Consider the following 57,671-nt stretch of genomic DNA (forward strand, 5'->3'; position numbering starts at 1 on the left):
GACTTCCGTTGGCCAAAAGCTCTTCTCGCGGACGGGAAGAACCATGGTCCTGACGGAAACGGGGCAAACCGTCTTTCGATACGCCGACGAAATCTTCTCCATTGGAAAAGAGCTTTCCGAAGTCTTGAAGGGAAAGGCTTCAAAGAGTCGGCGACGTCTCATCGTGGGCGTAACTGACGTGTTGCCTAAACTGATCGTCTACGAACTCCTCAAGCCAGCAATGTCGATTGAGGATGAAGTGCAGATTCAGTGCTTCGAGGGCAAGCTTCAGGATCTACTAGCCGAACTCGCCCTTCATCGCTTCGATCTTGTCCTCGCCGACTCGCCGTTGACACCCGATGCAAATGTCCGGGCCTACAACCACTTACTGGGCGAATGTGACGCAACCGTATTCGGCACCAAAGAGCTTGCGCAGAAATATAAGAAAAACTTTCCGAAGTCGCTCTCCGACGCTCCCATGCTCTTGCCGCTGCAAAGCACAACGTTGCGCAGACAGCTTGAGCAATGGTTTGATACGCATGAGATTATGCCGGATGTGGTTCACGAATTTGAAGACAGTGCCGTCATCAAGATTTTTGGACAAGCAGGTCACGGGCTTTTCGTCGCCCCGAGCGTGATCGAAAAAGACGTGTGCCAACGATATTCGGTCGAAATCGTAGGGAAGCTGACAGAAGTCAAGGAGCGATTCTACGCAATTTCTGTTGAGCGACGCCTCAAGCACCCCGCGGTACTCGCGATATCCAAAGCGGCGAAAAATCGGTTCGAAGAATAACAACCTCAATGTCATTCATCACACCGTTCACTGCCATTCCAAGGACTCCTGGCCAGAATCCGTTGCTGAATCAACCGGTGCAATACACTAAAATGGGTTCACCGGACGTTCTACTTCCTACTTCCGTCTTGAGCAACAAGAAAGTAACTCGATTCTGACCGCGGCACCAGCAATTCTGCCGACAGAATTGTGGCCGAGTCGAAGCAGCACGGCTTCGTAAGCCTTGCCGAGCGGAGGGCTTGGCCTCGGACGGATTTCTGACCGAAGGGCTTATTTTGTCTACTGGATTTTATTTTTGGGTAGCGCGACGAATTCAATTAAAGGCATTCCTATGAACCAAGCATTGAACAAATTCATTAGCCTGAGAGTCTCGCTGGGCTTGCTTGCATTTCTTCCTGTGGACGAACCAGCTCTGGCTCAAGACTCCCCCAAGAGTGTTGTCGAAGAATTAACTTTTCAAGTCGAGCCCGATGCCGTGGCCAGCTTTTTACAGCAAGACCATCGCATCTGGACGGCGACGCTCAGCAAGCAGCCAGGATTCCTTCGTAAGGCCACGTGGACCTCTCGCAAAAAGCAAAACAACGTGCGGCTAATCATTCACTGGCGTTCGCAGGCTGATTGGCATTCGGTACCACCAAGTGTACTTAAAGAAACAGAGGAAGAATTTGCTGCTGCGATGAAGAACGTAGGCGAATACAAACTCATCGGCGTTAACGCCTGGGAAGAAGTTTCCGTAAGGCACCACCCGAGACACCTCGCGAGAGTGAGCGATTCCGTAGGCGAATGGCATCGTCAGGCGACCAACATCGTAATCGAGAAGGATCTCTCGTACGGACAGCGAAAACGCTACCGAGCTTTGCCTCTAAAGGCTGCGATTGCTTCGATGTTCGACCTCTCCAGCTACGATCTCGCCACAACAAAAGTTGTTTTTCATTGCAAAGACGATTATCAGGCGAGCATGCAACTGGAAAACGCTCTCGCTTCAGCCGGCTGGCTGGCTCTCTCGGATCTCGAGGCGCCCGAGCTTTCCGATTGGATCCCAATCAGCAAAGGCGGGAAGGAAAAGTTCCCCGGTCCGAGCTATGTCGTTTGGAAAGAACAACTAGGAAGCTATCAGGAATACCCCTGGCCGTATGCCATCTTGAGCATCGAACTCGTTTCAGAACAAGACACTAAAGAAGCCGACGCAATCCATTCAGAGTAGGCGGAATAGCGCTGGTCATTCTCGCCTAGGCTCATTCCTCGGCGAGATTCTTGTCCGCACTTTTTCCGATCCACATCGGGGCAGAGCCAAACCAGACAAGGGTTCCTGCTAGTGCCACATACTTGACCGCTGCGTGATCGATCGTCCCAGCCAGAAACAGCAAGCAAGGAACAACCGTAGCGGCGAGCGCCACATACGAAACAGCTTTGCAGATATTCATCTCTCGATCAGACTCCAAAAAGTTAACCAGGTTGGGCCATGACGTTGTCAGGGTTCGGCGCTAGTGCTGTTTCTGTTGAGTGAAAGAACTAAGGATTAAGTAAAGAATACCACAAGCGATCCACGCAGGGATCACCGCGTAGGCCGCGAATAAATCTTGCTTCAAAATCAGGTAAAGGCCCACCGAGACGGGCGCTAGCCAAGCAATCAGTACCGCGATATTGACCGGCAACGATCGCTGGTGAGCGTATTCCTCAGACAGCCGGAACTTTTTCATGAAGTAATGATCCACGAAGATCACCGCCCCCATCGGCCCGAGGACGGTGCCGTAGGTTCCGACGAAATCCAACAGCTTGTAGGCCAAGCTTGGGAACGCTCCCGCCAACGTGGCGACTGCCCCAGCCACTAGCGTCATCGTCGTTCGAGAAGCGGTAGGAACTACCCCCTGGAAAGCTAGACCAGCACGATAGATCGTTGGGTTGGCGGTAGTCCAACCAGCAATCACTACACAGATAATTCCCGCCAAGCCAATGGACTGATAAGCAAGCAGGCCAGGATTTGCTGACGCCTTCCCTTGGCTGTCGACAGCCAATTCGGGCTGAACCTTAATCAACGCGGCAAGCATCAAGGCTGCGGCGATCCAGGCCATATAGTGCCCCAGAAACATTCCGATTGCCGGAGCCCAGCCTGAGGAGGATCGCTTGGCGAATCGAAAGATCGAGAGGTCGGCCATACCAAAGTGCATTGCCCCGTTGCAAAGCCAGGCGAACACCACGATTTTCCAGAACCCAAACTCCCCAGGTCCGTTGCGCTCCTGCACGAACGCAATAGCGTCATTCCAAAACTGGCCATCGGTGATCGCGCTAAGACTGGTCGCTTCGGCTTGGACAAGCGAAATGATTCCGCACGCGGCAAAGATCGAGATCATCCATGGAGCGGCAATATTAGCCACGCGAGCAACCGTCTCGTAACCAGCCGCGGCGATCACGGCCATTACGAGACCAACGACGACAACAAGTCCCGTGAAGGAAGGGGCCCCAAAAGCGAAGGTTTCTTTGGGCACCTCGTACAGAATGTCAAAGGGAATACCAACAGCGCTAGCCGAGACGGTTACCATGGCCCCTGCAAGAAAGCAGAACAGGACACCATTGACCACGTTATAAAGTTTCACAAGCGATCCGCCCGCAATCCGCTCCAGTTGGTAGTAGAGCGTATAGCGTTTAGCGATTGCGATTGGCGTGACAAGGTATCTCCAAGTCAGAACCGCCAATATGTTTCCTAGTAGAAGGCCAACGATCAGGTCTTGCAGACTCGCCCCCGCTGCAAGAAACAGAGGACCAATCATAAACTCGGTGCCAGCGGCGTGCTCGCCCGCATACATACCCCAGAACTTGCTTGGCCCCAACAGCGCGCTGTCCGGCACCCTCTCTCGTTCGAATTCCCCGGAGCTCTCTGCTTGTTCTTCCGCCATGACGCTTCAACTTTCTATCTAGTTTCGTTCGCTGAGGGTTTTCTCTTCGTACTGTTTGACGTCTTGCAGCCATGCGGGGCCAACCGGCACGTCCTGTTTCTGACAGTAGTAGTCCCAAACTGCCCCGAGCGGCAGATTCTTGCTTTCTTCCAACCAAGCCAGTCGCGAAGTCAGGTCCCCCTCAGCTTCTTGTTCCTTGAGCAGTTCAACCGGTTCGAGAAGAGCGTTCAGTAGTGCTCGCAAGGTGGCCCGCGTTCCAATTACCCAGGCTGCGATGCGATTAATGCTTGCGTCGAAGAAGTCGAGGCCGATGTGAACGCGTCCCAAATAGCCACCGCGTACGATTTCCTGAGCGATGGCCTGCAACTCGTCCGTATAGGTCACGACATGATCACTATCCCAACGAACGCCACGGCTAACGTGCAACAGAATCTCTTCGACCGACTGAAGGACGGAGGAGATTTTATCGGAGATCACCTCGGTCGGGTGAAAGTGTCCCGCATCAAGGCAAAGCAGCTTGTTGTTCTTGACCGCGTAACCGAGATAGAACTCGTGGGAACCAACGACGTAACTCTCGGAGCCAATTCCAAAAAGCTTGCACTCGACGGCGTCTCGATTGTGCTGGGGATCGATAGCGTCAGCAAATATTGCATCCAGGGATTGCCCCAGCCTCTCTCGCGGTCCTCTGCGATCGACTGGGGTATCTTTGTAGCCATCTGGGATCCAAACGTTGTTGATGCAGGGTGTGCCCAATGCCTTCCCCATTTCGGCGCCGATCTCACGGCAACGACGTCCGTGCTCGATCCAGAACTCGCGAATCCCCGCGTCTTGGTGAGAAAGAGTAAAACCGTCGGCTGATTTCGGGTGCGAGAAGTAAGTCGGGTTGAAATCGAGCCCCATCTTCTTTCCCGCAGCCCACTCGATCCAATTGGAAAAGTGCTCTGTGGAAAGTTGATCCCGGTCGACCTTCTTGCCGCCGGTTTCCGCATAGCAAGCGTGCAGGTTGAGTCGATGAGTCCCGGGAATCAAGGAGAGGGCTTGATCGAGATCGGCCCGTAATTCATCGGCCGTGCGAGCCTTGCCGGGATAGTTCCCTGTGACGGCGATGCCGCCCGTCAACTCGCCATCGGGATTCTCAAAACCTCCCACGTCGTCTCCTTGCCAACAATGCAGCGAGACGGCGATCTCCTGGAGTTGCTCAATCGCTTTCTCCGTACTGACGCCGTGGGCGGCATACTGCTCACTCGCTAGTTGGTAGGCTTGTTCTACGTTCGACATCTAGATTATCCACAATCGTTATTAGGACAGTATCGAGCGATACCGAGTGCGTTGTTCCTGCCAACGGTCCTCTGCAGGAGGGCTTAAGGTTTGTACGCCGAAGGAATCAGCGACGACGTGTCTCAGTTCATTGAGACTGCCAAGCTCTCCGCAACCTATTGCCTGCACCAGCAAGTTGCCGATGGCTGTCGCTTCGACAGGTCCAACGGCAACGGTCTTCCCGGTTGCTTCCGCTGTGAGTTCGTTCAGCAGATCGTTCTTTGTTCCACCACCGATGAGATGGAGCACGTCGACTTTTTGGTCGAGCACTTTCTCTAGCTGTCCAAGCGTATCATCGTAGCAGAGTGCGAGGCTCTCCAAGCAGCTGCGTACGATCTGGCCGACGGACTCGGGCACCGGCTGATCGGTTTTCCGCGCGAAGGTTTGAATCTTTTCGATCATCTTCCCCGGAGCCGCAAATTCGGGATAGTTCGGATCGACCAGCGTTCGACCTGCTTCGGCACTGCGAGCTTCTTGTGTGAGTTGAGCAAAATCGTAGTCTTGCCCCTTTGATTGCAAGTCGCGACGAACTTCTTGGACGAGCCACAACCCCCCGATGTTCTTCAATAACCGGATCGTCCCGGAGACGCCCCGTTCATTCGTGAGCGGAATCTCTCGGCAGTCATCCGAGAAGCAGGGCTCGGCCAATTCAGCGCCGAGCAAAGACCAAGTACCACTGGACAAATACGCCCAGCTCGTTGCTTCATCCGCGGGCACGGCAGCGATCGCTGAACCTGTATCGTGCGTTGCGGGGACGATGACCTCGACATCACCATCCACCCCGGCTGACTCCGCAACTTCACGACGGAGTTTTCCGAGCGAGGTTCCCGGTTCGACGATATCGCCAAGAATGTGCGTTGGAAGCCCTAGTTGCTCGACGAGCTCGCGGTCCCACTCTCCTGATTCCACCTGCAACATACTGCTGGTGGAAGCGATCGTCCGCTCGATGGCGACTTCCCCAGATAACCAGTAGTGGAGTAAGTCAGGCAGGAAAACCAACTTTGTAGCGGCTTCGAATAGCTGGGGCTCGCGTTCGTACCTGGCGGCCAATTGAAAGAGGCTATTAAACGGTAGAAGCTGAATCCCGGTGCGCGCGTAGAGCTTCTCAAAGCCTCCGAGCTGATCCATCACACGCTGGCACGCCTGCTCGTTTTGTGGATCGCGATAGCAGTGTGGCAAGGAAAGCACTTCACCGCTAGAGCCCAGGAGGGTCCAGTCGACCCCCCAAGTATCAACCCCCACCGAGGCCAACTTCACCTGATTATCGCGGCACCACTGGGATCCGCTTTTCAAACCAGTTAGTAGATTCAGCCAAATTCCCGTGAGATCCCAAACGGGGCCGGTTGGCGTTGGGCACGCGTGGTGCTCGAAGCGATGCACTTCCTCAAGGCTGAGTTTGCCATCGTCTTGCAAGACGCCGACGATCGCGCGACCAGAACTCGCGCCGAGATCAAAGGCAAGATGAGCAGCACTCATGGCACCAATTTCAGTTAGCGAAGAAAAGCCTCGTGCAGACCACCGTCGACATTAATGATCTGGCCTGTGGTTCGACTCGATTGAGAAGACAACAAGAAGTAAGCAGCTTCCGCCTGATCTTCAGGCGTGATGGGTTGTTTGGTGAGCGTTCGTTCCGCGTAAAATTGCGCGAGCTTGTCACGAAGCTCGTCGTCTGAGTCACTCTCAGCGAACGCAATATCATACTTTGTCAGCGAAGCAATCACGCGATCGCGAGGGAACATGGTCGATCCCTTGATCACCGTTGCTGGTGCGATTGCGTTGACCCGCACTAGTGGCGACATCTCGATGGCGAGTTCGCGCACCAGGTGATTCGCGGCCGCTTTGGACGTGTCGTAGGCAACAGAGCCCTTCTTGGATACCGCGCCGTTAACGCTCGTTGTCAGAACAACCGAGCCATGAAGCCCTTGCTCTTCGAAGAGTGAGCGAGCTCCCTCAACCAAGTTGTAGCTGCCTCGAACATTCACGTCGAATGTCAACTTCCAAGCATCGTCGGAAAGTTTCCCGTCGCGGCTTGGTGGCAGGAATACGCCGGCGGTGACAACTAAGTGGTCAAGCCCGCCATAGGCCAGCAGAGCTTGTCTGAGTGCTGCTTGGATGGAGTTGGGGTCGGTAATGTCCACTCCCAAACCAATGGCCGGTCCGCACCCCGAGATGCCCGTCCCGGCAACTCCGATCCCTTGGCCATAGATTTCAGTCAACTCTGCCGCGGTCGCTTCTGCTTGCTCGGGATTGAGATCGGCACAAACAACGTGGGCACCTTCCTGGGCAACCCGGTGGGCGATCTCTTTGCCGATCCCAGACCCAGCACCGGCTATGAAAACCACTCGGCTTGCCAGTTCCTTCGCAGGTGGCATCCGTTTCAGCTTCGCTTCTTCAAGCAGCCAGTACTCAATGTCGAACGCTTCCTGTTGCGGCAACGCGATGTACTCGTCCATCGCCTCAGCACCGCGCATCACCTCGACCGCACAATTATAGAATTCCGCCGTCACTCGCGATTCGCTCTTGTTCTTGCCCCAACCGATCATACCTATGCCGGGAATCAAGACGACCGTCGGGTTTGGGTCTCGCATGGCGGGCGAGTTGTCATGCTTACATCGCTCGTAGTAAGCTTCGTAGTCTTTTCGGTACTGGTCCAAACCTGCGGAAAGCTTCTCCCTCAAGGCATTCGTGTCACCCGTTTTTGGATCCCAATCAACGTAGAGCGGCTTGATCTTAGTACGCAGGAAGTGGTCTGGGCAACTGGTGCCTAGCTCTGCCAAGCGCGCTGCGTCCTGAGAGTTCACGAAACGCAGAATTTTCTCATCGGACTGGAGCGTCCCGATGAAACGTTTCTGCTGACTGACTTGCCCACGGAGCCAAGGCAGAATCTCAACCAGAACCTCATCACGGTCTTGCTCGCTTAGAGATTCATACTTTGTGCCGCCGAATGTTTGCTCACCTTTGTCATGTTTTTCAATGAATGAGGCGGCTTTATCAATTAGCGAGAGTGTCAATTCATAGCACTCGCGATCGTCGTCGGCCCAGTTGATCAGGCCGTGCTGACTCATCACAAGGCCCTTCAGATGCGGTTCCTTGGCGACCTTGTCTTGCATCATCAAACCCAGTTCAAAACCGGGCCGAAGCCAGGGAACCCAGCCGACCTCGTCACCAAAGATTTCTTGCGTCAGTTCCTCACTACGGCTACTCGCAGCAATAGAGATCACCGAATTCGGGTGCATGTGATCGACATGCTTGGCAGGAAGAAAGGAGTGCAGCGGAGTGTCGATCGAGCTTGCACGAGGGTTGAGGTTGAATGTGCAATGCGGAAAGTAGCCGACCATCGCATCCTCGGCCGGGGTTTTTGGTCCCTTGGAGGGCATCGCAGCGTAGGTGTCTTGCAAGCTCAGCAGTTTTGACTGATACAGTGACGCGAAGTTTTCCGCTTTGCTCGTTCTGAGATCGCCGCCCGAGCCCTTCACCCACAGGATTTCTACTTCCTCACCCGTGAGCGGATCGATTTCGGTAAGCTTCGAAGAGGTATTTCCGCCACCTGTATTCGTGATCCGCTGATCCGCTCCCAAGGCATTTGAGCGAAAGACGAGCCGATCAACACCCGTTTTCTCGGCTACCTCAGAGTCAGACCAATGATTGGTGACATGCTTGCTGTCGGACTGAGTCTCAGAAACTGCGGCTGAAGACATAATGATACGCTGCGGCTGGAATATGTTGCTAAATGTTGTTTTTGGTGTTCTTTCGCAACATCTTCCAACATACAATTGGTGATGTCAATGACATTCCTTTGTCGAAATGTGGAAATATGTTGGAAACAGCAAAACAGAGCGATCTGCCGCTCGCTTCGCAGCGGCGTCTGGAGATTCTCTCCCAGCTCCAAGAGGCAGGCGCGGTGCGTGTCGCCTCGTTGGCGACTCGCTTCGGCGTTGCCGATGAAACGATTCGGCGCGATCTCGACAAGCTCAGCGACCAAGGTCAGCTCGCCCGGACCCACGGCGGAGCGATAAGCATTCGCCACGACCGCGTTGATCTGCCGATGGCGATCCGCAAGAATCGTCGGGCCGCGGAAAAACAACAGATTGCCAATCAGGCGCTAGAGCTCATTAATCCTAATGATGTCATTGGCCTGGACGCATCGACCACCGTCTTAGAACTTGCGTGCTTGATTCCTGACATGCCGCTGACAGTAGTCACCAATAGCCTCGACGTGATTCGCTTGCTGGCGGATAGGCCGCAGATTGAAGTAATCTGCAGCGGCGGTGAATTCGACCCAAAATCGATGTGCCTGTTTGGGCCACTGGCTGAAGCGAATATTCAGCAGATCGCCTTGAGCAAGCTGTTCTTCTCCTGCAAGGGCATCGACTTCGAGCACGGTTACAGTGAAGCTTCGACGCACCATGCTTCGCTCAAGCGAGTGTTTCTGCAGCAGGCTGAGCAGTCGATTCTGCTGGCGGACTCGAGCAAGTTCGGTGTCCGCTCGATGGTTTCCTCGGGAAAGCTTGATCTCGTGGATCTCGTCATTACCGATGAATCGACGGGCAGCGACTATTTAGAGAGCTTACAGAAACGACATGTCCAAACCGAAGTCGCCTCGCCACGCTCGTCTGCTCAAACTGATCCCAAAATGACCGAGACCATGCAATGACAGCATTACAACCTATCGACAATCCCGATGCAATCATCATCGGCAGCGGAATCATGTCGGCAAACCTTGCCGCGTTGCTGAAGACGATCAAACCCTCAATGAGAATCCAGGTCTATGAGGTAACCGCTGACCTTGCCCAAGAAGCATCGAACGGTTGGAACAATGCTGGCACCGGGCACGCGGGGATCTGCGAGCTGAGCTATACGCCCTTCGTCGGCAAAGATGGGGAAGTGGATATTACCAAGGCGATTGAAGTCTTCCAGCAGTTCGAGCAGTCGAAACAGTTTTGGGGATACGCGGTCGCCAACGGGATGATTGAGAATCCAAGGGAGTGTATTAATCCGGTTCCACACATCAGCTTCGTTTATGGTCAGAAGCAAGTCGACTTTCTCACCTCGCGGTACGAGGGACTTCGAAAGCATCACTTCTTCCGCGAGATGGAGTTTACAACCGACCCGGAGGTCATTCGTGGGTGGGCTCCGCTGTTGATCGAAGGCCGTGAGGAGATGCCGGTTGCCGCGACGAAGATGGATAGCGGCACCGATGTCAACTTCGGAGCGATTGCTCGTAATCTGTTAGAGTGGCTCAACCGCCAAGAAGGCTGCAATGTCGCAACGAAGCATCGCGTGACCGATCTTGAGCCCACGACCGACGAGGGTTGGGCGGTACAGGTTAAGGATCTTGAGCAGAATCGCACCTTTTCCAACAAAGCGAAGTTCGTTTTCATTGGAGCGGGAGGCGGTAGCCTGCACTTGCTACAAAAATCGGGAATTGAGGAGGGGAAAGGTTTCGGTGGCTTCCCGGTCGGCGGGCAATGGATCGTCTGCGATAAGCCAGATATTGTTGAGCAACATCAAGCAAAGGTTTACGGTCAAGCGCAGGATGAAGCTCCAACGATGGCCGTGCCTCATCTCGACACACGCATCATCGATGGCAAGAAAGCACTTCTATTCGGCCCGTTTGCATCTTGGACCACGAAGTTCCTGCATCGTGGCGGCAGTTGGACCGATCTTCCCCGCTCGTTGAAGCTCAGCAATTTAGGAACGCTTATCAAGGTGGGTCTGGCCAACATGCCCCTAGTGAAATACTTGATTCAACAGGGCACGCAGAGCATGAAATCGCGCATAGAATTGCTACGAACTTATTATCCCAATGCTGAACGTGACGACTGGAAGCTCGTCGACGCAGGTATTCGAGTTCAGGCAATTAAGCGAGAGGATGGTCTAGCGGGGATCGTGCACTATGGCACCGAAGTGGTGACCAACCGCGAGAAGAGTCTCGCCGCTTTGCTAGGAGCTTCTCCGGGGGCATCGGTTTCGGTTTCGATCATCACCGAAGTCATCGAAAAGTGCTTACCTGAACTCCTCGAAGAAGAATCATCGCGAGCGGCGATGAAGCGAGCGATCCCCACTTACGGTGAGGATCTACTGCCTGACGAAGCGGCTGACCGCTACTTGGAACTTAGCAGCAAAGCGACACAATCGCTGCAACTCTAGGGCTCTGACTTCGCCGTCGCATCGGCAACGTATTTCGCGTTGGGCTTCGGAAACGCGGCACCCACCGATTCTCGCCAGCGTGATAGCTTGTCCAACAGTTGTGAGGTGAGCTGACTGTTGGCAGAGGCAACATTGTCTTGTTCGCCGAGGTCTTCCTCGAGATTGTAGAGCTCCAGCTCGGCATCCTCATGCCAATCGATGAGTTTCCACTTGCCTTGGCGAATCACGGAACCTGGACTTCCTCCCTGATTGCCGTAATGAGGATAGTGCCAATAAACCGCATCGCGGGAGAGCTTTTCATTCTTGAGTGCGGGCACGAGGCTCACGCCGTCGGCGTGTTGATCGGGCATTTGTGGAATGCCCGCCAGGTCAAGAATCGTTGGCATGAAATCCGTGCTGGTTGCTACCTCGGCAGTTTCGTAACCTGGCTTCGTCACTCCCGGGGCACGAACGATCAAAGGCACGCGGATGCCTCCCTCGTAGAGCCAACCCTTGCCAGCCCTTAACGGAGCGTTGCTTGTGGGCCAGCCCTGATCGTCACTGATGCCGCGATCTCCCGTTGAGAGCCCGCCGTTGTCCGAGGTGAAGATGACGATCGTGTTGTCCGCTAGCTTCAGTTCTTCAAGTTTGCCCAAGACTTTACCAACGGCTTGGTCCATCGCTTCAACCATGCCCGCATAGACGGCATGTTCTTGCACCATTCGTACGCGGGTCTCGCCATCCCATTCGTAAATCGGATCCTCGGTTTCCCCAAAAGGATTCCGCTTCTTTTCGTATTTCTGCCTCAGATCTTCTCGTGCGTTGAGCGGGACATGAACGGAATAGAACGAAAGGTAGGCGAGAAATGGCTTATGACGATGCGACTCAATAAACCGCACAGTCTCTGTCGCGAGCCGGTCAGGAAGGTGTTCGCCCGGAGGGCCATCAGGCAGGCGCGGATTATGGTAGGGCGGAAAATACTGCTTACCGCCGAATGGGCCGCCTTGGAGCCAGCCTCCCTTGTTGATGTCGAAGCCCTGGTACTCCGGCCAGAATCGATCTTGGGAGCCGAGGTGCCACTTGCCAGCGAAAAAGGTCGCGTAATCGCTTGCGTGTAACGCTTCTGCAAGAGTCGTCTCTTCAAGCGGAAGACGATCCACGTAGTTTGCCGGCAAAAGTTCAGTATCGCGATTCCAATGCTCAGGCTGGGGGTCGCCGATATGCGCCGTCAGACCGAGTCTCGCCGGATACTTGCCAGACATGATACTGGCACGCGTTGGTGAGCACACCGGACACGATGCGTAACCATTAGTGAATTTCATCCCACTGGCGGCCAGACCATCGATACTTGGCGTCTCGTAGAAGGTGCTGCCGTAGCAGCCAAGGTCTTTCCAGCCAAGATCGTCGACCAGAATGAATAAGACGTTCGGCGGTTGCGGTTCTGCGGCAGCTTGAGTCTCTGCCGCACGACTACCTTGCGGAAGGTGCAACGAGAGAGCAACGACTAAGCTGCTGGCTAGAAGTTTGAAGTCGAGTGCCATGCGTTGAGTGGTGTTGATCGACCAACAAGAGAAATAAAGTTATACGTCAGTTTCATGTTTTAAGAACACCGGCCCTCAAAGCGAGGGCCGGTGCTGTATCGACCGTGCTGCCCTTTTGACGGACGATTCCTTATCGCTTGCGACTGCTGAAAATTGCAACGCAGCCAAGGCCGAACAGAACTATCGAAGTCGGTTCGGGGATGGCAGTGACTACAAGATTGTCAATGAAGCGGGTATCGAAGTTGTTCGCTCCGACAGAGAACGTTCCGAAGTCAATCCCACCTGCAACTGAGTAATCTTGGGAAATGGTCCCGTCAACGAGAACGTTGATGTCAACCGTATCACCAGAACCATACGCGCCAGCAGTTTGCGGAGTAACCGTTAGCAGCAGCGTGTGGGCGGTGTCGGGAGACAGATAATCAAATGTTCCCAGCGAAGCACCGTCTGCGAACACTTCCGCGTTGGCAGCATTTCCCTGAGCTGCCTGTTGGAACAAGACAGCGAAGTCACCCACATTGGTCGGGGTAAACTCGTTGATGGCTGTCCCTGCGTCGACACCGAGGCCAACGCTAATGAATCCACCTGCTCCAGGACCTGGGTCTGGAGTGACCACGAAACGGCTGAACTCCAGAGCTACTGTGAAACCATTCGGAGCTGCGGCAGCTGCATCGAACTCATAAAGACTTCCCGTACCGTGGGAAATACCTAGGCTGCCATCAGTAACAGCATTACGCCCACCACCCGCTCGCGAAGGACCTGAAACCCAAGCTTGCGCGTTGGTACCACCAAGGCCATTATCGTTGGTGCCCCAGTCAGAGAAGTTATCGGCGGCGCCATTTGGGTCGCCATTGCCATCGCCGCTACCGGTGACGCGCGAGAAAGTATCTGAATACAGTACCGTAGCAGAAGCTTCGGCTACTATCAGGCAGCTGATTGCTGCAAAAGCAGCAAGGAAGTTAAAGACTCGACAACTCATTAGACTCTCCCTCCAAAAAAAGAAAAAACAAAAGCTAGTAAGAATAGTTACTCGAACTAGAAACCCAAATTGTGATGCTTAGCGATGACGCCGTGCTGAGCATCCCGCAAGAAGTGAGACCAGAAGTAAGATCGCACTCGGCTCGGGCACACTACCGACCGAAGCGACTGCACTCGTGGCTCCATAGTTGCCCTCCCAAGTGGGAATGCCGGCTGCATCGTCACGCTGATATTCTAAGAAGTCCGCTCCATCGACAATCATGTCATCGTTGATATCTCCGTCGAGCCCATCACTGGCAAGAGCCGTCACAACGAGATTGTCATATTCACGATGTACGAACCCGTTGCTTGCGAGCGAGAGCGTGCCGAAATCGATACCGCCGACGGTGGAGAACGAATACAGCAACACGCTATCGACAGTCAGTTCCACGTTCAACACATCTGCGTCGCCATAGGCTCCGTTCACTGCGGGGACGATCTGGACCTTAACGGAATGGTCCATGACAGGATCACCATAGGAAATACGACCATTGCCGCTGGGGTCCAGTTCCATTCCATCAACAATGGCGACTCCATCAGTTTGCACGCTGTCCTCAAAGATCTGAATGTTGCCTACTTGGTTCGGAGGATCGTTACCGTCGATGTCTTGCTGAAAGAGGATGGTTAAATCAGCGTTATTCACGTTGAAAGCACCGCCACCTTGAACATCATCGTCCTCGGTGCCGAAACCAACAGAGACGTAACCAGCACCAGGAGCAAAGGGGTCAGGCGGATTGTCTTCATGAAAGCGATTAAAGTCGAATTCAACGGTAAATCCGCTCGGTGCCATCGTGGTAATGTCAAAATCGAAACGAGCTGAGCCCTCGATCGTCGAACCAACCAGTCCATCAGTGACGGAGTTCGCGCTACCGGAATCAGGATTCGAAATGTCGCCAGTTCGAGTTGGGCCGGCCGTATAGGCCATAGAGATCGTGCCACCAAGACCATTGTCGTTGGTGCCCCAATCGGAAAGCCCAAAGCCGGCGCCACCGGGATGCCCGTTGGGCAGGCCACTGCCAGTCGTCCGAGCGAACGTATCTGAAAAGAGCACTGTTTGAGCTGGTGCGTTAGCAGCCAAAAGGCCGCAAAGGGTCAACAGCGACAAACAAGTTGCTGAGATAAGGCGTTTCATAATTCCGTCCCTCTGATCTAAGTAAAAAGTTTTGTTGAGCCATCACACTCACCGCGTGAAGTTATTTAGAAGAGAACTAACCTACGGCAGTTGGACGACCTCGCCGCCATCACTACTACTAAGTCCTTTATAAACTAGTGCGTCAATGCTGTCAGAAATAAACTGCGCAGAACCGTCGCACATCGCAACCTGTACTCCTCCCGCATGTCGACTCCGCGAACCCATCGACATTTGGTTTTCTGTCGTTCCACCAGCACACGGCAAATCGAGATCTACGCGATTGACGCAGACACCGCGGTCGCCATCTGGGGAGTTTGGTTCCAACTTCGTCGAAACTTGATAGCTACTGGGAAGATGGTTCCAGATTCGAGCGCGACGATCGACGCCGGCCCCTTGTTGCGATGGTGCTTGAAGCATCTCCAACAATGCGAATGTATTCGTGGTGCCATCGCTTATATTCTTAATGCTCGCGCCCCATTCGACGGCAAAAGGAGCACGACGATTATCTTCTAGGGTATTCACGTTGGCGGTTTGACCAGGAAGAACTGACTGATCGAACTGGTCGAGATACTCCCAAGATCCCCAGTTGACCCCGTAGTTACCCTTCGCGTCCGCAAGATTCTGCGAGTTGGCCGGGCCTCCCTGGGTGAGTTCCATTTTCTGCTGTTCGTCACTGGGACACTGATAGGTTGGCAAGGCAGTAGTAATCTGCTCTAGAACCACACGAGGTTGTTGATCCCAATCCAGATCGCGGTCGTATGCTGCGAAGCGGGCAGACTCTTCGAGATAGGGTAATAGGTAAACAACGTTCGGTGTTTTTGGGACGTAACCAGGATCATTTGGATTCGTAACCACCGGGCCTTGAGTAATCTTATCGGGGTTGCGATGTCCCAAGTTGCCAGGCGGAAACTCGTTATTGGCAGAGTGATAGTTCTGCAGCGCAAGTCCCAACTGCTTCAGATTGTTCGTACATTGCGAACGCCGAGCCGCCTCACGAGCAGCTTGCACCGCGGGTAGTAACAATCCGACCAAGACACCGATGATGGCAATGACAACCAGCAATTCGACCAAGGTAAAACCTCGGTTCACAAAGCTGATTTGACTGAAGCGCCGATGTTGCACGTTTACTTTCCTGTTCACAGATAAGATCCTCCTGGCTGGTCGCTTGAAGCGACGAGAAGCGGCCTCCTCTACGTGTACTACACTCCAGACCGACACACGCTTCTTACAGTAAACTGCCAGAAAAGTGACAGAGTGGCCTTAAGTCGTTTCAGGATAGGCAATTGGGGAAACATTTTGGCGAGCAGGATAGATCGAGTTGGTCACGACGTCTAAGGGTCTTCCAATCATAATCACGAAGATGCACCCCCTAATGCCCCCGTGGTGTACGCACATCTTTTCCCTGGGTTAACAACATAATTCAAAAGCCACAAGAAAAAAGCAGAAAGTTTCCTGTAAGATTCTTGTGGTTTTTCGGAGTCTGGAAAGTAATTGGAGAGGTCTCTTCTAAAGCGGGGCATCGCGAATTCCTGGTTTCATCCACTACGTTGCTATGTCCGAACACGATGAGACTGCGGATCGAAAATGGCAAGAGATGGGTAACGGCACCGATGACTTCGTCATGGAGATGATTGGTAGTCAGAATCGCCTGCACGCCTACATCTTGTCATTGATGTTCGACAAGGAACGGGCGAGAGACGTCCTGCAACAGACGAACCTCGTACTCCTTGAGAAGAAAGACGAATACGTGCCCGGCACCGCGTTTGGTGCCTGGGCATGCAAGATCGCTTTTTATGAAGTATTGGCTGAAAGGCGGAGATCACAACGTGATCGCCACATGTTCAGCGATGATCTCTTGGCCTTGATTGCCACGCGATCAGAACGAATCACAGCCAGCTTGGACCAACGTAGTGAAGCCTTAGAAGAATGCCTGGCACTTTTACCCTCGAATCAACGTGAAATCTTGATGGCAAGATATCGACCAGGGAACACCATCGGTGATATCGCCAACTCCGTCGGCAAGAGCCCCGGTGCTGTTTCCGTTTTGCTTCATCGGATTCGGAGTGCATTACTCGACTGTGTTAGCAACAAACTAAAGAATCTGCCGCAGGCTTGACCTGACCGCAAGCTGAACCTCATTAAAGAACGACCTATTAGCAAGAGACTGCAAGTAGCCTAATATGCCTTCAAACGATCTCCCCCCTCGAATGCTGATTCCATGGATAAGAACGAACAAAAAAATTTAAGAAAACTGCTGTCAGCAGCTTTCGATGGGAGTCTCGACGAGGAGCAGAAGCAGCAACTAGCGGCTCAGCTCGACGGCAACGCCGCTGCCTGTGATGCCTATGCAGAGTTTATGGCTCTCGAAGCGTCTCTGGAGCAGCGATACGCCAAGACACAACTCGATCAAGAACTGCTCGATCACCAATCGGAGATCGATTCTCAGCTCTCCTCTCGTGCTGAATCGCATGACAGCAGCAGCGAGAGCGTCTCATCTCACGCTACTAGCCTCGCGGTGGAAAGTGCTTCAAGAGAGAAAGCCGTGGGATCCTCGACCGGCAGGGCTCGCGGGCACGGCAAGTCCTCCCCTACTCTCCGTCCAATTATTGCACAAGCAAGTTCGCGCTGGAGAATGTTATCCGCTTTGGCGGCTTCGATTGCTCTGTTGGCTATGGCCTGGTCACTTCGCGGTGAGAAGTTTGCTTCCGTGGTTGCTGTTGAAGATGCTGCTTGGGGAGATGCCGATAGCCTCTCGATTGGCGACCAGCTTGGCGACTCATGGATCGATCTTCGTGAAGGTACGGTCAAGCTTGCTTTCCAAGACAAGTCGCTCGTTTCTTTGCGTGGACCCATACGCTTCCGGGTTGTCTCAGGATCCGAAGGGTATCTGGAATCTGGAAGCTTGACGGCCCATGTCCCTCCCGAAGCTATCGGCTTCCGGGTTGCCTGCGACGACCTATCGGTCATCGATCTGGGAACTGGTTTTGAGCTCAGTACTGACGAATCGAGCGCTACGAGAGTACGCGTTTTAGAAGGTCGCGTGCGGGTTGAATCGAACGCTGAAGAGTCGGCCGTTGAACTTGCGGCAGGAGAACTCGCGACGTATGACCCCAACGAGCCGGAGAACGAAAAGCTCAAGCTTTCTAAGGCCACTTCGCTAGTTCCCAAAACGCGCGGGGCTCTTTCCTATCAGGCCGAGCACCCTGCTTCGCTCGGGTACCGGGCTTATACCGATGACGAAAAAGTAAACGTTTTCCTCGAGCGTTCCTATTTCAGTCTACCCTGCGAAGTACGCGTCAATCACACACGGCCCGGCAGCTACACTTCGCTGGACGTGCCGCGTTCCGTTCTAAACCCAGGGAAGCGCGTCCATGTCTACCTGATTCACTTCTCACCGAAGTCAGGCAGGCGTTTTATCAGCGGAAGTGTCACTTTTCCTGGCAAGATCTTGGGCGTGATCGGGGATACCGATATGCTGAATGCCACGAATTCCGTCCTTGGAACTGACTGGACGCTGCAGTGCCGTCATGCGGAGCGTGGAATCGAATCAACTCCCGATCCGAACTCTGACACTGTCAATGTTAGCTCCGACATGCGTAGGCTTTCGCTGAAACTCCGCACCGAGTCCCTCGACCAGATTCGTGTCTTGGTCGAGCCTGAGCTGTAGCATTCGAAATTGAACTTATCGCGAGTGATTGCCGACGAATGCCCGTGAATAATGCTTCTTTCTGGAAACACTCCCTCGCTGTTCTCGCTTGCTCTCTATTCCTCGCTATAAGCTCGCACAAGTTGTCGCTAGCGGTTGAACAGAACTCAGCCGTCCAGTGGGTCCGCCCTGCGAACGTCCGGTGGAAGTCTGAGGGTGAAGGCCTTACAAAGACGGCTGCACCGAACCAATGGTTTTGCTTCCGCAACGTTATCACGCTTCCTGCCGAGCCTAAAGACGGCACAGCAAAGATCGCCTGCGATTCAAAATACTGGTTGTGGATCAACGGCAAGCTCGTCGTATTTGAAGGCCAGCTCAAGCGAGGCCCCACTCCTACGGATACCTATTACGACTTTGTTGATCTCAAACCCCATTTGCAAGTTGGCGAAAATACGGTCGCCGTGCTTGTTTGGTATTTCGGCAAGCAGGGGTTTTCACATCGCGATAGCGGGTCTCCCGGCTTGCTATTTGAGATTGTTGGCGGCCGGGAAGCACAGATCGATAGTTCACAATGGAAGGCAATTCCTCATCCGGCTTATGGAGACTCTGGGAATCCGAAACCTAATTACCGCCTTCCTGAATCCAACATCGTCTTCGACGCCCGTGATGATCTCGTTGACTGGCAGTTGCCTGGGTTCGATGACACAAACTGGCCCGCGGCGATCGAAGTGGGGGTGCCCGGAACAGAACCCTGGAATAAGTTAATCAAACGTCCCCTGCCCTTGTGGAAGGATTATGGCCTGCGTGACTACTTGGGCGAGCTATCTTTCCCTCTTATCTCAGACGGATCGCCAATCGTTTGCAAATTACCCTACAACGCTCAGGTGACTCCCTACCTCAAGGTCGAAGCAGAGCCCGGTTTGCAAATCGGGATCCAAACCGACAACTATCGAGGCGGCAGCGAACCGAACGTTCGCGCCGAGTACATCACTCGCGAGGGCGTCCAAGAGTTTGAATCCCTAGGCTGGATTAGCGGGCATGAAGTTCGCTACTCCATCCCTGAGGGAGTGAAGGTCTTGTCACTCAAGTATCGCGAAACGGGCTACGACACAGAGTTCACTGGAAGCTTCCAATGCGATGATCCCGACTTAAACACGCTTTGGCAAAAAGCGCAAAGAACTCTCTACGTCACCATGCGCGATACGTACATGGACTGCCCCGATCGCGAGCGTGCCCAGTGGTGGGGCGACGAAGTGATCGAGCTCGAGGAAGCCTTCTACGCACTCGATCCGCAAAGTCATCACTTAGCCAGAAAGGGTATCCTGGAACTCGCCCGCTGGCAAAAACCGGGTGGGCAGCTTTACTCCCCGGTTCCCGCGGGTAACTGGGACAAAGAACTTCCCACGCAAATGCTCGCCAGTGTCGGAGAGTACGGCTTCTGGAACTACTACTGGCATACCGGCGATCAGCAAACCATCAAGCTCGCTTACCCGGCTGTCAAAGGCTACCTCGAGCTCTGGCAAGTCGATGACCAAGGGCTAGTCGTCCCACGCAAAGGCGACTGGACGTGGGGTGACTGGGGCGAGAACAAAGATATGCCACTGCTATTCAATGGCTGGTATTCCTTGGCACTCGAAGGCTACGCCAAGATGTCCGACCTGTTGGGCGAACACGACGAAGCCAACAAAGCGCGTTCTCGCAGGGCCGCATTGCACGACAGCTTCAACCGCACTTACTGGAATGGCGAAGCCTATCGCTCGCCCGGCTACCAAGGCGAAACCGACGAACGGGGGCATGCACTCGCGGTCCTCGCGGGGATCGCCGAGCCTACGAAGTACCCCGCGATTCGCGAAGTGTTCGCCACCCAAGAGCACGCTAGCCCCTACATGGAAAAGTACGTACTCGAAGCCATGTATAAAATGGACCTTCCCGAACAGGCACGCACGCGAATGAAGCGTCGCTACCGTGCGATGATTGATAGCCCGCTGACAACGTTGTGGGAAGGTTGGGGGATCGGCAGCCAAGGATTCGGCGGCGGCACCTACAACCATGCGTGGAGCGGAGGGCCGCTGACGCTGATGTCAAAGTACGTCGCCGGAATCGCACCAATCGAACTGGGTTACAAGCGCTTCGCTGTCCGCCCAAACCTGGGCGAGCTCTCCCAAGTGGAAGCAACGGTTGATTCCGTGGCTGGAAAGATCGAATTAACCATCGAGCGAACTGACAAACGCATGTCGATCGCCATCACCGTACCCGAAGGCAGCACCGCCGAAGTGACTCTTCCCGCCGACTATTCAGAACTCACGTCCGTAGTCCGAGTCCTGCAAGATCGGGAAATGGCAGTGCAGCCGGTAGACCTAGCCGACGAAGCAACGGACTCCGAAACCATCACGCTGTTCCCTGGGAAATGGAAACTAGTCGCGTCGACTGGTGCTTAGGCTAAGACATCAGTAACAACACTTCCATGCACGTTTGTCAGCCGCCGCTCCAGCCCGTTGTGATAGAACGTCAGTCGCTCGTGGTCGAGGCCCATCAAGTGAAGGATGGTTGCGTTGAAGTCGTAGACCGTGGTTTCATTCGTGGCTGCCTTGAAACCAAACTCGTCGCTCTCTCCGAAACTGAACCCACGTTTGACGCCTGCACCAGTGAGAAAGCAGGTAAAGGCGTCCGGATTGTGATCGCGTCCTGTCCCATTAGCTTGTAAGAAAGGCATTCGACCGAACTCAGTTGCCCAGACGACGAGGGTGTTTTCCAGCATCCCACGTTGCTTAAGGTCTGCGATCAGCGCTGCCGTCGGCTGGTCCATGATCTCCGCCTGCATGGCATGCGTTTTCAGGATGTTTGCGTGCGAATCCCAGTTTGTGATGCCATTTCCGCCCGAGGGATCGCTACCATTGAAGAGCTGAACGACCCGTACGCCTTGTTCCAACAATCGTCGAGCGAGAATGCAATTGCGGGCGTAGTGGCCACGTAACTCGCTTCCACCATCGACCCCATAAGCTTTCAATGTGGCCTGCGTTTCGCCCGAGAGGTCCATTACTTTGGGAACGGATGTTTGCATCTTGCCGGCCAGTTCATAGCTGGCAATGCGACCGGCAAGGTTGGCGTCATCGGGATACTGCTGGAGATGCCGAGCGTTTAGCCTTTGGAGCAGTTCGACGGTCTTGCGATCTTCCTGAGCAGACAGGGTCGTCGGGCGGTGAAGATTGTTCGGCGGATGCTTGGCACTGAAATCCGCTGCTTGAAAAGCCGCGGGTAGGAAGCCATTGCCAAAATTGTTTTTACCACTGCGAGCCATGCCCCGTGGGTCGTTGATTGCCACGAATGCGGGAAGTTCCTGATTCTCGGTTCCCAGTGCATAGGTCACCCAGGCACCAAACGACGGGAAGCCCTCCATCGTAAAGCCGGTGTTCATAAAGTTCTCACCCTGTGGGTGAGCGCTCGTCTGCGTGGTCAATGCATGAAAGAAGCAGAAATCGTCAACTTGTTTGGCGAGGTGAGGCAGCAAGTCAGAAACCATCTTGCCGGTTTCGCCACGGGGAGAAAAGTTCCAGAAGGGTTTAGCGATGTTGCCTGAAGGTCCTTCAAAAGTTACGGCAGGAATACCGGGAGGTTTTTGGCCGTGATACTTGGCGAGCGCAGGCTTGTAGTCAAACGTATCAATGTGACTCACAGCCCCTGGGCAGTAGATCACCAGAACTTGCTTGGCAGGCATTGGGAAGTGAGGATCGCGCCGCGCATAGGGACGACGAGAATTGATGTTGGGCCGTATCGGTGCTTTCTCGCCAACACCACCTTTGTCGCTTGCCAACAAACCGTCGGCATCAAGCATGCTTGCCAGTGCTAAACCAGCCGTCGAAAGACCAGCTGTGCCGAGGAAACCGCGGCGATCTAGCAACTGCATGCCACGTGTCGAGAGGCGTTCAGGATTAGTCATGGCATTGGTTAGGGAAGAAAGGCGAATTCGTTGGAATTGATCAAGGCTCGACAGACAAGCGACAGATGATCCTCCCCTGCGAGCTTCATCGCCTCCTGGCGTTCCGGCTCGCTTGGATTGCGACCAAGTAGTAGTTGAAAACAACGATCGAGAGCCGCCGTCGTCTCTCCATCGGTCTCTTTGAGAGCACGTTCAGCTATCCGCTTCGATTGGTCGAGCACCAGATCGCTGTTCATCAGGTTGAGCGCCTGCAAAGGAGTCGTTGAGACGGGTCGTTTGGCTCTCACTTGGCCGCAATCGGGAAAATCGAACGCCGTAAATATCTGATCGTCAACTCGCCGCATTCGTTCTTGGTAAATCATGCGACGCCAGGTGTGCGGGCCGTGATTGTCAGTGACCTCCCACTGAGCGTACATTTTTTTCACGTTATGTATGCGGAAGCTACGACCCCCAAGGCTTCGATCGAGAACGCCAGAAGCCTGCAGGATCGAGTCGCGAATCACTTCAGCCTCGACACGCTTCGGTGGGAAACGCCACAGCAGCGTCGAGTCAGCATCCTTTTTGATTCCCGCTTTGCGAGGCAAGCTCGCCTGACGGAACGCCTGCGAAGTAACCATGAGACTAATTAAATGCTTCATGCTCCAAGGACGGCCATCGATTCCGTCCGCTGTAGTCGTCGGTTGGACGAGCTCTGCCGCTAACCAATCCAGCAGTTCGGGGTGGGTCGGGGGCGTTCCTGCGGCACCGAAGTCGCTGGTTGTTTTTACGATTCCTTGTCCGAACACATGGTGCCAAAGTCGATTGGCCGCAACTCGCGACGTCAGCGGATGCTGGGGGTCGGTAAGCCAATCGGCGAAAGCGACACGCCGATCGGACCCCAGAGCGTAAGCATCGACTTCTAGTTTCCCATCAAGTTCACTCAAACCAGCCGGATAGACTTCATTCCGGGGATTCTCTGGGCTGCCACGGCCAAGTACATAGGTCTTCGCCGGCTCAATGAAACGAGACACGAAACTACGCTTCGGACCCTGCTCGATTTGGGCGTGGATTAGCTGCTGGAGCTCTTTGAGCAACTTCTGTCGCGGTGAATGCTCCCGATTGAGTTCATGATAGTCATCCGTGGCGACGACCTTCCGCCAGTTTCCTTCTTGATCCCTTACCTCAACGCGATACTTGCCGAAATTCAACGCGTTTAGGTTATGGAGATAGTCCGTGTCGAAGAAGTTTCTACGATTCGTGCTGAGACGAATCCGCTTGACTTGCTCTTCACCATTGAACTCGAACTGAACCCAAGGTTCCGCCAATTTGCCTTTGTCGGATCTGACAATCCAACTATCGTTGCCGTACTTGCCGTCATTGATTCGCGTGACGGGGTACCTAGCCGCGGGGCCATCTTCTGAAGAGGTCACGACGGTACCGTGTGAAGTCAAAGCCAGATTCTTACCGCGTGAGTCACCAAAGATTTCTAACTCGTCAATCCGAACCGTCTTATTCTTGAACGATACGCGTATGGCGTCCGTCGAGACGCTTGGGAATCGGATTTCTTTGAAACCAACCCAGTCTTCTTCCCAAGGGCCCATTTGACTGAGGTGGTTCCGTTTAATCCGCATCAAGCGACTCAGCTCTTTGCCGCGCAACTTGCTGGGATGAGACGCTCCTAATTCCGGAACGCGGCTGCCAAACTCAATGTCCTGAAATACCGCAGAGAGCGAGTAGTAGTCCGTGATCGAAATGGGGTCGAATTTGTGGTTGTGACATCGTGCGCAACCGATCGTCAGACCAAGCGCGGACGCTCCCACGGTCTGGAGGATTTCATCCATCCGATCCGCCCGTGCTTGGCGGCGTGCGGAAGGTTCTTGGCCGACAGTCGCTAGTGGCACGTGGGGGCCGGCAACCAAATACCCTGTGGCGTCCCCTTGCTCAAGAGCGTCCCCAGCAATTTGCTCGCGTAGGAACTGATCGTACGGTTTATCCTCATTAAATGCCCGGATGACATAGTCACGGTAGATCCAGGCATTCTTGCGATACATGTTACTTTCGCTGCCGTTGGTTTCTGCCCAACGGATGACATCAAGCCAATGTTGCGTCCACCGTTCTCCGAAGTGTGGCGAGTTGAGGAGCCGCTCGACAAGTTCGAGATAGGCTTCTTCAGGATTGGCGCTAGACAGCTTAAGGAACTTCTCTGTCTCTTCAGGAGTTGGAGCAAGGCCAGTCAGCACAATCGATGCACGGCGTATCAGTGCGCGTGGTTCAGCTGGCTCCGAATAACTTAAACCTTCCTTCGCAAGTCGCTCGCTCAAAAAAGCGTCAATTGGATTCGGATAGGTTGTTTGCCCTTCAGCCTTCTTCGGTACCGCGGGGCGAACGACAGGTTGGAACGACCAGTGGTCGGACTTTTCTCGCTTGACGGCTTCCATTTGCCCCGGCCAGACAGCTCCCTCACGGATCCAGCGAGTCAGCAATTCGATTTCTTCCTCGGGCAGCTTATCGTCGTCAGGGGGCATCTCCATGTCGGGGTCAACATGGTTAATCAACTCAATGAGATAACTCTTCTCCGGCTCGCCGGGAACGATGGCTGCTAATCCCGAATCCCCGCCGGTGAGCATGTTGACGCGGCGATCCAAGCGAAGGCCCGACTCCTGCTCATCCTCACCGTGGCAGTACCAGCAGCGCGTTTCCAAAATCGGTGCTATGTCGGTCAGGAAATCGACTTCTTCGGCGGCTGACCTTACTCTGGGTGCGAGTAGCGCACCCGTGATCAGCAAAAAAAGACACGAAGCTTTGGAGACAGTCGATTTCATGATTGAATGCTCGGTTCTCAAGCCCCCTAAAGAGCTGCTTTCCAACCAGCCGCAAACTGTTCTTGTAGTTTACCAACGAGTTCAGGGTTTTCTTTCGCGATATTTCTTGTTTCTGACGGATCGGCTTCGTGGTCGTAAAGCTCGACGAACACCGGTTCGCTCTCAGCGTCGCGAATATCTTTCCAAAGCACCAGGCGATACTGATCGGTGCGCATCGCGTAACCCATCAGGTGGTTCTCAAAGAGATCGCGGTCCCACTTGTCGCCCATCTGCTGGATGATTCGCCCCTCAACTTCTTCAATCAACGGTCCGAAAAACGTTTCTCTCATGCCGCGGGAGAGCGGGTTGGCAGCCCATTCGCGGAGGGCCGGGTTGGGGAATTGGCTGAACGCAGCTTTCTTCCACGGCTTATTTGGCTCATCTAGCAGCGGCGCGAAGCTATGCCCTTCGACGTGTTCAGGAATCGGCAGATCGGCCAGCTCACACAATGTCGGATACATGTCTACCAATTCGACGAGAGCTTCGGTCGTGGCTCCGCGGGTGCCCATCTCAGGCGTCCAAATCATCAAAGGTACTCGGGTCGCGATTTCGTAGTTGGTCGCCTTGCCCCACACGCCCATGTCGCCAAGGTGCCAGCCGTGATCGCCCCAGACGATGATGATGGTGTTGTCTCGCAAGCCTTCCTCTTCGAGCGCCTCGATCATCCGGCCCACTTGGGCATCGACGTAACTGACACAGGCAAGGTAGGCGTGCATCAAAGTATCCGCGAGCTCGCCTTCAATCGGCCCACTCTTGGGAATCCCATGACGTACGCGCAACTCGAAGGAAGCATGTAAGCCTGTTTCCGCCCCATTCGCGGGCGCCTCGTCATGCGTTGCCTGCGGCAGTTTAATGTTGTCGTAGAGTTTCCAATACTTCTCAGGAGCAATGAAGTTTAGATGCGGCTTGTAAAAGCCCAGTCCTAAGAAAAATGGCTTGTCGGGGTTCTTGGCCATTTCTTTCATCGTGGCGATCGCAAGATCGGTGTTGTACCCATCGCGATAGCGTTGATCAGGAACGTCTGCTCGCTCATAGGCGGGGCCTTGAACCAGTCCTGTCTTGCCGATGCCTTCGCCATATTTTGCCTCAAGAAGCTCGTTGTTCTTGCGAACGATTGCCTGATTCTCAGGCAGTGCGAATCCTCCGATGGGTCGCTTGAAACTCACTTTGTCGTAAGCCGGTTTGCGACTCCAGGAGCGTTCGAGGTCAGCGAAGGCGGGCTTGTGAAAAATCTTTCCGCAGTGTGCCGCTTCATAGCCGTGCGCGATGAAGTGTTGCGACAGCGTAACGATGTCTGGATTGTTGTCGCGGAAGTAGACCGAGTTTTCGATCACGCCAATCGTATCCGGCCGCGCCCCGGTCATAAGACTTGCTCGCGAGGGACTGCAGATCGCCTCCTGGCAGTACGCCCGATTGAAAAGCAAACCGTCCTTGGCCAGTTTGTCGAGATTCGGCGAGATGGCTACCTTCGAACCATAGCAGCCCAACTCAGGACGCAGATCATCAACGGCGATGAAGAGGATGTTCGGCTTCTTCGCGAAGCAAGGGCTTGCGATCAAGAGGAGTAGAAACAGCGAAGCGAATCGCTTCATGATCGGTGATCTATTGTTCATATTTGCAAGTCAATCGAGAATCGAGGCTCACCAAAGGACCGGCATGAAGACCGTCATCTCGGCGGTGCCCCGATTGCTCCACGTGTAATAGGGGACGAATTGTGTCTCATAGGACTTCCAGCTAGGTTGCTGGACAACACGGTACATGCCTTCAGCACCATCGGTGCGAAGCCGCACCTCACCCTTGATGATGGTAACTCCGTCCAACAGGTCGGGCATATGTTGAGCTTCTAGTTGTGCGTTACGATCAAGGTAAACATCCAACACCTTGGCGTCCGCGGGCAGGTCAGGCGATTCAATGCAGTAGACGAGCGGGCCGCGTTTGATAGCGACTTGGTTACGCACCTCTTCGATCCGCGGGTGCCCTTCAACGAGCTGAATGTCCATCGGGAACAAGAGCGTGACGACATCGCCGGCTTTCCAGGCGCGTTCAATTACAGCGAATGTTCTGGGCACGACTTTCGTTGGAGCAGGCTCGCCATTGATTTGAAGTTCTGTCCCAAGAGCCCAATCTGGGATGCGAAGTAAAAGCTGGAACGGTTCCGCCTTGCACTCACGAATCGTGATCTTTACCGATCCCTTCCATGGGTACTCGGTTTCTTGTTCGAGACTGAACGGTGATCCATCCTGCAGTGTTGTGTCGAGCTGGTTCCCGCCGTACAGATTCACGGCAATCCCGTTCTCTGAAAAGCTGTAGGCCCATCCGGATGCTTTCGCGATCGTCCTCACCAAGTTGGGTGGGCAGCAGAAACATTCGATGTACGGTTCGCGGTCGGCAGACTCCGTGCAGTCACGATGGTCCTGATACTCACGTTGGCCATGATTCATGCGAAGCGGATTTGCGTAGAAGTAATGCTTTCCGTCGGTGCTGATTCCGACCAGTGCGCTGTTGTAGAGAACGAGTTCGACAACATCTGCGTACTTCGATTCGCCCTTGATGCCAAGCAATCGCCAGTTGAACATCGCGTTGGCAATGTTCGCGCACGTTTCGTTGTACGCCGTGGAGTTGGGCATCAGGTATTCTTCAAGGAACCCTTCCTCGATTTTGTCGCGGCGTGTTGATGCTCCGAAGTGAGCCTGGCCAACGGCACCGGTCACATACGTCTTTTTCGCGACGTTGTTCCAAAGCCGATCGAGAGCGTCGATCAAGGCATGCTCGCCTGTCTCGGCATAGACATCCGCGGCACCAGCGTAGTAGTACATCGCCAGCACGGCGTGCCCAACCGCTTCGCTTTCTTCACGCAGGGCGACACGCTCTTGGACCATGTCACCGATGGGGTAACCCTCGGTCGTCGAGTCTTCAACGACTTCAGATTTCCCACGGTTGTTGATGAAGATTTCCGCGAGCTCCAGGTAGCGCTTGTCGCCAGTCGTGCGATACAGCTCCGCAAGCCCCATGATCTGTGACTGGTTGAAACCGAATCGTGCGAGATGCTTGGGTCGGGGCTGAAACAGGCTGTACAGCAAATTCGCGTTCTTGACGGCTACCTCAAGGAAGTTCGTCTTGCCGGTCAGACGATGATGGATCGACGCGCTCGTGTAGAGATGCCCGCAGTTGTACATCTCGTGGTACTTGCGATTCGAGAAGTGAGGAATCCCATCGATCTGAATATTCGTGTGGAGATACCCATTCGCTTCCTGCGCTTTGCCGATAATGTCGATTGCTTCGTCGAGATCGCTCAAGATTGCTTCATTACGATTGATGGCATAAACGTAGGTGGCGGCTTCCATCCATTTGAAAAAGTCGCCATCGTGCCAGGCGAATCCCTGGTGCTTCCCCTTCATCAAACCGGCTGCGATTTTGAAATTGTTTAAGCCGTGCCCAGTATCGCCTTTCAGGAGCGAGCCCATGTAAGGCACCATCACTTCTTCGCACAAGCGGAACTTCTCCGCCCAGAAACCGTCCGTCCAACGGCAATCGCCAAAGTTGATACCGCGGAGCCGAACGTGTGGGCTCTCAGAAGTAGCGGTGATCGCGCGGCGATGAGCGGTTGCCGTTCGTGTCATGGTTTGGTTACTCCGACTTCCCTCGCAACACCACAATCACTCGCACCTTTATCCCTGTGGTGACAGCTTGGCCTGGATTTCTTCGATGGACATGTTTTTTGTTTCGACAAGCTTGAAGGCCATGATGACCAGCCCGATCGCAACCGTAGCGGCGTAGAAAAGCAGGATCGAACTCATCCCCCAATTCTCAAGCTGCCAGGGAAAAAACTTTTGAATCAGCCAGCTCGTGAGGCTGGTGATTATCGTAAAGAATGGAATCGCGATGCCCCGCACCGATGCCGGAAAGATCTCAGAGAACAGCACCCACATCACGGGGCCAACCGAAAAGTGAAACGCAGCGATAAAACTCAGGATACAGACTAAGACAAGAGTCGCGTCTATCCTTGCAGCTTTTTCTAAGAGCAGGCCTTGATGGTCGGCCGCTTCGTCTTTTCCAAGTGCTTCCTTGATAGCCATTTTGAAGGCGATGTCACTTTCAAACTCTTCGCCCGCCAAAGAGCGTAGCTTCTCGGCGTCCGGTGTATTCTTTTCTTCTTCATTGTCGTCGTCAGCGGTCTCTGTCTTCGTGACTTCCTCAATCGCTTCCGAAGTCAGCACGTAACGAGCATTGTGAAACGCGTAGGCACCCAGTCCGAGACTGGCAATAATCCAAACCATCCCCCAAATGATCATCGGACGACGACCCAGCTTGTCCACCAGCAGCAATCCCAGCACCGTGAAAAGTAGACCAGTAAGTCCAAGCCATACGGCTGATTGAAACGCTGCGTTCTCACCAATACCCAACTGCTTGAATACCGTTTGCGCGTAGAACAGGACCGCATTGATGCCGGTTGATTGCTGAGCGATGGCCAACGTCAACGCAATGATGAAGGTCAGCCGCATGCGACTACTAAACAGTTCATTCAATTGCGAGGAGATGCTCCGATCGTCGGAACTTTTCTCCAGGCTCTCTCTCAGCTCGGCAACATGTGGAGCGATCTCTTCTTCGGGAAGGACTTTGCTGAGCGTACGAATGGTGTCTTCTGATCGATCCTTCAAGGCATACCAGTACGGGCTTTCAGGGATGAGGAAAAGCAGTCCTAGCCATAGCATTGCAAAGGGGATTTCCGAGCCCAGCATCCAACGCCAAGTGTTCTCGTTAATGCCCCACTCCTGCACCCAAGCGGCACCCGAGCCAGCCCAGTGTTTGATGATGTAGTTGACAAAATAAGCCCCAGAAAGGCCGATGACGATATTAATCTGCGTCATCGAAACGAGCTTCCCCCGCCACTTAGGCGGGGCGATCTCACCGATGTACATTGACGCCAGCGAGATCGAACTAAAAGCCAGCCCTCCCAGAAACCGCGCCCAGTAGAGGGCCGTCGCACTTGGGGCAAACGCCGAGGTAATGGCCGAAACGAGATAAAGCATCGCAACGATGATGATCGTCCACTTTCGTCCCAGCCGGTCGGCGAAGAAACCGGCAAACGGCAGTGCGACCAACACTCCTAGAGCAGGTGCGGCAACAATGGAGCCTCGTTGGATTGAGTCGAGCGCAAACTCCTTGCCGATCAACTCCTCCGCTCCTGAGATCAACGCCGCGTCGAGGCCAAAGATCAGCCCCCCCATGGCGACGATCGTCGCGTATAGAAAAGCGTTTGCCGTGTGGTTGTTCATCTGGTTTTCTCGAGGGACAAGTCGTCGATATACAAGGCCTTTCCATTGCCGGAAGTATCCCGGGGTTGCACAACAACTCGAATACGATCCTTGGAGCCCGAAGCAGCTTGTCGACGGAATGACTGTTTAACCCTGACCCATTTGCCTCGCTCAACACGTGACAGATCGAACGGCTTCAGTTCCAGCCAAGGCTCTTCAAGCACGATGTTTACCTGTGAAACATCGCAATCAGGTTCAAGCCACACTTTCATCGACAGCTCATAGTCGCCCGGCCCTAGCTTTGAAGAACTGAACGGTGCAAAGGCCGTAACTTTCTCTGAAAGTGGGTTTTCGTTTGCAAACTTCAACGACTTGTTGCCGCTGGCTGCTTTCTCATCAACGATCGTCAGATGTTTTCTGGACTCCTCGGTCATCCACCAGTCTTGAGTCTTATCCTCCAAGACAAAAGGGCCTTCAAAACTCAATGAGAGGCTCGAGGAAAGGTTTTTCTGCCAAATGCGGATGTACTCAATCTCAAAGTCGACAGGCAAATCATCTTTCACGGGAATGCCGTGCCAAGGAAAGGTTTCCGAATCGACCCAAACCCAAAGCGGCTTGGTGATGACCCAATTCTCTTCGCCCACATCTTTTCGCAAGACGGTCCTCACGAGCTTGCCGTCGGCATGAAACTTCAAATAGTTTTCATCCCACTCAATTCCATAGACATGAAAGTCATCGGCCACTTTCCAATCAAGCTGTAACCGATCGGTCCAAGTGGTTTTGCCTTTCCCCTCGGGTGACCAGTCGTGGATCGAAGACCACAGCTCTCGCGGCAGATGCTTCTTATGAGTTTGAGCAGGACGGGCGAGGAATTCAAAGACGTCCAGCTCGACTCCGTTGCCGGTCATCCAAAAGGAACTGGTTACCGACGCATCGGCTGCTTTGCATTTGATCTCCATGTAGCCATAGAGAAACTGCTGCTTGCTGATGACCGCTGCCGTGGTGATGTTTTCGAAGCGACGCCCTTCGGGCACTTTCTTGTCGGACTTATCGATCTTCTTTGAGAAAGCGAAATCTGGATCCCAGCGGGCCTCCAACTTCAACTTGCCATCTTCGACCCTGACATTGTCGGTGGAGAATTGCGAGGGGGCACGTCCAATGAAGTTCGAGCGGTACTCGCCATTGGTTCCTTGAATGTGCCACTTTTTGGTGTCGAGCTTCCCTGCTTCGAACTCGTCGCTGACCAATTCGTTAAGTTTCCAGCCACCTTCATTTGCAGCATCCGCCAGAGGGACAACAGCTCCTTGATCCGCTGCGGGAAGCAGGCTGCTACTGCTAAACCAACTAAGCAGCGTCAGTAAGAGAAGTGAGCTTCGCTTGCTCATTATGTACCTGCCTTTTCGTTCTTTTGAATCGAAATATCATCGAGGTAGAGCAAGCCAATCGTCTCGCTAGAGTCTCCGTCCACAACGGTCATTTCAAGTTGCTCAGCTTCAGTCGTATCTGCTGTAAGCGATAGTGGAAACTTGAGCGTGACCCACTTTGCTTCCTCGACTGTGTCGAGATCGAGTGGCGGCAAATCAATGTTTGCGTCTTTCAACGAAACCTGCAGTTCTGCCAGATTGCTATGCAGCTTCATCCACACCTTTATGGAGAGTGTGTACTCGCCTGCCTTCAGGTTCATCGAACCGGGTGGCGACAAGGCCGTCGCTTGGGCGCCCTGTACGTCATCCTCGTGAGCAAACCTGAGACTCTTGGTGCCCGAAGCGGCATGCTCGTTCCGCACGATCGACAAGTATTTGGAACTCTCGAGATCAATCTGCCAGAACTGCTGGTAGTCGTTGTTGCGAGAGCTCTCCGGGACGAGATTCAAAGGGCGAGTTTCCTCTTGAAACAAGATCGGTCCCTCAAAGCCAAACAGTGTCCGGTCAAGCAGGTTCGTCCGGGGCTTTTGCCAGACTCGCAGGTAGTCGATCTCGTAATCAACGGGCAACTGCTTTTCGTCCGGCAAGCCTAGCCAAACGAATATTTCTGAATCGAACCAAACCTCCAAGGGATTCGTCAGGACCCAATTGTCGCCTTCCTTCTCCTGCGTCGTCTCATACATGAGTTTTCCATCGACAAAGCACTTCAAGTAGTCTTCGCCCCACTCACATCCATAGATGTGAAAGTCGTCAGCGACGCGGAAGGGAAGCTTCTGTTTGGTGCCAAACTTACGCGTCGGACGGATACCCGGCGGCGACCAATCGTGGACGGACAATTTGAGAGTATCTTCGCGGATATCTCCCTGAATCTTTGGCTTTCCCATTTGCTCATAGACATCGAGTTCCGACTCGTACCCGATGCACCAAAAGGAGCTGGTCATCGCCGCATTTCCGGCTTTGGTGCGGGCCTCCATGTAGCCGTTGAGGAATCGCTTCCTTGTGATCACACCAGCGGTGGTGACGGGAATCGTCTTTACATTGTGAATGGCGTAGTCGTTGCCTTCGTGTCCCTCTCCTCTCGCAAATGGGAAGTCGGGCTCCCATTGCGAGCGTAGTTTTAGCTTTCCGTCTTCAACGCGAACATTGTGCGGAGCGAACTGCGAAGGAGCACGCCCTTTCCAGATGTAGTACTTGTCGTTCTTTCCTTGAACAAACCATTTGGACTCGTCGATCTCCGTGCCTTCAAACTCGTCACTGATGTCGGTGCGAAGTACCCAGCCCCCTAGATTCTGAGGGTCAGATACGGGAGAGGATTGATGCTCCTCGGCCATTGAATGACTGCCAACTAGCCCAAGGCCAGCAACAATGCCAAAGGGCATCAGTAACTTGAATCGAATAGTTGGTGATTTGAAGTTCATTTCAAAAGGTTCTGCTAAGTGTGGAATCTATTCGAGGCGAAAAGTGTGCTCGTAATTTGGCATTCCGGTTTTTGCCCACTCCTGCCGTGCTTCGGTGGCGTGGAACCAAAGCGGATCCGGGAGGGTGCGGCTCCAGGTCCTCGCTTCGGCGACGAGTTCCTTAAGCAGCTCGGGGTGCTTGCCGCTGAGGTCCTGCTGCTCGCTGATGTCGTTGTCGAGGTTATGGAGTTTCCACTTCTGGTTGAAAGCTCGGCAAGCCTTCCACTGGTCGCGACGGACCGCTACATCGCTGTAGCCATTTCGATGTCTTAACGCGATGATGCTCTCGCCGGGGCGGACGCTCTCGCCCGCTTTCAGTGCTGGCCAAAGGTCCTTGCCATCGAGATTCTTCCTGGCAGGGATCTCCGCCGTCGCGAGATTCGCGAACGTGGGATAAAAGTCGAGCGCCGTCACCGGATGCTTGTAATTCTGGCCAGCAGCAACTTGCGAAGGCCAATGGAAGAACATTGGGACACGGAAGCCACCTTCGTAGGAATCTCCTTTACCTCCTTTAAGCGGACGATTGGTGCCACCAAGGCTCAGCTTGCCGCCATTGTCGCTGAGGAACACGACCAGCGTGTTCTCGAACTGCTCGGTCTCCCTTAGTGCTTCTGCCAGGCGGCCCACGCCGCGATCGACCGCTGCGACCATGCCTGCGTAGGTTCGCCGCTTTTCGTCGGCAATGTCAGCGTAGGGAGCCATGTCTTCCTCTTTCGCCTGCAACGGAGAATGCGGAGCGTTGTAAGCCAAGTACAAAAAGAAAGGCTGATCTTTCGTCGCCGCGAGCTTCACGAAGTTGACGGCTTCGCGCGAAAGGGCGTCAGTGATGTACTCCTGCTCGTCGACCTCCTGTCCATTGTGTTCCAGCGGATGGAGGTAGTCGTTGATGTACTTGTTCCCAGCCTTAAGTTGCCTCCGGTATGCCGGTTTGAATCGGCTGGGAAAATAATCGTGTCCTCCGCCAAGGAACCCATAGTATTCGTCAAAGCCGCGCTGGTTGGGGTGGTACTCAGGCATCACCCCCATGTGCCATTTCCCCACAGCACCGGTGAAGTACCCGGCCTCTTGCAAGACACGACTGATGAGCTTTTCACGAACATCAATCCCTTGTCGGTAATCCGCATCAGTGCCCTTACCATTCCCTGGAAGGTTATACGGTGCACCGAACTCATGAGGATAACGTCCCGTCATCATTCCCATACGGCTTGGACCACAAAATGGGTGAGCCACGTATGCGGATGTGAAAACTGTTCCGTTATTTGCTAATTCGTCGAGCTTGGGAGTTCTGATATCGGTCGAACCATTGAACCCCACATCGGAATAGCCCAAGTCGTCGCACATGATGACGACGATGTTAGGTCGCTCTGCCCAAGCAGGTGAGCTTGAAATCAAGAGACAGATAGTGAATAGCGGTCTCATCGTTGTCCTTTTCAGTAATCAGCTTTGGGAGGAGAACGAAACTCATCCATACGGCGTGCCGACCAAGCTTCAGCGGCTGGAGTCAGCATGAAGAGGGGACGTTGTAGCTCAGATTCCCAAGAGAACTGTTTCCTGAAGAGTTCCTTGACCAGATCCCGCTTCTCGGTAGCCAAATCGTTCTGCTCGCCTGGATCGTCCGCGAGGTTAAATAACTCTGCGGGGCGATCGGGATAGCGCAGCAACTTCCAATCCCCATCGCGGATGGCGGCGCGAGTCTCCATCTTCCAATGCAAGGTCTGATGCGGGACGCCATCCTCCTCTCCCTTCAAATAGGGAACGATATCCACTCCATCGAGCCCCTCAGCCTGAGCGGGATCGCCGCCCCCAGCTTTGATGAATGTCGGCAGCAAATCGAGAGTGATGAGAGGCTTCGAGTAGGTTTCCCCCGCAGGCAGTTTACCTGGCCACACAACAATTGCCGGCACACGGATGCCACCCTCGAGCTGTGTTCCTTTGACACCGCTCAGCGGATAATTGCTCGAACCATTCCGATCCATTGGACCACCGTTGTCGTTGGTGAAGACAACGAGCGTATTCTCCTCAAGACCTAGCTCTTTCAGTTTGTCGAGAATCTGTCCGCATGCGCGATCCATGGAGAGCATCATCTGCGCGGCAGTACGGCGCGTTCCTTTCAACTGCGGGAATTCCTGTGCGTCCTGCGGATCAGCCTCCATCGGTGCATGGACAGCGTTGAACGAGACATAGGCAAAGAACGGTTTTTCTTTGTTCTTCTCGATGAATGCGCAGGTCTCGTCAGCGAGTGCATTCGTCAAATAACCCTCATGCTCCTGATAGTTCTCGAAGTCTCGTTCGATCAGATTCTCGTGCGGAGAGTTTTTGGGATCAGCGAGGGTGAAAAAACTTCTGGCGCCGCCGCGGAAGCCGTAGAACTCATCGAACCCACGCTGCAGCGGGTGATACTTGTCATCAATGCCTAGATGCCACTTGCCAAAGACTCCCGTGTGATAGCCAAGTGATTGAAGATGGTCTCCCATGGTCTTCAAGCTGGTCGGCAAACCCATGTCGTCGCCGGTTTGCTTGCCATTCTTGCTCATCATCCCGGGGACATTGTTTTCTTGAAAACCGAAACGTTGCTGGTACATCCCAGTCAGCATGCCCGCGCGAGAAGGCCCGCAACTGGCACCACTAACGTAGAACTGCGATAACTGAACGCCGCGCTTGGCGAGCCCGTCGAGATGTGGCGTCTTGAAATGATGACTGCCGTGAAATCCGAAATCTCCGTAGCCCGCATCATCCGCGAACAGCAACACGATATTGGGCTTCTCGCTGGCAATGCAAGGCGCGCCGAAGATGAACGCGAGAACAGTAGCTGTGACAAGTGATCGCATCATCTAGCGAACGACCCTTCCCGAAGCCGAGCCACCCATCAGGGCCTCGACTTCTTTCCGTGTTGAATAATTAAAATCGCCTTTGATCGAATGCTTCAGGCAGGAAGCCGCTACGGCATATTTGAGCGTTGTGTGCGGGTCACTAAGTTCCGGCGTTGTTGAGGCAAAGATCAGTCCCGCCGCAAAGGAATCGCCTCCTCCAACGCGATCGACGATGTTCTTGATCTCGTAGGGACGATAGTTCCCCTCGGAATCGAGCGGGGCGAAATGGGCCTTTCCTGACGCCCCTTCGTAGAGCATCGCACCCCAGTTGTTGTGCGAGGCAGAGAGACTCTCACGCAGAGTGATCGCCACTTTGCTTACGTTCGGGAACTGGCTAACCACCTGGCTGGCGACATCCGGGTACCGCGAGGTATCAAGCTCGCCCTTGTGGACATCGGTTTCACCAGCTTGAATGCCAAGCACGTCGTGGCAGTCTTCCTCGTTAGCGATCACCAGATCGATAGAAGGCAGGATCGTCCGCATCGTTTCTTGCGCCAGTTCATGAGATGTCTTGGGCGAGTCCCACTTCCATAATTTGCCGCGGAAATTCAAGTCGATCGAGACCTGTGCACCCGCTTCCTTGGCCTTCTGCGCAGCCGTTAGCGTGGCCTCTGCCGCCGTCCGAGAAAGGGCGGGAGTAATCCCGCTAAGGTGCAACCACTGGGCACCATCAAAAATGGCATCCCAGTCGTACTGATCAGCGCTTGTCAACGAAACGGCTGAATCAGCGCGGTCGTAGACAACGTTGCTTGGTCGCTGATTAGCACCGGTCTCAAGGAAGTAAAGGCCGAGACGCCCCTCATCGGTCCGTACGATGTACTGAGTATCGACGCCGATCGCTCGAACAGAATCGACCGTGGCGTCCGCGAGCGCATGTTTCGGCAAAGCAGTAACATAGCGAGCAACGCCGCCAAAGTTCGAGATCGAGGCGGCAACGCTGGCCTCGGCCCCCGCGTAGGTCACGTCGAATTCGCGCGTCTGTCGCAGACGCAGATTACCGGGAGGGGCAAGGCGGCCCATGATCTCTCCAAAGGTCACAACAGGTTTCATCAATCGTCTCCCAGATTTCTAAACGGTTGCAGGTAGGGTAGCCGCCGGTGGGGGCGGGGCGACATTATCCCCGAGAACCGTTTTACCATTCAAGGCGCCGCGGACCTCAGCAGCACGGGCGACGATGGCGGTCCAATCTTGGGCCTCGACGAGACGATCCTGCACGATCCACGAACCTCCGATTGCTGGAATATTATCCTCTGCCAGGTAAGTCAGCATGTTCTCGGTGTTCAGCCCCCCGAGCGGAAAGTACTGCATGCCCAGGTGGCGATACGGTGCGCTCATGCTTCGCAGGTAGGTGATTCCTCCTGAGGCTTCCGCTGGGAAGAATTTCACAAAGCGGCAACCCAACTCGATGGCTGCCTCAAGGTCTGAAGGCGTTGCTACCCCAGGAGCGAAAGGCAGCCCAATCTCGCGGGCTTGGTTGACGACGCGCGCGTTGCAACCGGGCGAAACACCAAAGTGCGCGCCTGCGTCTCTGACTTCTGAAGCTTGCTCGGGGGTGAGAATGGTCCCGACACCGACCAGCATTTCGGGAACATTGGCGCAGATTGCCCGTACCGCTTCGACGCCGGCGGAAGTCCGGAGCGTCAACTCGATCGTGTCGATGCCACCAGCCAACAGAGCTTCCGCCAAGGGCACGGCATTCACGGCATTCTCCAGGGAGAATCCAGCCACGACCTGCGAAGCGGCGAGCCGTTCAAGGATTTCTGTTGGGAAGCTGTTGGTCATCGAGTGTACCCCAGGATTTCGTCAGTTGCTGTCTTCTTTGGCTCAGCTTACGATTCGATCAATATCGAAACTCGCTTCAGGGTGAGGTATTCTTCCAGGCTGTATCGCGAACAATCTTTGCCAACGCCACTCTGCTTCAGACCACCGTGGGGCAATTGAACGGAGTAGTGAGGTTCATTGACACAGACACTACCGGCATCGATATCTCGAGCAGCACGTAGGCCCGTCGCTAAGTTCGTGGTAAACACATAAGCGGCCAGGCCAAACTCAGTGTCGTTGGCGAGCGCGATCTCGTTGTCGACGTCCGAATACTTGATGACCGGTAGTACGGGACCGAAGATTTCGTCCCGAGCGACTGTCATCTGCGTTGTGACATTCTTCAGAATCGTCGGCTGCATAAAGAATCCGTCCCCCTCCTTGGCAGCTCCACCGCAAACAACCTCTGCTCCTTCGGCAACGGCTGACTCGACCAGCCCAAGGACGTATTGCCTTGCGTTGCCTGAAATGAGCGGCCCAACCTCGACCGAATCAGCTCGCTGTCTCGCAAGCTCTACGAACTCGTCGTAGACGGATTTATGAACGAAGCACCGGTTGGGGGAAACGCAAACCTGTCCGCAATTCGCGAACTTGAGGTCGACCGTCTTATTAGCAGCGTCGGCGATGTCGGCGTCAGGATAGACTACCACTGGAGCGTTTCCGCCCAGTTCCACTGAAAAGTGCTTCACACTGGTGCATGAAGCATTCATCACCTCGAGCCCACCGCGAGTCGAGCCAATCATCGTGACGATGGCAGGAATCTTGCTTTCAAGTAGAGCCTTCGTGGTGTCGTGGTTGCTGCAAGTCACCATGTTGATGACCCCATCAGGTACCCCAGCTTCCTTGGCCAACTGCACTGCTTCTAGCGAGGCCAAAGGTGTCATCGTTGAAGGCTTCAGAACGACGCTACAGCCTGCCGCCAAAACAGGACCGAGCTTGTAACCCACATTCAGTAGCGGGAAATTCCAGGCCAGCATTCCCACGGCGATGCCAAGTGGCTGGCGAAGTGTATAGTGAAGGAATCTTCCGTCGGGATCGTGAAGGATTGACTGGTCGAGCCGTTCCGCCTCTTCTACGAAGAATCGCAAGCACGTCGTGAGCATGCCGAAATCGTACTGGGCATTGTCTTCTGGTTTCCCAGTCTCGGCCCGCAACAGTGAGACAATCCGCTCGCGGTTTTTCTCAAGGATCTCAGCGTAGTTAAGAATGCAAGCCTTACGGTCTGCCGGCGAAGTAGTTGACCACTGCCGAAAGCCTCCTTCGGCAGCCTCGAGCGCCTGATGCATGTTGGCTTCGTCAGCTTCGGGGACCTGACCGATCACCCATCCGGTTGAAGGGTCAAGAACGTCAACAACTTCCTTCGCGGTCACGGACTCACCGTTGATGAGCATCGGATAGGTATTACTTGGCACGGCTTTCCTCCGTCTTCTGCACGCAAAAACGCTCCATCGCAACTCGATCAGGCTCAACCCCTAGTCCCGCTGTTGTGGGTACCTGGATCATGCCATTGGAAACTTCTAAACCCGATGCATACATCTCATCCCGCATCGGGTTGGCTGTGCGGTCAACTTCCAACAGCGGTTCGGCGACTTCGGCCCGACCAGGTTCAACATAATTTGTGGCCAGAAAATGCGTCGCACTAGCTAGGTTGAGCTGTGTGCCCCAGCAATGCGGCACAACATTGACTCCGTGTGCAGAGGCAATTGTGCGAATCTTCAAAGCCTCTGTTGGGCCGCCGCAGTAGGCTAAATCGGGCTGAGCTATCTGGACCCCACCCTGCGAGAGTAGCGACTGAAAACCCCAGCGGGTTTGCTCGCACTCGCCCGTAGCAATTGGTACGTCGATCTTGTCCGCCAATTGGCGAAACTGGTGGGCGTATTCTGGGGAGAGCGGCTCTTCGAACCAAGCATAATCATGGTCTTCGAGAACTCGACCAATTTCAATCGCTTCACGCAGATCGTAAGCGTGGTTTGAATCCGCCATGAGCTGTATGGCAGGAAAGATGCGACGCATCTTCACGATTTGAGCTTTATCGAAGTCAAGATTCTTACCCACCTTGATCTTCATCGCTTGAAATCCCTGCTCGGCGTACCCTACGGCCTCAGCAACGATCGTTTCCAGCAACTCCGCCTCCGGCTGCTTGCGAAAGTACATTCCCGTCGCATAACACTTCACTTGATCGCGAACTCGTCCTCCCATCAGCTCGGAAGCTGACAACCCAAGCAGTTTCCCCTTAAGGTCAAAGAGGGCCATATCTAGGCCTGACATCGCACCCATCATCACGCCCTTACGGGCAAAATCGAGCGAAGCTCGCCAACAATGCTGCCAAGCCGCCTCGTTCTTGAGCGGGTCCCAGCCGGTCAGTAGTGGAGCGTAGAAAGAATGAATCGCGGACTGCGTTACTTCTGCTGGCCCGTAGCATTCTCCCCATCCCGATGCGCCTGAACTATCAACGAGTTCTACGAGGAGGGCGCCGCGTGTCGAATAATGCCACTGAGAGAAGCCGAATGACTCCTCCAGTTCGTGCTGCAGACGGTACGTTTTTACACTTTCGATCACGGGCTGAAACAACTCACTTGATGAGCTCTCATTGCTTCGTTGGGTCTGAATTCCGCTCTCTACATCGCTGCAAGGTATCGATTAGATTCAAAAGGCTAGGCGAGAAGAGCTCATGACCTTGCATGCAGAAGCAGTATACCAGTTGAGCTTGAGGAACGCTAGTCACCTGGCTCCCCGCCATCTTCTTTCACTTTCTTCGAGATCTGGTCCAACTGGCTTTGCACATGACTTCAATCTTGGCATGTCGGGAACCGGACTCTGCCTTATTGGCCGATTCTCATAATAGTTTCTTGACATGTGAACCCTATATCGGTATACCGGTTTTATGGTCGTCATCCGCTTTCGGAACGCCTGCTACCTATATGATTCACACAGCGATAGCAATAAATGGCCGCTGAGTGATAGTTGTCCCTCATAGGAATGAGAACTCGCTAAGGAGTGTGTAAGTGGCTACTGAAGGGAATGCCTCGTTCTTGCGGCATGAGGCTTACGTCTATATCAAGGAACAGCTCGTTGCTGGGCGATGGGGTCTGAACGATCGGATTTCCGAAAAGACGGTCGCCGATGAGCTTGGAATCAGTCGCACTCCGGTCCGTGAAGCGATTCGCAAAATGATCATCGAAGGACTCGTCTATCAGGTTCCTTCAAGCGGCACTTTTGTGACGAAGCCAGACCGGCAGAGCATCGTCGAAATGTTCGAAGTCCGTATGGCACTCGAAAGTCTAGCCGCTTCAAAAGCTACCGAACTAATCCGCGCTCCCGAGGTCAGAGAAATGCAACGGCATTTCACGGTGATGCGCAATGCGAGCCGTGCTTTTCGCGACACGGGCGATAAGTATATGAGCGGTGAGATCCTGGAACGGTTTCTCGTTGCAGACCGGGCAATGCACACCTTGTTGCTTTCCATCTCCGACAACCGATTAGCCTCGAACATTGTCCAAAATGGACGCATTCAATCGTTGATTTACGGCTTAAGCACTTACGAGCGCGACCTTCACCATATTGCAGCAACGCTACGAGCGCACGGAAGAATCTTGTTGGCCATCAAGCAACGTGACACGGAACTCGCTAGCTACTGGATGGAAAACCACGTAAGGAATAGCATGCGTGACGCGCTGCTAGCCTATGACCGTCACGTAACCGCTGAGAACCGCAAGTCGCCAGAAAATCTTGCTCGCAAAGCAGGCCGCGAATGAATTAAGGCTCTTGGCCCAAAAGTAAACCTTTTCGTAATTCACTTTTCATACCATCGACTCCTCCAAGGACATCAAGAATGAACGCTCAAACGCCGAAGTGCGTCGAACTGGCTGATCGATCGAGCGCAGTCACTAGCAGGAAGATCAAAGCGAACGCACAACGAGGCTTCACGCTCGTTGAGTTACTCGTCGTCATTGCCATTATAGGTGTTCTCGTTGGCTTGCTCCTGCCCGCGGTTCAAGCAGCTCGAGAAGCCGCGCGGCGTGCACAATGCATGAGCCGCATCAAGCAAGTGGGCTTAGCCATGCAGAACTATGAGAGTGCGTTTGGCCACTTCCCTCCGGGGACGAAATCTAACTTAGAACCTGTGCTTGATGAGTCGTCTCCGTACGGAGAGAGAACCTTTAGCAATCAATTCCAGTCCAGTGCGCCGTCTGGGCCGCAATTCTGCAAGAGTGGTCCACCTTGGACAATACTGATACTCCCTTACCTCGAGCAGCAATCCTTGTACGATCAGTTCGATTTTAACGAGGCATTTGTGCAGCTCTACGATGCCAACTGCCAGAGTAATCTCAATCGACCTCTTCAAATGACACCGCTCAATCTTTGGCAGTGCCCAAGTGACGCGAATGCCCAGCCAGGAACACTCTACAATTGCTATCACGCTTGCCTTGGTGGCGGCGACTCGCTTGCTCCCAATACTGTCGTTCCGGAGTTAGGCTTTGAGGGCACTTCATTCTCAGGGACGCCGAAATATCGAATCTTTACGAATGGCATTACGGGCTACAACTCAAAGACCAAGTACGGGCAGATTGAAGACGGCTCTTCCAACACCATACTTATCGGTGAGAGCCGCTTACACTTTCGCGAGAACACGCATGGCAGTGGAACGGTAGAACGATATCAAGGTTGGTCTACGGCCTTTCAAACTTCTCCGGGGTTTGGAATACCAAATAACGCTGCAGCTGCTTCGCGGCCAATCAATTTTACGGACCCCGAAGGATTACCACCTATGGGCTGGGTAAGTCCCGGCTACCGGGCGACAGAATTCAGTAGCAATCATCCTGGTGGCGCACATTTTGTCTTCGCTGATGGTTCTGGAACGATCGTCTCTGAAGACATTGATGATGAGGCCTACTGGTCATTGGGACGAATGGCTGACGGGCAGATTGGAGGAAAGCCATAATGCGACACTTTTGGGTCGATTGCATATTCGTTGTGTTTGTTTTGACCAGTGGCTGTAGCGACGGTGGGATTGATCGTCATGACCTGCATGGGAATGTGACATTCAAAGGCCAGCCAGTTCCCTACGGAATGATCTCCTTTCGACCAGATCGGAAGAAGGGCGGGTCCGGTCCATCCGGATTCGCAATTATTGATAGCGGAGCCTATGACACTAGTGGAACGGGAAAAGGGGCTGTATCCGGTCCCGTGGAAGTAATGATCGAAGGAGCCGTTTCCAAACAGCCTATGGCTGAAGAGCTATTTCCTATTTATCGGACCACAATCGAAGTGGACGAAGGTTCGGCTGAATTCGACTTCGAGGTGCCCGAGAGCACAACACAGAACAAGCGTAGAAGATAGGTCGAGGCAATCCTGCACGATTGAGGCAAATTCGCAACATCGCAATTACAATACCAGTATACCAGTCTTAGCTGATGGTGAAATTCGGAGGGGAAGATGAGAAGAACTATTACCAAAGTAGCGGCAGGGCTCTGCTGCCTTATTACCTTCGGGCAATACGCCGATGACCTGCAAGCGCAGCCGACCAACGTAATCGTCATCGTTGCCGACGACGCCGGCTACGCGGACTGGGGCTTTATGGATGGCGTGAGCGGCAGCAACCCGACGCCTACCCCGATCCCAACGCCCAATCTCGACGCGCTTGCCAATCGTGGCGTGAAGTTCTCACGCGCCTACGTAGCACAATCTTGTCAGCCAACGCGTGCTGCCTTAGTCACGGGTGGTTACCAGAACCGGATTGGCAATGAAGTGGTCGGCGACAACGTCCAAGGATTGCCCGCCAGTGCGACAACCATTTGGGATCGCATGAAGGACCAGAACTACACGACCGGAGCAGTCGGCAAGTGGCATCTCGGCAGCGTTGCCGGCCCACAAGGAAATCGGCCTGAAACGCAAGGCGTGGATAAGTTCTACGGTATTTGGCACGGCTCGCGGACCTTCACGCTCGGCAACACCGGGCTGCAACAATCTCAACTGCTGCGAGAAGTGATCACGCAACCTAACGGATCGTTTACTGACACGGTTGTCGAAAGCAATTTCACCAACAACGCAAATCTGGCTAGCGATGACTTTACCCACGAGATGGGCCGGTACGCGGTCGACTTCATCGACGAACACCACGACGACGCAAATCCATTCTTTCTCTACCAATCATTCACTGCTCCTCATACACCGCTGAAAGACGACCCCGTTTATTTCAACGATCCCAGAATCACAGGTCTAACCGGACTTCAACGCCAATACGCCTCGATGATGCTGGCCATGGACGACCAGATTGGACAGATCGTTGCGAAGTTGGAAGATCCAGCGGGTGACGGCACAGGCCCTGGGTCTGATAGCGACAACATCAGTGACAATACCCTCATCATGTTCGTCAACGACAATGGTGGTGCTGAGGCTCCTGGCAGTGCGGCTAACGGTTCGGACAACGGTATCCTGCGTGCACGTAAGGGCTCTTCGTTTGAGGGCGGCATCCGCGTCCCCATGATCATTGCCGGCGCCGGTGTTGATCCGGGCGTTCACGGCACAACCTACGACCGACCGGTCCATGGCGTCGATATCCTTCCGACGGCAGTCGCCGCCGGTGGTGGAAATGTTGGCGTCGGCGATGCCGGGATCGATGGGGTGAATCTGTTGCCATTCATCAATGGCACGAACTCGGCCGACCCACACAATACGATCGTCAACCGGCATCGCACCCAGTTCGCCGTAATCAAGGGCGATATGAAGTTGGTCTGGACTGGCGGAAGCCCCGCCAGCAATCCGGCCCAAGCACACCAACTTTATAATGTCGCCACCGACCCGGGCGAAACGAACGACATCTCCGGCGCAAATCCCGCCCTGGTAGCCGAACTGCACCGCGACCTGACGCGTCACGAAGCGACGTTCGATAAGCAGCGTTACGAGATTCTTGGCCAGTCTGATGAGCGGTTCCAAACCTTCGATCACTTTACCTTCAACCCTGCCAATCCCGGCGGTGGCACGACCAATGTGATCCAGGGTGCAACCGGCAACGGTGACTTCGAAGCTAGTGAACCAGCCACGGGTCCAATTCCGTTCGATCAGACACCTAACTGGCACCATGCGAATAACACCGGCGCGAATGAAGGAATCAATTTCACGAACGATAGCCAGACCGGCGGAAGTTCGCAGTCGAACTCCAGGGCTGGGATGCCATTCCAAAATCGCTTTCAGATCAACGACACCGGCTACACAATCACTTCCGCCGGCGAGGTGTTCGACATCAGTTATGAATTCGGGGCTGGCGGAGCACTTGGCAACTGGACGGGTGACGAAGTCATGCGAACTTTCTTGTTCACCTCGTCCACAACCGTTGATGGAGACACCGTCGTCGGTGATCTCACCGAACTTGGCGAGGACATCTACGCCATTGATCGCGCGAACGATCCCCAATGGACGACTCGTACAGCGAACGGTGTTTATACGACAACGGCAGCTGACATCGGCAAAACCATCTACTTTGGCATGGAATTCCAAGATCCTTCAGGCCCCTTGTTGTTCCCACGAATTGACCTGATCGATCTGCAGGTCACTTCCTCAGGAAGTGGCGGAGCCTCGGTCGCTGACTGGTCCGACAGCGGTATCTGGAACGAAGGAGGTACCAGCAACAGTGCAACCATGTACCACGCGGACTCCTTCCCGGGAGCGGTCCTTGAGTTTCCTACGACAGACTCATTCAGCTACACATCCAACAACGACATGACACGCTCTACGGGCCTTGAGTTCATGCTGAACAAGATGGTTTTCAGCGGAACGTTTGCTGGCACGCAAAACCAAACTGCAACGGTCCAGGGCAACGCTGTTCTGTTCACCAACGACCTGAATGGTGTCGGTCCGCAACTCGAAGTGACCGCCTCCAACAGTGGTGTCCCGTCCTTTGAGTACAACCTCGATCTTGAAGTCATCTTGTACGACAACCTCACGATCACAGGCGATGGCGATGCAACCTTGAGGATCAACGGCGAGATTAGCAACTACTCTGAGCCCCGTGGACTTACCAAGAGTGGCACCAGCACGGCAATCCTGACCGCAAACAATACCTACGAAGGTGACACGATCGTTGAGGAAGGAACTCTTAGCATCACGAACGCTTTCCTCGAAGACTCAGCCGACGTTTACCTGGAAACCGGGGGCATCTTCGACCTCGACTTCTCAGGCACCGACACGATCGACTCGCTGTTCATTGATGGCATCTCGCAAGCCATTGGCACTTGGGGTGCCATCGGGTCGGGGGCGAACAACGAGTCGGCCTTGATCACGGGTTCCGGGCTGCTGCTCGTCTCGACCTTGGACGCATTGGCTGGCGACTTTGATCTGGACGGCGATGTCGACGGGGCCGATTTCCTCACGTGGCAACGCGACGGTGGCAGCCTAACCGATTGGCAGAACAACTACGGTAGTCAGAGTTCCCCGGCTCAGGCGAATTCAGGGGCGGTCCCTGAACCTACAAGTCTCGCCCTGCTGGGATTGGCACTGAGTTTTCTTGCATATCGAGGTAGCAATTCGGCTTTCAGGTGAGTGGTATACACTCGAGGTATCTCCCGAAGGATCGACTACCAACCCAGAAACCATGAGGCTCTTTGAATTCAATAGGCAAAGAAGGGCTTTTGCGAGAAAAAGGAGCGGATCTAACGGTAAATTTCGTTGACGAGGGTTTTCCGACCGGTATACTGGTTGTAAGTCCTCAGGTCCGACGGCTACCTGTCACTAGCTGGTGGGTAGACAAAAGATACAGAAGGTATCGTTCGAAGTTTTCACTTCGACGCGAGAAATCGTCAATCTATTCCTATTCGTTTCGAATTCGCAGGCTGTGACCTGAGGGTGGCGCCGGCGACTTTCGCTTGTCAATTCACGGAGAAGAGATCCAATGAACTCCCGACCAACAAGCTTTTCTTCGGCGTTTCTAGCCAGCGCTGTGCTCGCTTGCTTAGTCGCTTATCCGGCACAGGCACAGACCATCATTGGTGGCTCGATCGGCAATGGCGATTTCCAAGCCGGTGGCGGCGGTAACCCGGCTGGCGATCCACAGACCTATGAGCAAACCGTCAATTGGTTTCACGGTAATAACACAGGGCCAAACGAGACGATCAACTTCACCAACTCTTCCCAAATGGGCGGCAGTACTGACCCGGCCCACTTAACCGACCAGGATCGACGCGGCGGCATGCCCTTCCAAAACCGGTGGCAGTTTAACGACACCGCTTACGTCATCCAAGCTGAAGGAGAAGTCTTCAGTCTTAGTTATGACTTTGGTGCCGGTGGCCCCGCCAACCGCTGGAACGGTGCCGAAACGATGCGCACCTTTCTCTTCACCTCAACCACCGGCGTCACGGCAGATACCATCGACAATGACATCACCGAGCTTGGCGGCGACGACTATCTGATCAACCGGGCCAACGATACGAATCCCGAAGGTGACGAGCAGTGGACCACACGTTCGGTCCCTAACTTCTATACCTCAACGCTCGCAGATGTTGGCCAAACCGTATATTTCGGCATGCGGTTCCTCGACGAGAGTAACGGCGACGGCCTCCTTTTCCCACGGATCGACCTAATCAACCTCGCCGTGGGCGATGGCTCGACCCCGGGCGACCAGGATGGAGACCTTGATGTCGATGGGACGGACTTCCTAATTTATCAACGAGATGACGGCTCCGCACAGGGCCTAATGGATTTCCAAGACAACTACGGAACTGAAGCACCAAGTATCGCCTCGGTCCCGGAACCGAGTAGCCTCGCATTGCTTATCCTAATTGGCACAAGTTGCACCGCGTGCCGCTGGAGAAATAGCCAGTAACTGATTCAACACAAACAGCAAGCCTGCCGCGGGGCAGTGGCAGGCTTGCTAGAGATTTTGAGGGTTCGATTTTCGAGCAACTGAGCTCGCCGACATCATGCCGGAAGCTCAGATGATGTAAGACTTTTTCCTTTTCTTTCTTTGGGAGGTAAGACTAATGAGACTGATGACAACAACCCTAGCCTTGGCGTTAGCGCTAGGGCTCGGTGCCCAAGCACAGGCGGCTACCATCATCGGTGGCTCAACCGGCAACGGCGATTTCAACGCCGGTGGCGGCGGAACGGCCGGTGGACCTCAAACCTATGAGAACACCGTCAATTGGCACAACGCGCAAGGCGCCGAAACGATCAACTTCACGAACTCGACTCAGATGGGTGGCAGCACTGATCCGAACAACGGCACTACCACGCGTGGCGGCATGCCTTTCCGCGACCGCGTCCAGGTAAACGACACCGGTTATGTCGCCAGCACCGGTGATGTCTTTAGCCTCAGCTATGACTTCGGTGCCGGCGGAGCTCCATCACGTTGGACTGGCGTCGAAACCATGCGAACGTTTCTGTTCACGGCTGCCTCAGTCGATGGTAATACCATTGAAGGCGACATCACTGAGATCGCCGGCTCCTCTGTGGACTACAACATCGACCGCGCCAACGACGGGCAGTGGACCAGTTTCTCCGCTCCTAACTTCTACACGGCGACTGCTGCTGATAACGGCCAGACGCTTTACTTCGGGATGGAATTCCTCGATGGCGACAACTCCGATGGCGACCTGTTCCCGCGCATCGACATCATCAATTTGAGTGTCGTCGCTGGGATTCCTGAGCCCTCCTCGATCGTGCTCTTGAGCCTTTCTGCAGTGGGCTTGTTGGTCCGCAAACGATAAGTAAGGCTTCGATTCGAAACCTTAGATTTGAGAACTGATTCGGGTCGCTCTGGTTCACACCCAGAGCGGCCCGACTCTAAACAGAGCCAGAGAATAGGCAAGATTACTCGGCTCACCGACTGCCGCTTTTAAGCGTGCAAAGTGTTACCCAACTTCGATTTCTTATCTTGCGGAGCTGGTGGGTCTCTTACTTTATTGTCATGTCCGTTCCGGACAGAAGTTTTCTAAGAGAGGATGACCTGATGCGTGTTTTCTCCCTATCATGTACGCTGGTAGCCAGTCTGCTTCTGAGCAGAACTGCCCTGGCTGCAGAAACATTTATCATCGGCGACGGCGGTGCTATCGGCGTGGCGTCCTCCGGCAATGGAAACTTTGAAGCCGACTCAGGACATCCCTTGAGCTTTGATAGCGTCGCGAACTGGCACAACATCGAAGGCGATGATAGTTCGGTTAACTTTGGAACCAACACAGGCATGGGGGGTAGTCCGGAACCATTCTCCCAAGGTGCTTTTCTATTCGGTCAGATGGCCGGTAACGACACCGCCTACACGATTACCGCTGGCGATGTAGGTGAGCCTTTTAACTTTAGCTTTGCCCTGAACCGATTTGGTAGTGGGTACGATGGCGATGAGGCGTTCAACGTGTCATTGTTCGAATCGTCGACTGGGGTCGATGCAAATACCGTCATCGGAGACATCACGACCCTGGCTTCTACGTCGATTGCAGTTCCAACGTCAGGTTTTTGGTCTTCTCATTCAGCCCCCGCCTTCTACACCATCGGTGCAGCAGACGTTGGCAAAACCGTCTACCTGGGCTTAGATCTGGACAATCCTGGTGGTGGCACGGTTTTTCCACGTATTGACTTGATCAAGCTCTCGAAGGGAGCAGCAGACCCTTTCCAACTTCGGTTCAACGCTGCATCGAATCCAGTCGACGGTACAAATCGCTGGGAGCCTAGTCTTGACACATCCACAGGCGCTGCCACCCAACCGTCGGATTACTTTACCTTCGCATCAAACACCAGCTTAACCGCAGTCAACGACCCCAGCGTGCCTGGCATTACTGCCAGCTACAGTGCCGGCGGACAGGGCCGTAATTTTTGGAATGGCTCGGCCAACTCCGATCCGCCAGCCTTTCAAGGTGGCTTTGACGCGAGCTTTGAAGTCTGGTTCAAGCCCGATAACCTAGCCGGTGGCGACCAGATTATCCTCGAACTTGGTGGCAGTGGAAACGGTTCGTACTTTAGCCTTGAGAACGATGTCCTCTCATTCTATAGCCGCAGCAACAACGTGGACGGTCCGACCCTTTCCACAACGCTAACCGAAGCCGAATGGACGCAAGTCGTTGGCACGTGGGAAGGTTCTACCGAGACGCTCCAACTCTTCGTGAATGGTGAACTTGTGACTAGTGCCGTTGCCAGTGGCGATCTCAATGAATGGGCCGGAGGCAACGCCTGGGGCCTTGGTCAACGCGGCGAGTCAGACGGTGATCCAGGAAACGACATTGCTGTTGGCGGACCATTAACTGAATCCGCGGGCACTGACTTCGCCTTTTCAGGCGAGATCGCCATTTTTGAGATTCACGACTCGGTACTCAGCGCCTCTGAGGTTCAAGATGCCTTTGACGAAATCGCAGCAGCGACGGTAGCCGGTGATGCTGACGGCGACGGTGACGTCGATGGTATCGACTTTCTAATGCTACAGCGGGACAATGCCGCTGGAATCCCTGACTGGGAATCGAATTACGGGGCGGACAACGCCACTGCTTCGGTCAATTCTGTCCCTGAGCCAAGTACGGCGTTGCTTCTCTTCGTAGCGGTCGGCTTCGCAGCGATGTCAGGACGCAAGCAGTTGAACCATGCCTAACCGTGAGAACGCGAGGCAATCGGCACCTGACGTTGTCGATTGCCTCGCGAATCCAGTTAGATGTGCATTCCTTTTCCTTTGCCGTGGGGCGATGGCTGCGTTCATCTATGCAGCCACGCTGTCCAGCTGTTCTGCGAATGATTCGCCGCTCAATGTACTATTCATCGCCGTCGATGACCTGGCAGTCTCCTTGGGTTGTTACGGGGATACCGTTGCAAAAACACCAAACATTGATCAGCTTGCGGCGAGCGGCGTCACTTTCCTGCGTGCTTACAACCAGATTCCGCTCTGCAATCCCTCACGCGCATCGGTGATGACCGGTCTCAGGCCAGACCAGATCAAAGTTTATGATCTCGATCGGCACTTTCGTGATGAAGTTCCCAATGTAGTGACGCTCCCCCAAGTGTTTCGCAAAGCTGGCTATGTTGCTGCTCGTGTAGGCAAGATTTACCACTACAACGTACCCGCAGCGATTGGCACTGACGGTTTCGATGATCCTCCCTCTTGGGACAGAACGATCAATCCGAAAGGCCGTGATAAAACCGACGAGCCGCTGGTCTTCAATGCCGAGCCGCACCGCAGAATCAGCGGTGCTTTGAGTTGGCTAGCTGCTGAGGGTGACGATACCGAGCAAACCGACGGCATGATCGCCACGGAAGCGATTCAGTTCATGAAGGAACACCAGGCCCAGCCTTTCTTCCTTGGTGTCGGCTTCTTTCGCCCGCATACTCCCTATGTCGCACCAAAGAAATACTTCGACATCTATCCGCTTCGAGACATGCGTTTACCCTACGCACCTGAGGGGGACCGTCTCGACATTCCCACTGCAGCCTTCGCGCATAACTGTCCCGTGCCCAATTATGGACTGTCGGAGACAACTCTCCGCCAGGCGACGCAAGCCTACTATGCTTCGGTGTCGTTCATCGACGCTCAAGTTGGCAGGTTGCTTGAGAACCTGGAAGAACTAGGTCTCGTTGAGAACACGATCGTGGTGCTTTGGAGCGATCACGGCTACCATCTTGGTGAACACAACGGCATTTGGCAGAAGCGGACCCTCTTCGAGCAAAGTGCGCGAGCACCACTGGTCATTCGAGCACCAGGAAGCCGGGGCAACAGTCAAGCATGCCACCGAATCGTTGAGTTCGTCGATATTTATCCAACCGTCGTTGAGCTGGCTGGGCTTAATCCACCACCACAGCTAGCGGGACGCAGCCTTTGCCCCTTACTCGATGACCCCATTACCCAATGGGATGGTTTCGCGATAACGCAGATACTACGACCTGCTGATGATCGCCTCGCCGAACCCGTTATGGGGTGTAGCATTCGCACCAATCGCTGGAGGTACACCGAGTGGTCCGATGGAAGATACGGTCGCGAACTGTACGACCACCATGCAGACCCGCAGGAATTCAATAACCTCGCCAACAGCCCCAATGCTTTAGGTCAGCATGCGATTGATACGCTGAGCGAGCGTCTAAGAGATTATGCCTCTGGCAGTACGCCAGAAACTGAATTCAATCCAGAACGATTGTGATTCCTTCATAACTGAGGCGTTCATTCTATCAGAGGTAGTCTTATGGCGAACTCTCCTCCAACGGACGGCTGCTTCCCAGTTCTATCAGATCGGCAAGCTGCTTCTTCAGTCGAGTTGCTACCGCTGGATGTGTGTCAATGACGTTCTGTTTTTCCTCAAGATCGGAATCAAGGTCGAACAGTTGGAACTGAGGCACTGAGGTGTTCGCCAGTTCGGTCTCGACCACTACATTACGAGCAATGCGTTTGTCGTACCGATGCAACTTCCAATTTCCAGATCGTAAAGCCAATGTGCCATTGTTGCCGTTGTCTTGCTGAACGAGATGATCTCGCCCGCGACTGTTCTCTTGGCCGAGCAAAGCACCAAGGACATTGAAGCTGTCCAGACAACTCCCCTCGGGTAGCGATTTGCCAGTTAGAGCAGCGAGACTTGCCGCTAGATCAATCGTGCAGACGATCTGGTTGCTTGTTCCCGGTTGAATGTGCCCCGGCCAGCGTGTGATAAATGGCGTTCGCGTGCCTCCCTCGTAAACGCTGTACTTGCCACCGGTGTATGGACCTGCCGCTCGGTGGTTGCCGATTTTCTCAATCGCTCCGTCGCGATACCCGTCATCAAGCACCGGGCCGTTATCACTGCAGAATACAATGAGAGTCTTCTCGGCCAATCCTCGTTGATCGAGTGCCTTGAGTATTTCACCAACGCACCAGTCTAACTGCAGAATCGAATCGCCACGAAACCCGAGCGATGACTTCTCCTGGAATCGCTCATGCGGCATCCGCGGCACGTGAATATCGTGCGACGCGAAAAACAAAAAGAAGGGTTGATCCTGGTGCGATTCGATAAACTCGACTGACTTCTCGACCCACTTGTCAGCCAGATCCTCATCTCGGAATCGCGCCGCCGTTCCGCCCGTGTAGAAGCCAATGCGGCTGATCCCGTTGTGAATCGTCGAGTTGTGGCCATGCGACCAATCCATCTTGAGCGACTCGCGGTGCGTCTTGCCTGTTGGGTGGTCCGGGCTCAGTTTCTTATCTCCTACCCAGAGCGGATCCTCGGGGTCGAGATTCGGCACATGATGATTGTGGACATAAACCTGTGGGACTCGATCGTTGGTCGTAGGTAAAAGAAAGCAAGTATCAAAACCGATTTCCAAAGGCCCTGGCTTGAGCTGTCCGTTCCAGTCAGGTCCGCCGTCGCCGCCGAGCCCTAGGTGCCACTTTCCGATCACAGCCGTCGCGTAGCCGGCTTGCTGAAGCAGCGAGGCAACCGTCACCGTGCCAGGCTTGATAATCGCCGGCGCATTGGGCGGGGCAATTCCCGTACGCTCTCCGCGGAACGCATAAGTTCCGGTCAGAAACGAGTAGCGCGTTGGCGTACAAGTCGAGGCGGAGCAATAGCCGCTGGTAAAGCGAAGACCTTCAGCAGCAAGTCGGTCGATATTGGGAGTCTCCAGGGAAGTCGCCCCGTAGCAGGAGACATCCCCATAGCCCAGATCGTCGGCCATGATGACGATAATGTTTGGGCTTCGTTCTTCGGAGGGGATTGCACACTGAGCTGTCGTACTGCATGTCGTCAAAGCGGAGATCGCTACTAGGAGAGTCGCGATCATGTTGATTGGTCTCATCGATTGCCACCTGTTTTGAATTTGGTCTGAGTAGGCCTGAGGGGTTGAAGCATAGCTAAGACCGGTATGTTAGCAGATCAGCGGTGATCTTTCTCTCGGAGTGGTCTCACAATTCGTAACCCAAAGCGTAAACGAAGGACCACGCTGTCGAAGTCCTTCCCTCGCTCACGCTTCGGGACACGAAAGCTGATCTCTCGCAATGCTTCTTTGTATTGCGCGTAGCTCTCTCAGGTGGTTTCCTTTCTTCACGATTGCCCAACCTGACACACGCTCACCGTTTCTTAACGCATTGCAAAACGCTTCTTCATTCCACGCTTGCCATCTCTTCATTTAGCGCACCTATAACTTCTGCCGTCGGTTCTTCGGGATCGTCACGCCGAACGAGCCTTAGCACATGCAGGGAAGATCAAGGGCTACGGCTCGTTTGAGGGCTTTCGTTTGTGAGTTGGATCGCCGCTCGCATGAGGTTTAGGCAACCTAGTAGGAATTAACTCGGAGCGATCATAGCCAGAAGAAAAGGATAGGTAACTCGATGAATCACGTGGCGATAGGATGCCCTCGAAGGCGGAAACGCGGCTCAGTTCGCGGTTTTACACTAGTCGAACTGCTGGTGGTGATAGCCATCATCGGGGTATTGGTCGGGCTGCTCTTGCCAGCGGTGCAAGCGGCGCGTGAGGCGGCACGTCGTACACAATGCACGAATCAAACTCGGCAATTGGCTCTTGCCGTCGCAAACTTTGAATCCGCTTTCCGATTCCTCCCTCCTGGCGGGCCCACATGTGTTGAGTGGGAGACGGGTGCCCCATCCACGCTCATTGCCGGCACTCAAAAAGGTGGTTCTTGCTACGGGCCGAACTGGTACATCCAGGTTCTACCGTACATCGAACAGCCTGGCATGGCGGACATGGCCCGCAGAGCGATTAACGACAAGGGTAACTTCGAAGAAGCCAATCCTATGGATAACTGGGATGGTAAACGTAAGGATTTCGGAACTGGCCTGGGCGGAGAGTCGGCTGCGTTCATGCACTGCCCAAGTGCGACCACGGGTGAAAATGTCTTTTATCACGATGACGATGAAGGAACCACAGGCACGGCACTTGGCTATCTCAAGAAGTCGAATTACGTCGCATGCTTCGGCGGAGCACAACTGCAACACGCTACGCCACCTGACTCTGATGCGTATCAAACTGCAAGCCTCGCTGAGCGAACTCTGGACAATCGCGGTAAAGTCGTGTCTGGCCCACCGGAAATCCTCAATGGAATTTTCTCGCTGGTGCGAGTGAGAAAAAAACCTCCAGCCAATCGTGTCGGTCGCGGTATCAAACTCTCCCAAGTCTCTGACGGATTATCCAATACGGTGATGCTGAGCGAAGTCTTGACTTGGGACGAAGCCAATACGGCTGAAGACAATATTCCTGGAAATGACGACTGGCGAGGAACTTGGGTTGTGCCGGGGATGGGCGCCAGCACATTCACAGGACTACACACACCAAACTCCAACGTTGAAGACCAAATCGCCGCTTGCGGAACGAACATTCAGCAATCACCCGTCTTCCAAGACATGCCGTGTAGCGAGTTCGATGGCGGTGCCCAGTACGCCAGCGCCCGCAGCAACCACAGTGGCGGAGTCAACGCTGCCATGGGTGACTCGTCAGTTCGCTTTGTCGATGACGACATCGAGGGTTCTGTCTGGCAAGCAATGACGACGAGAGCCGGAGGGGAGCTTCTCGAAGATCAGTAAAGTCTCTGTGCGAGTGATAGATTTTTTTCGAAAGGGGCAGCCTATCATTCGCGCATTTCGTTGGATCACTCGACAACTTTGAACACCGTTCGCTCTGAATGCCGTTCAGTTGAGCGCTCGAGATCCGTACCCAGCTACCAACGCCTGCACTTTGTTTGGATCGAGTTGCACCCAGGAAGCTTCAAAGCGACTTCATCAAACCTGAATCATTCAATCGTCAGAATCTTCACGTAAGTTCATTATCCTCCGAACCAACCAACCTAGCGTCGTTGGTCATTTTGCAATCGTCGAAAATTAGCGGCCTCATAAATATCACGTTCTAAGGAAACACCACGATGGCGAAGAACCGAAAGAGTCGATCACTTTTCCGCGGCTTCAATCCAAAGTTCAAGCAAGCTAAGAGAACACGCAAGACTCGCTCCAATAAGCCAGCGGGTTTGACTTTCGAGAATCTTGAGCCTCGTCAGTTGCTAGCCGTCGCGACCTTCCAGGAGGGATTGAACAACTACATCGGCGCGCAAGACACGGTACTTTTCTCACAGGCACGTGATAGTAACTTCGGTGGCGAGACAGCGATCAGCGTCGACCAACAGGATGCCAACGGCGTTCGACAGGGTCTACTGCAGTTCTCAGATCTCTTTGGTGATAGCTCGATCGGTTTCACACAGATCCCAGAAGGCTCAACAATCAACTCGGCGACGCTCTCATTCGAAATCACGAATCCGTCGACGAGCCAAGCCCAGATATCGATGTACCGCATGCTCGTTACTTGGGACGAAGGCAGTGCCACTTGGAATACGTTCGGCGATATTGGTGGTGTTCAAGCTTCTGAGGGAGAAGCGACTGCCCTGCCAGCAGACTATACGCTGTTTGACCCACGCCGTACCTCGGTGCTAGGTGCCGATGCTCCTGTTAGCGACCCTGACCGCGTGCCAGGCGACCCGGGTACTTTTGATGTCACGCGATCTCTCCAGAGTTGGTCAGCGGGCGAGACGGTAAACAACGGTTGGTTGATTGAGAGCACCGCCACAGACGGTTGGGATCTCTCGACTTCGGAGGACGCACAAGGCTCGCGTCCGTTCCTCCGCGTTGACTTTACCCCTCCATCCGCCAACCAAGACACGATCAGCTTCCTAGACAGTCGTGTCACGAAGAACGAAGGCGGCGATGGCACTCAGACACTCTCTCTGACAGTTGCTCGTCTGGGCGGTAACAGCGGCACAGATACCGTGACCTTTGCGGTAGCCGACGGCACTGCGACCGACACCGGTCCTTCGGACGACTACGACGTTGCCACCGCGGGCAACACGCTGACCTTCATGCCGGGTGAAATCACCAAGACGATCGACATCACTATCAATGACGATACGGTTCTTGAAGGGAATGAAACGCTGACCGTAACTCTCTCCAATCCCGTTGGAGCGTCGCTGGGTAGCAATTTCCAAACGACCGTCACGATCGCCGATAACGATGCACTCATTAACGAGGTGCTGGCGAACGTCTCTGACGTAGACAACATTGGAGTTGACGAGACGGATCGCGAGTACGTTGAGCTTATCGGTACCCCGGGTGCGAGTCTCGACGATTACTATTTCGTTGTATTTGAAGGCCAAGAGGAAGAAGCCGGCGGCGGTGGCGGTGTCGCCGACTTGGTTGTCAACTTGGCTGGTCAAACTTTTGGCGCCAATGGATTGCTGGTATTGCGTCCTACCAATTGGCTGTACACAAAAGCCGCTGACAGCAACGAACTTGTGGTACCATCCCTCGGCACCTTGAATGGCCTGGAAGACGACTCGCAAACCTACGCACTCGTACGCACGACAGGTCTAGCTCCTGTTCAAGGCACCGACTACGACACCATTGGTGCCTACGTTGGTACTTCCCAGGATGCCGTGGACTCGCCCTTGGGTGAGGTGGGCCTCTTAGACGTCGCACCGTTCACCGTCGGTGGCGACGCCCAGATCGTGGACAGCGTCTCGGTCTTTAACGGTGGTTCCGACCGCGACCGTGCGATTGTCACTGGCGATCTCGGACTGCCGGGCGTTCACGTTCATCAGCCAACTCGCACGCTTAACGGTGCTGATAATGTCGCATCGGACGCCGTTTCACGTCTCAACGGCAACACGCAACCCAACACGATCGGTTCGTGGTTTAATGGTGA

At 54.2% G+C, this 57,671-nt stretch carries 40 protein-coding genes (2 of these 40 cut by a window edge); 17 read left to right on the plus strand and 23 right to left on the minus strand.

Going from position 1 to position 57,671, the window contains the following annotated elements; translation table 11 throughout:
- Both nhaR and RIB44_11300 read left to right on the plus strand, forming a co-directional pair.
- Nucleotides 1-772 carry the 3' portion of a transcriptional activator NhaR gene (gene nhaR / locus RIB44_11295; protein ID MEQ8617170.1) on the plus strand. The gene continues 128 nt to the left of window position 1, outside the view, so only the last 772 of its 900 coding nucleotides appear in the window; the start codon falls outside the window, past its left edge; it ends in the stop codon at nt 770-772.
- A 331-nt stretch (nt 773-1,103) separates the two neighbouring features.
- On the plus strand, nt 1,104-1,976 hold the full coding sequence (locus RIB44_11300) for a TIGR03792 family protein (protein MEQ8617171.1): 873 nt from the start codon (nt 1,104-1,106) through the stop codon (nt 1,974-1,976).
- A gap of 31 nt (nt 1,977-2,007) precedes the next feature.
- On the opposite strand, the gene RIB44_11305 is transcribed toward RIB44_11300, so the two are convergent.
- From RIB44_11305 to RIB44_11325, 5 genes are read right to left on the minus strand one after another with little or no spacing between them, the layout of a single operon-like run.
- Nucleotides 2,008-2,196 carry a hypothetical protein gene (locus RIB44_11305; GenBank protein MEQ8617172.1) on the minus strand — a complete coding sequence of 63 codons (189 nt, stop codon included), beginning with the start codon at nt 2,194-2,196 and terminating at the stop codon, nt 2,008-2,010.
- Between the two features lie 60 nt (nt 2,197-2,256).
- Nucleotides 2,257-3,666, minus strand: a complete 1,410-nt coding sequence (locus RIB44_11310) for a hypothetical protein (protein MEQ8617173.1) — start codon at nt 3,664-3,666, stop codon at nt 2,257-2,259.
- A gap of 18 nt (nt 3,667-3,684) precedes the next feature.
- On the minus strand, nt 3,685-4,944 hold the full coding sequence (locus RIB44_11315; protein MEQ8617174.1) for an L-rhamnose isomerase: 1,260 nt from the start codon (nt 4,942-4,944) through the stop codon (nt 3,685-3,687).
- Between the two features lie 21 nt (nt 4,945-4,965).
- Nucleotides 4,966-6,459, minus strand: a complete 1,494-nt coding sequence (locus RIB44_11320) for a rhamnulokinase family protein (protein ID MEQ8617175.1) — start codon at nt 6,457-6,459, stop codon at nt 4,966-4,968.
- 14 nt (nt 6,460-6,473) lie between these two features.
- Complete coding sequence (locus tag RIB44_11325) at nt 6,474-8,681, minus strand: bifunctional rhamnulose-1-phosphate aldolase/short-chain dehydrogenase (GenBank protein MEQ8617176.1); 2,208 nt, start codon at nt 8,679-8,681, stop codon at nt 6,474-6,476.
- 116 nt (nt 8,682-8,797) lie between these two features.
- Here RIB44_11325 and RIB44_11330 point away from each other — a divergent pair, with 116 nt between their 5' ends.
- Both RIB44_11330 and mqo read left to right on the plus strand, forming a co-directional pair.
- Nucleotides 8,798-9,637: a DeoR/GlpR family DNA-binding transcription regulator gene (locus tag RIB44_11330; GenBank protein MEQ8617177.1), complete on the plus strand. Its 840-nt coding sequence runs from the start codon at nt 8,798-8,800 to the stop codon at nt 9,635-9,637.
- Nucleotides 9,634-11,133 carry a malate dehydrogenase (quinone) gene (gene mqo, locus RIB44_11335; protein MEQ8617178.1) on the plus strand — a complete coding sequence of 500 codons (1,500 nt, stop codon included), beginning with the start codon at nt 9,634-9,636 and terminating at the stop codon, nt 11,131-11,133. The genes RIB44_11330 and mqo overlap by 4 nt, the downstream gene beginning before the upstream one ends.
- Here the strand turns inward: mqo and RIB44_11340 are convergent.
- The 4 genes from RIB44_11340 to RIB44_11355 all read right to left on the minus strand — a co-directional run bounded on the left by RIB44_11340 (nt 11,130) and on the right by RIB44_11355 (nt 15,921).
- The gene (locus RIB44_11340) at nt 11,130-12,653 is read right to left on the minus strand and encodes a sulfatase (protein ID MEQ8617179.1); all 1,524 of its coding nucleotides are present in this window, start codon (nt 12,651-12,653) and stop codon (nt 11,130-11,132) included. The genes mqo and RIB44_11340 overlap by 4 nt on opposite strands.
- A gap of 130 nt (nt 12,654-12,783) precedes the next feature.
- Nucleotides 12,784-13,629: a PEP-CTERM sorting domain-containing protein gene (locus tag RIB44_11345; GenBank protein ID MEQ8617180.1), complete on the minus strand. Its 846-nt coding sequence runs from the start codon at nt 13,627-13,629 to the stop codon at nt 12,784-12,786.
- A gap of 78 nt (nt 13,630-13,707) precedes the next feature.
- Nucleotides 13,708-14,799: a PEP-CTERM sorting domain-containing protein gene (locus RIB44_11350; GenBank protein ID MEQ8617181.1), complete on the minus strand. Its 1,092-nt coding sequence runs from the start codon at nt 14,797-14,799 to the stop codon at nt 13,708-13,710.
- A gap of 81 nt (nt 14,800-14,880) precedes the next feature.
- Nucleotides 14,881-15,921: a DUF1559 domain-containing protein gene (locus tag RIB44_11355; protein MEQ8617182.1), complete on the minus strand. Its 1,041-nt coding sequence runs from the start codon at nt 15,919-15,921 to the stop codon at nt 14,881-14,883.
- Between the two features lie 430 nt (nt 15,922-16,351).
- Here RIB44_11355 and RIB44_11360 point away from each other — a divergent pair, with 430 nt between their 5' ends.
- The 3 genes from RIB44_11360 to RIB44_11370 all read left to right on the plus strand — a co-directional run bounded on the left by RIB44_11360 (nt 16,352) and on the right by RIB44_11370 (nt 20,883).
- The gene (locus tag RIB44_11360) at nt 16,352-16,915 is read left to right on the plus strand and encodes a sigma-70 family RNA polymerase sigma factor (GenBank protein MEQ8617183.1); all 564 of its coding nucleotides are present in this window, start codon (nt 16,352-16,354) and stop codon (nt 16,913-16,915) included.
- A gap of 102 nt (nt 16,916-17,017) precedes the next feature.
- On the plus strand, nt 17,018-18,466 hold the full coding sequence (locus tag RIB44_11365; GenBank protein MEQ8617184.1) for a hypothetical protein: 1,449 nt from the start codon (nt 17,018-17,020) through the stop codon (nt 18,464-18,466).
- 122 nt (nt 18,467-18,588) lie between these two features.
- Nucleotides 18,589-20,883 (plus strand): alpha-L-rhamnosidase C-terminal domain-containing protein, encoded by a 2,295-nt coding sequence (locus RIB44_11370; GenBank protein MEQ8617185.1) that lies wholly within the window; start codon nt 18,589-18,591, stop codon nt 20,881-20,883.
- On the opposite strand, the gene RIB44_11375 is transcribed toward RIB44_11370, so the two are convergent.
- Genes RIB44_11375 through RIB44_11435 form a run of 13 tightly spaced genes read right to left on the minus strand, consistent with a single transcriptional unit; the run spans nt 20,880 to nt 40,605 of the window.
- Complete coding sequence (locus tag RIB44_11375; GenBank protein ID MEQ8617186.1) at nt 20,880-22,382, minus strand: DUF1501 domain-containing protein; 1,503 nt, start codon at nt 22,380-22,382, stop codon at nt 20,880-20,882. The two genes, RIB44_11370 and RIB44_11375, sit on opposite strands and share 4 nt — an antisense overlap.
- A gap of 8 nt (nt 22,383-22,390) precedes the next feature.
- Complete coding sequence (locus RIB44_11380; protein ID MEQ8617187.1) at nt 22,391-25,183, minus strand: PSD1 and planctomycete cytochrome C domain-containing protein; 2,793 nt, start codon at nt 25,181-25,183, stop codon at nt 22,391-22,393.
- Nucleotides 25,184-25,209: 26 nt separating this feature from the next.
- Nucleotides 25,210-26,814 (minus strand): sulfatase, encoded by a 1,605-nt coding sequence (locus tag RIB44_11385; protein ID MEQ8617188.1) that lies wholly within the window; start codon nt 26,812-26,814, stop codon nt 25,210-25,212.
- Nucleotides 26,815-26,862: 48 nt separating this feature from the next.
- Nucleotides 26,863-28,842 carry a glycoside hydrolase family 127 protein gene (locus tag RIB44_11390; GenBank protein MEQ8617189.1) on the minus strand — a complete coding sequence of 660 codons (1,980 nt, stop codon included), beginning with the start codon at nt 28,840-28,842 and terminating at the stop codon, nt 26,863-26,865.
- A gap of 48 nt (nt 28,843-28,890) precedes the next feature.
- A complete protein-coding gene (locus RIB44_11395; GenBank protein ID MEQ8617190.1) occupies nt 28,891-30,498 on the minus strand; it encodes an MFS transporter in 1,608 nt (535 codons plus the stop codon).
- On the minus strand, nt 30,495-31,862 hold the full coding sequence (locus tag RIB44_11400) for a family 16 glycosylhydrolase (protein ID MEQ8617191.1): 1,368 nt from the start codon (nt 31,860-31,862) through the stop codon (nt 30,495-30,497). The genes RIB44_11395 and RIB44_11400 overlap by 4 nt, the downstream gene beginning before the upstream one ends.
- A complete protein-coding gene (locus tag RIB44_11405) occupies nt 31,862-33,319 on the minus strand; it encodes a family 16 glycosylhydrolase (GenBank protein ID MEQ8617192.1) in 1,458 nt (485 codons plus the stop codon). Before RIB44_11405 ends, RIB44_11400 begins: the two co-directional genes overlap by 1 nt.
- Nucleotides 33,320-33,346: 27 nt before the next feature.
- Nucleotides 33,347-34,777, minus strand: coding sequence for a sulfatase-like hydrolase/transferase (locus RIB44_11410; protein ID MEQ8617193.1), 1,431 nt, complete (start codon nt 34,775-34,777; stop codon nt 33,347-33,349).
- A gap of 11 nt (nt 34,778-34,788) precedes the next feature.
- The gene (locus tag RIB44_11415; GenBank protein MEQ8617194.1) at nt 34,789-36,189 is read right to left on the minus strand and encodes a sulfatase-like hydrolase/transferase; all 1,401 of its coding nucleotides are present in this window, start codon (nt 36,187-36,189) and stop codon (nt 34,789-34,791) included.
- Nucleotides 36,190-37,278, minus strand: a complete 1,089-nt coding sequence (locus RIB44_11420; protein MEQ8617195.1) for a sugar kinase — start codon at nt 37,276-37,278, stop codon at nt 36,190-36,192.
- Nucleotides 37,279-37,296: 18 nt separating this feature from the next.
- Nucleotides 37,297-38,010: a bifunctional 4-hydroxy-2-oxoglutarate aldolase/2-dehydro-3-deoxy-phosphogluconate aldolase gene (gene eda, locus RIB44_11425; protein MEQ8617196.1), complete on the minus strand. Its 714-nt coding sequence runs from the start codon at nt 38,008-38,010 to the stop codon at nt 37,297-37,299.
- A 47-nt stretch (nt 38,011-38,057) separates the two neighbouring features.
- Nucleotides 38,058-39,458, minus strand: coding sequence for an aldehyde dehydrogenase family protein (locus tag RIB44_11430; GenBank protein ID MEQ8617197.1), 1,401 nt, complete (start codon nt 39,456-39,458; stop codon nt 38,058-38,060).
- A complete protein-coding gene (locus tag RIB44_11435; GenBank protein ID MEQ8617198.1) occupies nt 39,448-40,605 on the minus strand; it encodes a mandelate racemase/muconate lactonizing enzyme family protein in 1,158 nt (385 codons plus the stop codon). Before RIB44_11435 ends, RIB44_11430 begins: the two co-directional genes overlap by 11 nt.
- 446 nt (nt 40,606-41,051) lie before the next feature.
- Here RIB44_11435 and RIB44_11440 point away from each other — a divergent pair, with 446 nt between their 5' ends.
- The 8 genes from RIB44_11440 to RIB44_11475 all read left to right on the plus strand — a co-directional run bounded on the left by RIB44_11440 (nt 41,052) and on the right by RIB44_11475 (nt 52,145).
- Nucleotides 41,052-41,801 carry a GntR family transcriptional regulator gene (locus RIB44_11440; GenBank protein ID MEQ8617199.1) on the plus strand — a complete coding sequence of 250 codons (750 nt, stop codon included), beginning with the start codon at nt 41,052-41,054 and terminating at the stop codon, nt 41,799-41,801.
- A 77-nt stretch (nt 41,802-41,878) separates the two neighbouring features.
- Nucleotides 41,879-42,988: a DUF1559 domain-containing protein gene (locus tag RIB44_11445; protein ID MEQ8617200.1), complete on the plus strand. Its 1,110-nt coding sequence runs from the start codon at nt 41,879-41,881 to the stop codon at nt 42,986-42,988.
- A complete protein-coding gene (locus tag RIB44_11450; GenBank protein ID MEQ8617201.1) occupies nt 42,988-43,386 on the plus strand; it encodes a hypothetical protein in 399 nt (132 codons plus the stop codon). Before RIB44_11445 ends, RIB44_11450 begins: the two co-directional genes overlap by 1 nt.
- Nucleotides 43,387-43,482: 96 nt before the next feature.
- Entirely contained in the window at nt 43,483-46,584 is a 3,102-nt protein-coding gene (locus tag RIB44_11455; protein ID MEQ8617202.1) for a sulfatase-like hydrolase/transferase, read from the plus strand.
- Between the two features lie 349 nt (nt 46,585-46,933).
- Entirely contained in the window at nt 46,934-47,863 is a 930-nt protein-coding gene (locus RIB44_11460) for a PEP-CTERM sorting domain-containing protein (GenBank protein ID MEQ8617203.1), read from the plus strand.
- A 157-nt stretch (nt 47,864-48,020) separates the two neighbouring features.
- The gene (locus RIB44_11465) at nt 48,021-48,746 is read left to right on the plus strand and encodes a PEP-CTERM sorting domain-containing protein (GenBank protein ID MEQ8617204.1); all 726 of its coding nucleotides are present in this window, start codon (nt 48,021-48,023) and stop codon (nt 48,744-48,746) included.
- Nucleotides 48,747-48,988: 242 nt separating this feature from the next.
- Entirely contained in the window at nt 48,989-50,611 is a 1,623-nt protein-coding gene (locus RIB44_11470; GenBank protein ID MEQ8617205.1) for a LamG-like jellyroll fold domain-containing protein, read from the plus strand.
- Between the two features lie 91 nt (nt 50,612-50,702).
- The gene (locus tag RIB44_11475; protein ID MEQ8617206.1) at nt 50,703-52,145 is read left to right on the plus strand and encodes a sulfatase; all 1,443 of its coding nucleotides are present in this window, start codon (nt 50,703-50,705) and stop codon (nt 52,143-52,145) included.
- A 40-nt stretch (nt 52,146-52,185) separates the two neighbouring features.
- Here the strand turns inward: RIB44_11475 and RIB44_11480 are convergent, their stop codons facing one another.
- Entirely contained in the window at nt 52,186-53,769 is a 1,584-nt protein-coding gene (locus RIB44_11480; protein ID MEQ8617207.1) for an arylsulfatase, read from the minus strand.
- A 532-nt stretch (nt 53,770-54,301) separates the two neighbouring features.
- Between RIB44_11480 and RIB44_11485 the strand changes: the two genes are divergently transcribed.
- Together RIB44_11485 and RIB44_11490 are read left to right on the plus strand one after the other, a co-directional pair.
- Nucleotides 54,302-55,510 carry a DUF1559 domain-containing protein gene (locus tag RIB44_11485; GenBank protein ID MEQ8617208.1) on the plus strand — a complete coding sequence of 403 codons (1,209 nt, stop codon included), beginning with the start codon at nt 54,302-54,304 and terminating at the stop codon, nt 55,508-55,510.
- Nucleotides 55,511-55,845: 335 nt separating this feature from the next.
- On the plus strand, nt 55,846-57,671 hold the 5' portion of the coding sequence (locus tag RIB44_11490) for a Calx-beta domain-containing protein (protein MEQ8617209.1). The gene runs 3,112 nt beyond the window's last position; 1,826 of the gene's 4,938 nt are visible here — the first part of the coding sequence; the start codon lies at nt 55,846-55,848; its stop codon lies off the right edge, out of view.

It is taken from the genome of Lacipirellulaceae bacterium (genome assembly GCA_040218535.1).
In the GTDB taxonomy this organism is placed as follows: domain Bacteria; phylum Planctomycetota; class Planctomycetia; order Pirellulales; family Lacipirellulaceae; genus Adhaeretor.

Excerpts from the sequence above, each read along its gene's own strand:
- RIB44_11340 (MEQ8617179.1), bottom strand. The coding sequence starts at position 12,653 with ATGGCACTCGACTTCAAACTTCTAGCCAGCAGCTTAGTCGTTGCTCTC.
- RIB44_11450 (MEQ8617201.1), top strand. The coding sequence starts at position 42,988 with ATGCGACACTTTTGGGTCGATTGCATATTCGTTGTGTTTGTTTTGACC.
- RIB44_11365 (MEQ8617184.1), top strand. The coding sequence starts at position 17,018 with ATGGATAAGAACGAACAAAAAAATTTAAGAAAACTGCTGTCAGCAGCT.
- RIB44_11465 (MEQ8617204.1), top strand. The coding sequence starts at position 48,021 with ATGAGACTGATGACAACAACCCTAGCCTTGGCGTTAGCGCTAGGGCTC.
- RIB44_11330 (MEQ8617177.1), top strand. The coding sequence starts at position 8,798 with ATGTTGGAAACAGCAAAACAGAGCGATCTGCCGCTCGCTTCGCAGCGG.
- RIB44_11420 (MEQ8617195.1), bottom strand. The coding sequence starts at position 37,278 with ATGAAACCTGTTGTGACCTTTGGAGAGATCATGGGCCGCCTTGCCCCT.
- RIB44_11325 (MEQ8617176.1), bottom strand. The coding sequence starts at position 8,681 with ATGTCTTCAGCCGCAGTTTCTGAGACTCAGTCCGACAGCAAGCATGTC.
- RIB44_11485 (MEQ8617208.1), top strand. The coding sequence starts at position 54,302 with ATGAATCACGTGGCGATAGGATGCCCTCGAAGGCGGAAACGCGGCTCA.
- RIB44_11415 (MEQ8617194.1), bottom strand. The coding sequence starts at position 36,189 with ATGATGCGATCACTTGTCACAGCTACTGTTCTCGCGTTCATCTTCGGC.
- RIB44_11455 (MEQ8617202.1), top strand. The coding sequence starts at position 43,483 with ATGAGAAGAACTATTACCAAAGTAGCGGCAGGGCTCTGCTGCCTTATT.
- RIB44_11310 (MEQ8617173.1), bottom strand. The coding sequence starts at position 3,666 with ATGGCGGAAGAACAAGCAGAGAGCTCCGGGGAATTCGAACGAGAGAGG.
- mqo (MEQ8617178.1), top strand. The coding sequence starts at position 9,634 with ATGACAGCATTACAACCTATCGACAATCCCGATGCAATCATCATCGGC.
- RIB44_11380 (MEQ8617187.1), bottom strand. The coding sequence starts at position 25,183 with ATGAAATCGACTGTCTCCAAAGCTTCGTGTCTTTTTTTGCTGATCACG.
- RIB44_11300 (MEQ8617171.1), top strand. The coding sequence starts at position 1,104 with ATGAACCAAGCATTGAACAAATTCATTAGCCTGAGAGTCTCGCTGGGC.
- RIB44_11445 (MEQ8617200.1), top strand. The coding sequence starts at position 41,879 with ATGAACGCTCAAACGCCGAAGTGCGTCGAACTGGCTGATCGATCGAGC.
- RIB44_11315 (MEQ8617174.1), bottom strand. The coding sequence starts at position 4,944 with ATGTCGAACGTAGAACAAGCCTACCAACTAGCGAGTGAGCAGTATGCC.
- RIB44_11410 (MEQ8617193.1), bottom strand. The coding sequence starts at position 34,777 with ATGAGACCGCTATTCACTATCTGTCTCTTGATTTCAAGCTCACCTGCT.
- RIB44_11320 (MEQ8617175.1), bottom strand. The coding sequence starts at position 6,459 with ATGAGTGCTGCTCATCTTGCCTTTGATCTCGGCGCGAGTTCTGGTCGC.
- RIB44_11360 (MEQ8617183.1), top strand. The coding sequence starts at position 16,352 with ATGTCCGAACACGATGAGACTGCGGATCGAAAATGGCAAGAGATGGGT.
- RIB44_11390 (MEQ8617189.1), bottom strand. The coding sequence starts at position 28,842 with ATGACACGAACGGCAACCGCTCATCGCCGCGCGATCACCGCTACTTCT.
- RIB44_11375 (MEQ8617186.1), bottom strand. The coding sequence starts at position 22,382 with ATGACTAATCCTGAACGCCTCTCGACACGTGGCATGCAGTTGCTAGAT.
- RIB44_11470 (MEQ8617205.1), top strand. The coding sequence starts at position 48,989 with ATGCGTGTTTTCTCCCTATCATGTACGCTGGTAGCCAGTCTGCTTCTG.
- RIB44_11305 (MEQ8617172.1), bottom strand. The coding sequence starts at position 2,196 with ATGAATATCTGCAAAGCTGTTTCGTATGTGGCGCTCGCCGCTACGGTT.
- RIB44_11385 (MEQ8617188.1), bottom strand. The coding sequence starts at position 26,814 with ATGAAGCGATTCGCTTCGCTGTTTCTACTCCTCTTGATCGCAAGCCCT.
- RIB44_11405 (MEQ8617192.1), bottom strand. The coding sequence starts at position 33,319 with ATGAACTTCAAATCACCAACTATTCGATTCAAGTTACTGATGCCCTTT.
- RIB44_11345 (MEQ8617180.1), bottom strand. The coding sequence starts at position 13,629 with ATGAGTTGTCGAGTCTTTAACTTCCTTGCTGCTTTTGCAGCAATCAGC.
- RIB44_11395 (MEQ8617190.1), bottom strand. The coding sequence starts at position 30,498 with ATGAACAACCACACGGCAAACGCTTTTCTATACGCGACGATCGTCGCC.
- RIB44_11350 (MEQ8617181.1), bottom strand. The coding sequence starts at position 14,799 with ATGAAACGCCTTATCTCAGCAACTTGTTTGTCGCTGTTGACCCTTTGC.
- RIB44_11460 (MEQ8617203.1), top strand. The coding sequence starts at position 46,934 with ATGAACTCCCGACCAACAAGCTTTTCTTCGGCGTTTCTAGCCAGCGCT.
- RIB44_11400 (MEQ8617191.1), bottom strand. The coding sequence starts at position 31,862 with ATGAGCAAGCGAAGCTCACTTCTCTTACTGACGCTGCTTAGTTGGTTT.
- RIB44_11480 (MEQ8617207.1), bottom strand. The coding sequence starts at position 53,769 with ATGAGACCAATCAACATGATCGCGACTCTCCTAGTAGCGATCTCCGCT.
- eda (MEQ8617196.1), bottom strand. The coding sequence starts at position 38,010 with ATGACCAACAGCTTCCCAACAGAAATCCTTGAACGGCTCGCCGCTTCG.
- RIB44_11475 (MEQ8617206.1), top strand. The coding sequence starts at position 50,703 with ATGGCTGCGTTCATCTATGCAGCCACGCTGTCCAGCTGTTCTGCGAAT.